Annotated in this window: 55 protein-coding genes, 2 tRNA genes and 1 other RNA gene (2 of these 58 cut by a window edge); 22 read left to right on the forward strand and 36 right to left on the reverse strand. The window is 51.3% G+C overall.

What is annotated here, in order from left to right; genetic code table 11:
* The 32 genes from epsF to FH755_RS01855 all read right to left on the reverse strand — a co-directional run.
* Positions 1 to 819: the 5' portion of a chain length determinant protein EpsF gene (gene epsF, locus FH755_RS01700; RefSeq protein WP_292438065.1), read on the reverse strand. Its footprint begins 591 nt before the window's first position; 819 of the gene's 1410 nt are visible here — the first part of the coding sequence; the start codon lies at positions 817 to 819; its stop codon lies off the left edge, out of view.
* Positions 820 to 829: 10 nt separating this feature from the next.
* Positions 830 to 1852 (reverse strand): SLBB domain-containing protein, encoded by a 1023-nt coding sequence (locus FH755_RS01705; RefSeq protein ID WP_292438067.1) that lies wholly within the window; start codon positions 1850 to 1852, stop codon positions 830 to 832.
* Positions 1853 to 1886: 34 nt separating this feature from the next.
* The gene (gene epsL / locus FH755_RS01710; RefSeq protein ID WP_292438069.1) at positions 1887 to 3074 is read right to left on the reverse strand and encodes an XrtB/PEP-CTERM-associated polysaccharide biosynthesis outer membrane protein EpsL; all 1188 of its coding nucleotides are present in this window, start codon (positions 3072 to 3074) and stop codon (positions 1887 to 1889) included.
* Between the two features lie 35 nt (positions 3075 to 3109).
* The gene (locus FH755_RS01715; protein ID WP_366658643.1) at positions 3110 to 4054 is read right to left on the reverse strand and encodes an EpsD family peptidyl-prolyl cis-trans isomerase; all 945 of its coding nucleotides are present in this window, start codon (positions 4052 to 4054) and stop codon (positions 3110 to 3112) included.
* 130 nt (positions 4055 to 4184) lie between these two features.
* Positions 4185 to 4544, reverse strand: coding sequence for a VanZ family protein (locus tag FH755_RS01720; protein ID WP_292438072.1), 360 nt, complete (start codon positions 4542 to 4544; stop codon positions 4185 to 4187).
* Complete coding sequence (locus FH755_RS01725) at positions 4534 to 5916, reverse strand: undecaprenyl-phosphate glucose phosphotransferase (protein WP_292438073.1); 1383 nt, start codon at positions 5914 to 5916, stop codon at positions 4534 to 4536. The genes FH755_RS01720 and FH755_RS01725 overlap by 11 nt, the downstream gene beginning before the upstream one ends.
* Positions 5917 to 5939: 23 nt before the next feature.
* Complete coding sequence (locus FH755_RS01730) at positions 5940 to 6596, reverse strand: response regulator transcription factor (protein WP_292438074.1); 657 nt, start codon at positions 6594 to 6596, stop codon at positions 5940 to 5942.
* A gap of 311 nt (positions 6597 to 6907) precedes the next feature.
* Positions 6908 to 9049: a PAS domain S-box protein gene (locus FH755_RS01735; RefSeq protein WP_292438075.1), complete on the reverse strand. Its 2142-nt coding sequence runs from the start codon at positions 9047 to 9049 to the stop codon at positions 6908 to 6910.
* A gap of 527 nt (positions 9050 to 9576) precedes the next feature.
* Positions 9577 to 9653 (reverse strand) — tRNA-Met (locus tag FH755_RS01740).
* 53 nt (positions 9654 to 9706) lie between these two features.
* A complete protein-coding gene (ntrC, locus tag FH755_RS01745; RefSeq protein ID WP_292438076.1) occupies positions 9707 to 11113 on the reverse strand; it encodes a nitrogen regulation protein NR(I) in 1407 nt (468 codons plus the stop codon).
* Complete coding sequence (gene glnL / locus FH755_RS01750; RefSeq protein WP_292438077.1) at positions 11100 to 12155, reverse strand: nitrogen regulation protein NR(II); 1056 nt, start codon at positions 12153 to 12155, stop codon at positions 11100 to 11102. Before glnL ends, ntrC begins: the two co-directional genes overlap by 14 nt.
* 193 nt (positions 12156 to 12348) lie before the next feature.
* The gene (locus tag FH755_RS01755; RefSeq protein ID WP_292438078.1) at positions 12349 to 12945 is read right to left on the reverse strand and encodes a DUF4124 domain-containing protein; all 597 of its coding nucleotides are present in this window, start codon (positions 12943 to 12945) and stop codon (positions 12349 to 12351) included.
* A 101-nt stretch (positions 12946 to 13046) separates the two neighbouring features.
* Positions 13047 to 14456, reverse strand: a complete 1410-nt coding sequence (gene glnA, locus FH755_RS01760) for a glutamate--ammonia ligase (RefSeq protein WP_292438079.1) — start codon at positions 14454 to 14456, stop codon at positions 13047 to 13049.
* A 177-nt stretch (positions 14457 to 14633) separates the two neighbouring features.
* Complete coding sequence (locus tag FH755_RS01765) at positions 14634 to 14861, reverse strand: sulfurtransferase TusA family protein (protein ID WP_292438080.1); 228 nt, start codon at positions 14859 to 14861, stop codon at positions 14634 to 14636.
* Positions 14858 to 15910 carry a tRNA (5-methylaminomethyl-2-thiouridylate)-methyltransferase gene (locus tag FH755_RS01770; RefSeq protein ID WP_292438081.1) on the reverse strand — a complete coding sequence of 351 codons (1053 nt, stop codon included), beginning with the start codon at positions 15908 to 15910 and terminating at the stop codon, positions 14858 to 14860. Before FH755_RS01770 ends, FH755_RS01765 begins: the two co-directional genes overlap by 4 nt.
* A gap of 10 nt (positions 15911 to 15920) precedes the next feature.
* Positions 15921 to 17363, reverse strand: a complete 1443-nt coding sequence (gene tldD / locus FH755_RS01775; RefSeq protein ID WP_292438082.1) for a metalloprotease TldD — start codon at positions 17361 to 17363, stop codon at positions 15921 to 15923.
* A 41-nt stretch (positions 17364 to 17404) separates the two neighbouring features.
* On the reverse strand, positions 17405 to 21214 hold the full coding sequence (locus FH755_RS01780) for a YhdP family protein (RefSeq protein ID WP_292438083.1): 3810 nt from the start codon (positions 21212 to 21214) through the stop codon (positions 17405 to 17407).
* A 7-nt stretch (positions 21215 to 21221) separates the two neighbouring features.
* Entirely contained in the window at positions 21222 to 22694 is a 1473-nt protein-coding gene (rng, locus tag FH755_RS01785) for a ribonuclease G (protein ID WP_292438084.1), read from the reverse strand.
* Positions 22691 to 23311, reverse strand: coding sequence for a nucleoside triphosphate pyrophosphatase (locus FH755_RS01790; RefSeq protein WP_366658645.1), 621 nt, complete (start codon positions 23309 to 23311; stop codon positions 22691 to 22693). The genes rng and FH755_RS01790 overlap by 4 nt, the downstream gene beginning before the upstream one ends.
* Entirely contained in the window at positions 23272 to 23742 is a 471-nt protein-coding gene (rlmH, locus tag FH755_RS01795; RefSeq protein WP_292438086.1) for a 23S rRNA (pseudouridine(1915)-N(3))-methyltransferase RlmH, read from the reverse strand. The genes FH755_RS01790 and rlmH overlap by 40 nt, the downstream gene beginning before the upstream one ends.
* The gene (gene rsfS / locus FH755_RS01800) at positions 23739 to 24095 is read right to left on the reverse strand and encodes a ribosome silencing factor (protein ID WP_292438087.1); all 357 of its coding nucleotides are present in this window, start codon (positions 24093 to 24095) and stop codon (positions 23739 to 23741) included. Before rsfS ends, rlmH begins: the two co-directional genes overlap by 4 nt.
* Before the next feature lie 66 nt (positions 24096 to 24161).
* Entirely contained in the window at positions 24162 to 24986 is an 825-nt protein-coding gene (locus FH755_RS01805) for a YdcF family protein (RefSeq protein ID WP_292438088.1), read from the reverse strand.
* Positions 24986 to 25648 carry a nicotinate-nucleotide adenylyltransferase gene (gene nadD / locus FH755_RS01810; protein ID WP_292438089.1) on the reverse strand — a complete coding sequence of 221 codons (663 nt, stop codon included), beginning with the start codon at positions 25646 to 25648 and terminating at the stop codon, positions 24986 to 24988. Before nadD ends, FH755_RS01805 begins: the two co-directional genes overlap by 1 nt.
* Positions 25629 to 26885, reverse strand: a complete 1257-nt coding sequence (locus tag FH755_RS01815) for a glutamate-5-semialdehyde dehydrogenase (RefSeq protein ID WP_292438346.1) — start codon at positions 26883 to 26885, stop codon at positions 25629 to 25631. The genes nadD and FH755_RS01815 overlap by 20 nt, the downstream gene beginning before the upstream one ends.
* Before the next feature lie 26 nt (positions 26886 to 26911).
* Entirely contained in the window at positions 26912 to 27931 is a 1020-nt protein-coding gene (gene holA, locus FH755_RS01820; protein ID WP_292438090.1) for a DNA polymerase III subunit delta, read from the reverse strand.
* A 3-nt stretch (positions 27932 to 27934) separates the two neighbouring features.
* Positions 27935 to 28432: an LPS assembly lipoprotein LptE gene (gene lptE / locus FH755_RS01825; protein ID WP_292438091.1), complete on the reverse strand. Its 498-nt coding sequence runs from the start codon at positions 28430 to 28432 to the stop codon at positions 27935 to 27937.
* Positions 28433 to 28447: 15 nt separating this feature from the next.
* Entirely contained in the window at positions 28448 to 30904 is a 2457-nt protein-coding gene (gene leuS, locus FH755_RS01830; RefSeq protein ID WP_292438092.1) for a leucine--tRNA ligase, read from the reverse strand.
* 158 nt (positions 30905 to 31062) lie between these two features.
* A complete protein-coding gene (locus tag FH755_RS01835) occupies positions 31063 to 31317 on the reverse strand; it encodes a YfhL family 4Fe-4S dicluster ferredoxin (protein ID WP_292438093.1) in 255 nt (84 codons plus the stop codon).
* A gap of 41 nt (positions 31318 to 31358) precedes the next feature.
* The gene (coaD, locus tag FH755_RS01840) at positions 31359 to 31844 is read right to left on the reverse strand and encodes a pantetheine-phosphate adenylyltransferase (RefSeq protein ID WP_292438094.1); all 486 of its coding nucleotides are present in this window, start codon (positions 31842 to 31844) and stop codon (positions 31359 to 31361) included.
* Positions 31841 to 32434 carry a 16S rRNA (guanine(966)-N(2))-methyltransferase RsmD gene (gene rsmD / locus FH755_RS01845; protein WP_292438095.1) on the reverse strand — a complete coding sequence of 198 codons (594 nt, stop codon included), beginning with the start codon at positions 32432 to 32434 and terminating at the stop codon, positions 31841 to 31843. Before rsmD ends, coaD begins: the two co-directional genes overlap by 4 nt.
* The gene (locus tag FH755_RS01850) at positions 32409 to 33722 is read right to left on the reverse strand and encodes a pitrilysin family protein (RefSeq protein WP_292438097.1); all 1314 of its coding nucleotides are present in this window, start codon (positions 33720 to 33722) and stop codon (positions 32409 to 32411) included. The genes rsmD and FH755_RS01850 overlap by 26 nt, the downstream gene beginning before the upstream one ends.
* Positions 33712 to 35079, reverse strand: coding sequence for a pitrilysin family protein (locus FH755_RS01855; protein ID WP_292438098.1), 1368 nt, complete (start codon positions 35077 to 35079; stop codon positions 33712 to 33714). The genes FH755_RS01850 and FH755_RS01855 overlap by 11 nt, the downstream gene beginning before the upstream one ends.
* Before the next feature lie 63 nt (positions 35080 to 35142).
* Here FH755_RS01855 and ftsY point away from each other — a divergent pair, with 63 nt between their 5' ends.
* From ftsY to FH755_RS01880, 5 genes are all read left to right on the forward strand, one after another.
* Positions 35143 to 36207: a signal recognition particle-docking protein FtsY gene (gene ftsY, locus FH755_RS01860; RefSeq protein ID WP_292438100.1), complete on the forward strand. Its 1065-nt coding sequence runs from the start codon at positions 35143 to 35145 to the stop codon at positions 36205 to 36207.
* A complete protein-coding gene (ftsE, locus tag FH755_RS01865) occupies positions 36207 to 36857 on the forward strand; it encodes a cell division ATP-binding protein FtsE (RefSeq protein WP_292438101.1) in 651 nt (216 codons plus the stop codon). The genes ftsY and ftsE overlap by 1 nt, the downstream gene beginning before the upstream one ends.
* Positions 36857 to 37786, forward strand: a complete 930-nt coding sequence (ftsX, locus tag FH755_RS01870; protein WP_292438103.1) for a permease-like cell division protein FtsX — start codon at positions 36857 to 36859, stop codon at positions 37784 to 37786. The genes ftsE and ftsX overlap by 1 nt, the downstream gene beginning before the upstream one ends.
* Positions 37787 to 37887: 101 nt before the next feature.
* On the forward strand, positions 37888 to 38748 hold the full coding sequence (gene rpoH / locus FH755_RS01875; RefSeq protein WP_292438105.1) for an RNA polymerase sigma factor RpoH: 861 nt from the start codon (positions 37888 to 37890) through the stop codon (positions 38746 to 38748).
* A gap of 118 nt (positions 38749 to 38866) precedes the next feature.
* Complete coding sequence (locus FH755_RS01880) at positions 38867 to 40201, forward strand: IS4 family transposase (RefSeq protein ID WP_292438107.1); 1335 nt, start codon at positions 38867 to 38869, stop codon at positions 40199 to 40201.
* A gap of 51 nt (positions 40202 to 40252) precedes the next feature.
* On the opposite strand, the gene fdxA is transcribed toward FH755_RS01880, so the two are convergent.
* Positions 40253 to 40576 (reverse strand): ferredoxin FdxA, encoded by a 324-nt coding sequence (gene fdxA / locus FH755_RS01885; protein WP_292438109.1) that lies wholly within the window; start codon positions 40574 to 40576, stop codon positions 40253 to 40255.
* 164 nt (positions 40577 to 40740) lie between these two features.
* Between fdxA and FH755_RS01890 the strand changes: the two genes are divergently transcribed.
* The 10 genes from FH755_RS01890 (at position 40741) to FH755_RS01935 (ending at position 46227) form a co-directional block, all read left to right on the forward strand.
* The gene (locus FH755_RS01890) at positions 40741 to 41034 is read left to right on the forward strand and encodes a LapA family protein (protein WP_292438111.1); all 294 of its coding nucleotides are present in this window, start codon (positions 40741 to 40743) and stop codon (positions 41032 to 41034) included.
* A 5-nt stretch (positions 41035 to 41039) separates the two neighbouring features.
* A complete protein-coding gene (gene lapB, locus FH755_RS01895) occupies positions 41040 to 42221 on the forward strand; it encodes a lipopolysaccharide assembly protein LapB (protein ID WP_292438113.1) in 1182 nt (393 codons plus the stop codon).
* The gene (arsC, locus tag FH755_RS01900; protein WP_292438115.1) at positions 42218 to 42568 is read left to right on the forward strand and encodes an arsenate reductase (glutaredoxin); all 351 of its coding nucleotides are present in this window, start codon (positions 42218 to 42220) and stop codon (positions 42566 to 42568) included. Before lapB ends, arsC begins: the two co-directional genes overlap by 4 nt.
* A 3-nt stretch (positions 42569 to 42571) precedes the next feature.
* Positions 42572 to 43162, forward strand: a complete 591-nt coding sequence (wrbA, locus tag FH755_RS01905; RefSeq protein ID WP_292438117.1) for an NAD(P)H:quinone oxidoreductase — start codon at positions 42572 to 42574, stop codon at positions 43160 to 43162.
* Entirely contained in the window at positions 43159 to 43533 is a 375-nt protein-coding gene (locus FH755_RS01910) for a DUF2069 domain-containing protein (protein ID WP_292438119.1), read from the forward strand. Before wrbA ends, FH755_RS01910 begins: the two co-directional genes overlap by 4 nt.
* 36 nt (positions 43534 to 43569) lie before the next feature.
* A complete protein-coding gene (locus FH755_RS01915) occupies positions 43570 to 43797 on the forward strand; it encodes a hypothetical protein (RefSeq protein WP_292438122.1) in 228 nt (75 codons plus the stop codon).
* Between the two features lie 86 nt (positions 43798 to 43883).
* Complete coding sequence (locus tag FH755_RS01920; RefSeq protein WP_292438124.1) at positions 43884 to 44687, forward strand: biotin--[acetyl-CoA-carboxylase] ligase; 804 nt, start codon at positions 43884 to 43886, stop codon at positions 44685 to 44687.
* Positions 44684 to 45670 carry a type III pantothenate kinase gene (locus FH755_RS01925; RefSeq protein ID WP_292438125.1) on the forward strand — a complete coding sequence of 329 codons (987 nt, stop codon included), beginning with the start codon at positions 44684 to 44686 and terminating at the stop codon, positions 45668 to 45670. The genes FH755_RS01920 and FH755_RS01925 overlap by 4 nt, the downstream gene beginning before the upstream one ends.
* A 20-nt stretch (positions 45671 to 45690) precedes the next feature.
* Positions 45691 to 45781: transfer RNA gene (locus FH755_RS01930), tRNA-Ser, on the forward strand.
* 239 nt (positions 45782 to 46020) lie between these two features.
* Positions 46021 to 46227: a hypothetical protein gene (locus FH755_RS01935; RefSeq protein ID WP_292438127.1), complete on the forward strand. Its 207-nt coding sequence runs from the start codon at positions 46021 to 46023 to the stop codon at positions 46225 to 46227.
* A gap of 87 nt (positions 46228 to 46314) precedes the next feature.
* Here the strand turns inward: FH755_RS01935 and FH755_RS01940 are convergent, their stop codons facing one another.
* The 3 genes from FH755_RS01940 to FH755_RS01950 all read right to left on the reverse strand — a co-directional run bounded on the left by FH755_RS01940 (position 46315) and on the right by FH755_RS01950 (position 52277).
* The gene (locus FH755_RS01940; protein ID WP_292438129.1) at positions 46315 to 47175 is read right to left on the reverse strand and encodes a universal stress protein; all 861 of its coding nucleotides are present in this window, start codon (positions 47173 to 47175) and stop codon (positions 46315 to 46317) included.
* A 10-nt stretch (positions 47176 to 47185) separates the two neighbouring features.
* Positions 47186 to 48676, reverse strand: coding sequence for a SulP family inorganic anion transporter (locus FH755_RS01945; RefSeq protein ID WP_292438130.1), 1491 nt, complete (start codon positions 48674 to 48676; stop codon positions 47186 to 47188).
* Positions 48677 to 48878: 202 nt separating this feature from the next.
* A complete protein-coding gene (locus FH755_RS01950; RefSeq protein WP_292438132.1) occupies positions 48879 to 52277 on the reverse strand; it encodes a GGDEF domain-containing phosphodiesterase in 3399 nt (1132 codons plus the stop codon).
* Between the two features lie 284 nt (positions 52278 to 52561).
* Between FH755_RS01950 and ffs the strand changes: the two genes are divergently transcribed.
* From ffs to FH755_RS01985, 7 genes are all read left to right on the forward strand, one after another.
* Positions 52562 to 52658: signal recognition particle sRNA small type (ffs, locus tag FH755_RS01955), an RNA gene on the forward strand.
* A gap of 37 nt (positions 52659 to 52695) precedes the next feature.
* Positions 52696 to 54513: a DNA polymerase III subunit gamma/tau gene (gene dnaX / locus FH755_RS01960; RefSeq protein WP_292438134.1), complete on the forward strand. Its 1818-nt coding sequence runs from the start codon at positions 52696 to 52698 to the stop codon at positions 54511 to 54513.
* Between the two features lie 14 nt (positions 54514 to 54527).
* Positions 54528 to 54836: a YbaB/EbfC family nucleoid-associated protein gene (locus FH755_RS01965; RefSeq protein ID WP_292438136.1), complete on the forward strand. Its 309-nt coding sequence runs from the start codon at positions 54528 to 54530 to the stop codon at positions 54834 to 54836.
* Between the two features lie 9 nt (positions 54837 to 54845).
* Positions 54846 to 55445 carry a recombination mediator RecR gene (recR, locus tag FH755_RS01970; RefSeq protein WP_292438138.1) on the forward strand — a complete coding sequence of 200 codons (600 nt, stop codon included), beginning with the start codon at positions 54846 to 54848 and terminating at the stop codon, positions 55443 to 55445.
* 29 nt (positions 55446 to 55474) lie between these two features.
* Entirely contained in the window at positions 55475 to 56656 is a 1182-nt protein-coding gene (locus tag FH755_RS01975) for an HDOD domain-containing protein (RefSeq protein WP_292438140.1), read from the forward strand.
* A gap of 4 nt (positions 56657 to 56660) precedes the next feature.
* Positions 56661 to 57383, forward strand: coding sequence for a leucyl/phenylalanyl-tRNA--protein transferase (gene aat / locus FH755_RS01980; protein WP_292438142.1), 723 nt, complete (start codon positions 56661 to 56663; stop codon positions 57381 to 57383).
* Positions 57380 to 57671, forward strand: partial view of an arginyltransferase gene (locus tag FH755_RS01985; RefSeq protein WP_292438144.1) — the beginning only. Its footprint extends 413 nt past the window's final position; the window shows 292 of its 705 coding nt (coding positions 1–292); its start codon is at positions 57380 to 57382; its stop codon lies off the right edge, out of view. Before aat ends, FH755_RS01985 begins: the two co-directional genes overlap by 4 nt.

The following is a 57671-nucleotide window of genomic DNA, read 5'->3' on the forward strand; positions in this document are numbered from 1 at the left end:
ATTCAGTTCCGCTTTCATACTCTGAATCAGAGGATTGGTCAGAATATCCGGGTTCTTTTCAATACTTTCAGCATTGTTTGCTTCATTGCTGCGCGAGTTGGAATCCAGCGCAGCTGCCTGGGCCACAACCAATTCCTGTGAAAGTTGTTCAAGTTTCGAGTTCTCAACATCCCAACGTTCCTCCAGCGCCACAATGCCTTTTTCACTCTGATATGCAGTCAGCTTTTCCTCGGCTTTGATCACATCTTCCCTGTAACTGGCGAGGCGTTCATTGAACCACTCCGCGGCCTCGATAGAAGGATCAACCTTCAGCTTCAGGTTGGTATCGATGTAGGCGTCTGCAAATGCATTGGCAACGGTAGCGACAAATTGCGGGTCCGAGCCTTTATAGCCGACTTCAATCACATTGCTCTGCTTAGAAGGCTCGATGATCAGTTTCTTCTGAAGCACACCGGATAACCAGTCCTTAATATCGACATTTTTATTGACGTTTTCCGAATCACTGGTCACCTGCTTAAACGCATCAATAGCGAAACGCGTTTCATCCAGCTTCAACTTGTCGACCACTTTCCGTGCCACATTCTGGCTGGAGATAATATCAACCTGCGTCGCCATATAGCTGGGTGCCAACTGAGCTGGCATTGTTGCCCCCGTCACAGGATCAGTGCCTTTGTAATTGATGATCAGTGATGAGGTCGCCTGATAGGTTTTCGGCAACACCATGGTGACGGCGGCGGCCGCCAGCACAGTCAGGCCAAAAACCAGAATCACGAGCATCCGGCGTGCCAGCAGAATTGTTATCAGCTGATTTAAGCTCATTGAATGATCCTTAGAAAAATGCTTCTTTAACGTAAATCACATCATCTTTTTTGATAGTGGTCGTGCCATCCACTTCATGCGTGACGAACTTGCCATCTGCATTTTTTCTTTTCAGCGTGAGCCCATTCTCGGTACCACGGGAAGACAAGCCGCCACCAATAGCCAAAGCCTGATAGACCGTCATACCTTTTTCGTACCGGTAGGCCCCGCTGTTATTAACTTCGCCGTAAATATAAAACTTCGGCTCACGAGGCACATAGATAACATCACCTTCGCGAACTGCCAGGTTTTTATCCGCATCCTGACCAGTGAACATCTCATTCAGATTGATCACATATTTTTTCCCCTCGCTGTCCGGCTGGCTCGATGTCAGAGTCACTTCATCACTGCCGGTACTTGAAATACCACCGGCCAGGGCAATGAAGTCAGAGACCGTGGTCGCTTCATCAGTGATGGGATACTTGCCCGGACTATTGACTGCACCGAGCACTGACACCTGCAAGCCGTGGACATAAATGATATCTCCGGGCGAGACCATCACATCGGGGCGCTTCCCATTCAGAATCTCTGTCAGGTTCAGTTTCTTTTTATTAGCCCTGTCACCGCGCTTTGAGATGATAGACACTGAATCCGAGCCCAGCTGGGTAATCCCCCCCGCCAACGCCAAGGCATCTGTCAATGAAACTTCTCTGTGAAGCGGGATTCTTTTGGGTTTTGTCACATTACCCAGAATCGAGACTTGCTGGCTGAGAAATTCGGTAACCAGAATATTGACCTGAGGGTTGCGCAAAAAGCCTTTGTTCTCCAGCTCTCTGGCAATCATTTTTTCTGCTTCCGGCACTGATTTACCGGCCACACTGATTTCGCCGACCAGAGGGAAATTGATGGTGTCATCACTTGTCACCCTGGTCTCGGTGGTCAGATCCGGGTTGTCATAAACGGTGATACGAAGCATGTCGCCAGCCCCCAGCGGATTGGCGGCTAAAAGCTGAGTCGACATGCACAATAAAAATGTGAATATTAATGTTTTCATAATGAACTCGTCTTTGTTTGGTTGGAAAGTGAGATTACATTCTGATTGTCGCGGTCAAACTGAAAATGTCCGCGTCAAAATCTCCCAGAGGCACCGATGAATCACGTTCCATCCTGTTATAACCGGCCGTGAAATCAATATTTCGGTGAGGCTCGTAGTTGAGGGTGAAAGACAAACTGTCATTATCATCTTCACGTTGGGCAACCGGGCCGATAACAAAGCCAGGATTGTCCAGATCTTCCCGGGACTCTCTTCTGTACTTCGCTTGAAAGGTCAGCTTTGATGTTGGCAGCCAGGACAACGCCAGACTCTGTCCAAAATGCTCACTGACACTGGCCTGCAAATCATCCCTGGGGTAAGTCTCATCAAAGACGGATAGCTTGAACTCTGTTTTAACCGATGGCTTATAAGTGACACTGACTCGCTTGTCGACAGCATCATAATCACGTTCCTGCAAATTGTCGTAATCCCTCTGCACATAGGCAGTTTGCATTTGAAAACTGGTTTTTACGCTATACTGCCACTTGAGGTTCAAAGCGGCCTTTTGCTCGCTGTAACCATCATCCAATGTACTGACTTCGGTAACAGAACGATTAGGGTATTTGCCGTCTTCCTGGGTGATCTTGACCCCGACACGGCTGCCTTTCGGAGTCAGATAATCCAGCCCCAGCCCCACTGTCCGGTTCTGGAAATCACCAATCCTCTGAATGGCCGCATCGTATTCCAGCTCGTTTTCGGTATAAGACAGACCGGTCTGCCACCTGGGGTGGAACAGGTAGTTCAAATTGAAGAATCGGCTTTGCTGATCCCTTAAATTGCCTGACAAACCGCGTATATCATTAAAGCTGGCCAGGGCCCGGTTGAATACCTGGCCAATATTGCCACTCAGTTGATTCCCCAACTGATAATTCCACTGGGTTTTCAGGTAACGCCCCTGGTAATCCAGCGAATTAAAGCGGTTATAGTCATTATCACTGACCGCGGCCCTGGCAATGAACTGCTGTTTTGAATAGTTCCAGTCGACATTCAAACCCAGCAGATTTTTTTTCAATGTGTCCGAACGGCCGCGTACGCCGCCAATTCTGGCAGGATTATCATCATCGATTCTGAGGAGGTTCGAGTCGTAGACAATGCTGCTGCTGTAATAGGGAGTAAACGTATCCCCCTCCGCGGCTTGAGCCTGCCCCATCAGCATGGCTGATGAACCCAGCATAGCGAGCATTGTTTTAACTGAGAAATTATTGAAGCGATGCATAATCACTCAAGACCCTGCAAGCCTTTCTCAATATATGACTCTTGAATCATATCTGTTGCAACCGGTTCAGGGCTCTCTGCCGTGTCGCTGCCGTTGTTGGGTTCAAAACTCTTGCTGTATTCAATCATTGCAGCACTTTTAAGCGAACTCACCGTTTGTTGTATCTGCGCGGTTTGTTGTTGCTGTTGCAAGTGCTGTTTAATCGCCGGTGTCGCCATTTCCAGCCCCACAGGCTGGGGTTGCTTGTCTTTGACCTCAATAACCACAAAGCCATCATCAAGCTTCAGAAAGCCGACCTGTCCGACATCCAGCGTTGACAGTGGCTTAAGCAGATTCTGGGAAATGTTTTCTGAGGTTTTGGCCTGAGTCAGCAGACTGTAGGGTATCGATTTTTTCTGTAACCAGTCAGTGAAATCAGTCAGCGACTGCGTTTGCCTGACTTTCTTATCCACGGCTTCAACATTGTCGCTATCAGACTGCACCGTCACCTGCTCATAGACAAACAGTTTTCTGTTAGCAAACAAATCCGTATTAGCTGCATAATATTTTTCAATATCTTCTTGCGTGATTGATGGGCTGATAGTGGCTATCTGCTGCATGTAGGCAGACGCCAGCACCCGGCGCTTAGCTGCCTCCATCGCCTGCATAACATAAGGCTCACGATCAAGATCAGCTTTTTCAGCTTCCTGCTCCATCAATGTCTGAATAATCATGTTATTCAGCACGGCAGTTTGCAGGGCTTTCTTATCCGCTGAGAGCGCTTTTTCACCCATCGAACCAATCGCAAGATTGAGCTGATGAACAGTGATTTCCTGATCGTTTACTTTCGCAGCAACCTGGGTATTCTCTTTAGGGCTGGATTCAGAACAACCGACTAGAACTGTCATGAGCAGAACCGGTAACAATCTGTCAGTATTCGCTAGTCTCATCTGCTGATATCCTCTCATTTCACATTCTTAAATGTTTGCTTTGATCAATGGTGACAGCCCCATAACAAAGTGGATTGCTTGTGGGTCACACTTCTTTAAAAATTATCCTGTCACGTGCTCAGTTAACCGCCATGTTTAAAAACTGCTGTCATTGCCTGATTGCTTGATAGCGATACAGACACAGGCCGGTCAGACCGATTGCAGTAAGATCGCTGACAAAATCAATCGGATCGGCCTCTCTGCCAGGCAGGAAAAGTTGATAAATTTCATCTGACATGGCGATCAATACAGAAACCGAAACGGCTGCAAAATAGTTGTTACGGCCAGAAAATGAAAACCATAGCAGCAGAGTGATCAAGCTATAGGCCGTGAAGTGGGCCAATTTATCGTAGGGCATCTTCAGCAGGTTCGACATTTCCGGCCTTGCACCACCGACCAGCAATCCCACCACGATGAAGCAAATAGCAAGGGCTGGTTTCATATAAAGCAGTCTGGAATCAGTAGGCATTTTCATCGCCTTTGAAAACCACGATCACCGTTCTTAAAATAATCCATAAGTCCAGATACAGCGACCAGTGACGTAAGTAATCCAGGTCATAACGGATTCGGCTTTCCATCTTATCGAGTGTCTGTGTTTCTCCCCTGAAGCCATTGACCTGAGCCCAGCCCGTGACACCGGGTTTGACCATATGCCGCACCATATAGCCCTTGATCAGTTTTCGGTATTCTTCGTTGTGTGAAACAGCATGTGGTCTGGGACCGACAATACTCATTCTGCCCTGCAGTACATTGATAAACTGTGGCAATTCATCCAGCGAAGTTTTTCGAATGAAGTGACCGAATTTGGTAATGCGATCATCATCCTTCGTCGCCTGTTTGACGAAACTCTCTTCCTTGTGGACCCGCATCGATCTGAATTTATAGACCAGTATTTTGTTGCCATCCAGACCGTAGCGGAATTGTTTGAACAGAACCGGTCCCGGTGAACTCAGTTTCACACCAATAGCCAGCGCGATCAGGACAGGTGAGATCAGGATCAGAATGATTGACGACAGCACAATATCGCTGATACGTTTAATTATGCCGTTGAGCCCGATGAACGGAGACTCACAAACACCGACGACAGGGATGCCGTTCATTGAGTCAATTCGAGCCTGAATCATGTCGTACAGGAACAGGTCAGGCAGAAAGTAGATAGAGACCGTAGTATCTCTGAGATCATCCAATAACTTCAGTATCCTTGGCTGTGCCGCCATCGGAAGTGCGATATAGACATTGTCGATACTGTTTTGCTTGCAGTAGGCGGCGACATCTGACATCTCTCCGAGCAATGGCACTTCAGCTTCTCTCAACACCGGCAGGGAGGCGTGATTATCGAAAAAGCCCACGACTTCCACCATGCTCAGATCATCAGCATTAACCCGGGACACAAAATTGCCGGCCAATTCATTGACCCCAATGACAACGGCTTTCTTATTGCCGGCCTTGATGACCTGGATACTGCCCACGATCATTTTGATAATCACGCTGAAAATGAGCACCATCAGTGGCGTCAGCAGAATCCAGGTCAGGACGACCTCATCCGGGAAATACTGTAATGTCTGGGTGCCATACCCCAGCAAAAACAGCAGAATGACAATAATGAACCATGAAGAGGCCAGTCTTCTGGCAAACATCGGCACTGTTGAAGTGATCCATTCACCAGGATAGGTAATGATCAGAATCAACAGGGACAATATGGTGTATTTCAGATTCAGGCTATCACCATAAAATGTTGCCACTGAAACAAGCGTCAGGACAGCCACTACCGGCTCAATAACGTGTTTCAGCAAGGCAGTGATTGATAAATTACCTTGGGTAATTATGGGTAAGCTTGCCATTCATGCTTTCCTTACAGTCGTGCCTATACTGCTGCAATCTCAGATTGCATTTTTATTGCGTATCTCATCAGTGCATTACCATCTGATAAGCCGAGTTTTTTCCTGATGTTGGCTCTATGGGCTTCGATGGTTTTCACACTTCGACTGTTAAGATAGGCTATCTCACTGGTGGACTTACCCTGTGCCAATAGCTGGAATACTTCGTATTCGCAGGCTGTCAGGTTATCTATCACGGAATCTCTATCCGCCGATTCATTGCTGTTGATTCTGGAGCGGATGGCATCGCTAACGACGATCTCTCCCCCGACGACAGCGCGTATGCCATTGATGACTTTATCTGAAGCCTCCTGCTTCATGATATAACCGCTCGCACCCGTTTTAATGGCACGCTCGGCATAGAGCAGTTCGTCATGCATTGATATGGCAATTGTCGGCAAATCCGAGTGATAAATTCTCATCCATTTCATCAACTCAAATCCCGAAACCCCATCCAGTGAGATATCGACAATCGCGACATCTACCACGGAAGGCGTGTGTTGGAGAAATTGTTTTGCTTCATTGACACAGGCGCACTCATATACAACATCCATATCATCCTGGCTGTTGATCAGCATTGACATGCCTTGTCTCACCAGTTGGTGGTCTTCCACAAGCATAATACTGATTAGTTCATGAGCCATGTACTCACCTCAACAATCTCTGAATTGGGGTTGCAAATTAACACTCAGAAAAAAACCGCTGTGTGAATTAATTCGTGTTATTCAGACAACTCACTAAAACCGGGCTCTCTTATGCTTCATTTTGTGAACCAATAAGAGAAAATATAGAAACAAGAAAACAGTTTTAATCGCCACATTCAGAAAATAGCGAAAATAAAAAGCATTTTTTTACTGCGTCTACCAGCAATAGAAGTCAATGAAAAATGGTTCAGTACAGGAAGAAAGATTTGGATTAGTTTGTATTCGAGCTACGATGCCCAGGCACAAAGAGGTCAACGGACAACTTTAACCTCAAACCCTTCAGCTAACTTGGCAAAGCTAACTTTTGCATTTATCAGTCTAGTCCGGTAAATCATGGACTGCAAACCGATTCCTTTAATTTTGTTAAATTGTTGGTATTTTTCGTAATCAAAGCCAATGCCATTGTCCCTGACTGTCAGTGTAAAATGGTTATCGTTGACTTCCAGCCCGACTTCAATCTTATTGGCTTTGCCATGCCTGATAGCATTACTAATCGCTTCCTGAGCAATTCGATACAGATTGAGCGACACAATCCGATCACTGATTAACACTTCACCAGTCGGCATATAAACACAGTTCACGTCACAGGTCGCGGTTGTATTTTTAGTCAGACTGTCCAGTGCAGCATTCAACCCGTTAGACTCCAGTTCAATGGGTAACAAGCCTCTTGCCAGGCCACGGATTTCAGAGATGACTTCGTTGATTTGGCTGGTCAGGGTTGAAGCATTTCTGGCGAACTCGGACTGCTTAGCATGTAAGCCATGATCAAGTAACTTGGCAAGAAATGAGATACCCACTAACTTTTGTCCGACCCCGTCATGCAGGTCCTGACCGATTGAACGCTGCTGATCCTCGGTCATTCCAACCAATTCCGCTTCCACTTCCCGTTGTTGGGTAATATCCCTGCCAATACTGATGATGCCGACAATTCTGCCTTCAATGTCCTGCATCGGTGCTTTTATGAGATCAAACAATACGGCTGTGTAATTGATACCCCTGATCCAGATCTCCTCGCGCAGTAACGGCGCCTCGCCATTCAGAATTTTCTGATTCATTTCCGCTATCAGGGCCGTGAATTTTTCTGAGAAAATATCTTCAGACGAGAGATTCAAGCTCTGCCCGGCATCGAGCCCCATTAATTTATCAAAAGCCTTATTACTGTGTGTCAGCCTGTGGTCACGGCCTTCAATAAAAATGATATCGGGATTGGCATCAATGATGGTCCTGAGAATGGCGCGCTCATTTTCTACCTCCCGATGTTTTTCATTCAGTGCAATCTCGGCCTGTTTGCGAACTATCAACAAAGAGGACTGATAAGCAATTCTTTGCAACCGCTCCATATCTGCTAGATGAAACCAGGTTGAGGAAGCGTAAAAAACACACAGCACGCCCAGTGGTTTTCTGAACATATCGAGAATCGGAAAACAGTGAACGCCGCCCCATAGCGGCATACTTGCATCAAGGTGCATCCAATGCCTGGGATTTTCTGTCGAACTGACCAGCCTGCCGTGTTGATAGCACTGCTTGATTGGCGTTTCAGCCTGACTAAAGTCGGTTGAAGCCGTGGCTTCGATAAACTTTTCGGGCAGATTATATTGTGCATCCAGCATCAGCTTACCGGAGTCATTGATCAGAAAAATCCCCGAATAACAACCTTTTGCGCCGTTAACCGCGGTTTTGCACTGCAACATCAGCAAGGTCTTGAGTGACAGGGAAGTTCGAGACAGCAGTTCATCCATCCGGCTACTGGCCGCACGCCACTCTGCTTCCTCACGCTGCACCTGACTGACCCCGACTGCCAGCCCCGTAATGAGTAGAGACATGATAAATATCCATATCTCGAATGCCACACCGGCCAGCTGTTCACCGTAGTAACCTATCCCAAAAAAATAGCTACTGTAGGCCGACATGAAGATCAGAAACGCCCCGGCGTAGACTGCACTCAAGCCGACATACAGGGCGCCCCAGACAATCAAGGGGTAGAAAATGAAAGGTAAAAACAATGAGGTCAGCGACTCACTGATGCTGAGATCCGTAAACACCAGCAGACAGGAAGCAAAAATAGCAATTAACCAGAGTACTTGTCGCTGGTCGTACTGCAGTTTGACGTAATGATAATTACCAGACAGCAAGACTCTGGGAACAATTAACAGTATCCCCATCGCAGTCCACATCCAGGTGTGGACGACAATCTCCAGTGAAACCTGAAAATCCGGGCTGAGCACATCCAACAGGGAAAGACTCGATAATGTTGAAAACAGGGCCGCTACCCCGCTTCCCCAAATCAGCAGGCTGATAACACTTTTCCTGTTTTCAAGGTTGTTATCAAAGTCATTGAAGCTGATCATCCCCCAGCGACCAAGCATGGCCGCAATAAGACAAAGCAGTGACATACCTACTGCGCTGAATGTAGGCGATGTAAAAAGTATCTGTGCTATCAGAACACCTAGAAAGAGCGCTGGAAGTATTCTGGCGCCAAACAGTAATACTGCTGCCAGGGCCAGACTCAATTCAAAGCCGATCGCTGAGCGTGGGATGTCAGGAAAATCTAATAACTTCCCCAGGGACGCAATAAAGATTATCGCGATGATAATGCTCAAATAGGTTTTTGCAGAAATATCTGCCGCGTTGGGATTCATCTCAAACCTTATAATCGCCTGATTAGCGAGACTTGGAAGAGGTGTTGATACCGGAACAATAGCAAGCCATGCCACTGAGTTCTTTGGACTGGTTGGTAATCCACCGGATCTTTTGCAGCAAGCAGACAGCAGTAAAACCAGGAGTCCCGGTTTGAGATGAGTTATTGAGGGAAGTGTTGTGGGAGTTGTTTCAATGAGGAGTGGGTATCAGGGCTATTCAGAAATAACCCGGTCGATACCATTTGTGCCTAATCAGTTGTTCATACTGTTGTATGAAAAATTGGTAGCGGGGGCTGGATTTGAACCAACGACCTTCGGGTTATGAGCCCGACGAGCTACCAGGCTGCTCCACCCCGCACCTGATTAGACTGCGCATTATACATAGCCCCCCAGGGGCATGCAAGGCGATTTCTAATTTTCTTTTAACTTTCTCGTCAGCGTGTTTCTGCCCCAGCCCAAAAGCTTGGCAGCTTCCTGTCTTTTACCGGCCGTTTTTTCCAGGGCGACCTCCATCAGCAGCTGCTCAATCAATGGCACCACGTCTGCCAGAGCACCCTCCTGGCCACTCAAGGCCTTAGTGGCAGCCCACTGTCTGAAGAGTTGCTGCCAGTCGCTACCCGGTCGGCTACCGCCTTCAGCGGTCTCAGTAGACAGCTCAACCGGCAAATCATCCATCTGTACCACTTGTCCCGGAGACATCACGGTCAGCCAGCGGCAGGTATTTTCCAGTTGCCGGACATTACCCGGCCAGGTTAACTGTGACAGGTAACTTTCCACATCGGGCGACACACTTTTGGTCGCCATATTGAGCTCTTTCGCAGCTTTGTTGAGAAAGTATGCGACCAGGGCCGGGATATCCTCCCGCCGTTCCCGTAAAGAAGGAATATGAATGCGAATGACATTGAGGCGGTGAAACAAGTCTTCCCTGAAATCGCCACGCTCAACCAGCTTTTCCAGGTTCTGGTGAGTCGCCGCGATAATGCGGACATCCACCTTGACCCCACTATGACCGCCCACACGGAAAAATTCGCCATCAGACAGCACCCGTAATAGCCGGGTCTGCAGCTCAATCGGCATATCGCCAATTTCATCCAGAAACAGGGTGCCCCCGTTGGCTTGTTCAAAACGGCCTTTACGCTGCACATGGGCACCGGTAAAAGCACCTTTTTCATGACCGAACAGTTCTGACTCCAGCAATTCCTTGGGAATTGCCGCCATATTCAAAGCAATAAACGGAGACTGACGTCTCGGACTGTGACGATGTAAGGCCTGAGCCACGAGTTCTTTACCGGTACCAGACTCACCATTAATCAGTACAGTGATGTTGGAGCGCGCCAAGCGTCCTATCGCCCTGAAAACCTCCTGCATCGCCGGCGCCTCGCCGACAATCTCAGCGCCAAGGTTAAAATCCTCTACCGGGCTTTTCTCCTGTTGTCTGCTGTGGGCAATGGCACGCTGGACCAGCTCTACCGCCTCATCCACATCAAAAGGTTTGGGCAGATATTCAAAGGCGCCCCCCTCGTAAACAGACACCGCACTGTCCAGATCAGAATAGGCCGTCATGATAATCACTGGCAATTCGGGGTAGCGCTGTTTGATTTCAGACAAAAGCTGCAGGCCGTCTATACCCGGCATTCTGATATCGCTGATAAGTACATCCGGCGCTTGTTCCTGGCCCTGTTTCAACTCATGTAATACAACATCAGCCGTTTCAAAGGCCCGAACCGTGATATCTACTGCTTCCAGTGCTTTTTGCAAGACCCATCTTATGGATCGGTCATCGTCGACTATCCAGGCTATCGCTTTAGTGGCGTTCACGTGCTAACTCCAAAGGAAATATAACTGAGAAAATGGTCTGTCCCGGATGGCTGTTGCACGACACTGTGCCGCCATTTCTCTGAACCAGGTTCTGCACCAGATAAAGTCCCAGCCCCGTGCCATCAGCACGGCCGGTGACCAGCGGGTAGAACAGACTGTCCTGCAAAGATTGTGGTATGCCGGGACCGTTATCTTCAATTTCAACCAGAACGCCCAGCCGGTAATAATTTTTTTCGATGGTGATATTGCGCTGTATACGGGTGCGAAGTGTAATCAAGCCCACACCATTCATGGCCTGCACCGCATTACGTACGATATTGAGGAAGATCTGAATCAGCTGATCAAAATCGGCATACAGCTCGGGGATACTCGGATCGTAGTCAATCCTGAATTTGAGCCGCTCATCTACCTCAATATCGACCAGCTGCCTGACATGTTGCAGCACTTCATGGATATTGGTGTCACGCTTCTCCGGATGCTGATTCGGCCCCAGCATACGGTTCATCAGATTTTGCAGCCGATCAGCCTCAGCGATGATAATCCGCGTATATTCTTTAAGATCTTCTGAATCCAGCTGACGCTCCAGCAACTGTGCTGCACCGCGAAGTCCGCCCAATGGGTTTTTAATTTCATGGGCCAGCCCCCGCACCACCTGCTGCTGGGTATGCAGATTCTCATCGCGGTTGATGCGCTGCTGATAATCAAGCTGGGCCAACTCCAATATCACGTAAGGCTCATCGACATCCAGCATCTTCATTGAACAATCTGCCAGTATCTCACCGCTTGCCGGCAGAAACAGTCGCACTTCCCGCTCTATCAGTGCCTGACCGGTTGACACTACACGGCGGAGTGAACCGACGAGTCGCTTTTCGCCAGGCAATAATGACTGCAGTGGAATGTGTTCAGCCTGACGCTGACTAATCTCAAACAAAACTTCAGTGGCCGTGTTGATATAGCAGACACGTAAGGAGCTATCCAGGACCAGAACGGCGGTCGTCAGGTTTTCCAGCACATCATTGCTGGCAATAACATCGTGACTCATTGTGGTGACACTCATATGCATGGTCAGCTGGTAGCAAAAAACGCTCCATTTCCTGTCGTTTTTATTCAGCAGACCGGTAAGCTGTTGATTGTTGGACAAACTCCCTGAGCCATATCGTGCACAAGCGAGTTTGCCTTGGATAAAAAAGGCAATATAGCATTTAAACGGAGAAATAACGCACCAATAAGGTGCGTCAGTTATTGTTCGGGGTTGGCTTGCCGCCAGTGGGGCCCGGTGGTGTCAGGCCGGGATTATTCTGAATAGATGCGCGGTGCAGATGGAAGGTCACACTGCCCGTGCTAGTCAGTGTCATGCCATTGCTATCGACAACCATGGCATTGAGATTATGGGTGCCGCGACTGAGATTATTAAGCTGAAACGTGGTCGAAGCACGCGGTTCGGCAACAGGCTCGCCATCCAGATGTAACAGCACTTTATCACCACGTTCCGTATCCAGCGCCGGTTCCACTATCATGCTCACGGTTACATCGCCATTATTGACCCAGATACTTTCGTCATTGCCGGGTGCGACGATACGGATTTGATAATCCGGTGCCTGGGTTTCCTGCGTTGCCTGTTCGTCGTCATCTGGCGACAGCTTGAGAATGTCATCCGTAACAGCTTCATCTTCGGCTGGTGTATAGGTCGTCGCCGGGGGCAGATCGACTGTTTCCGCTCCGGGTTGCGGTTCGTCGGAAAATACCACATTACCGCTTTCATCAACCCACCGGTAGATCTCCGCATGCACCGGCAACAGGAAAAGCAGTAACGATAAAGCTGTGAATTTCATAATCTGAAGCATAGGACGAAGCAGCCTCCAGCGCAACTACCGGACATAAAAAAAGCGCCCCGAGGGACGCTTTTTTATTAAAGGATAACCGATCGACTGGATTAAACGCTGTAGTACAGGTCGTATTCAGCCGGGTGAGTTTCCATACGCAGACGAGTCACTTCTTCCATTTTCAGTTCAATATAAGCATCGATCATGTCGTCAGTGAATACGCCACCTTCCGTCAGGAAAGCACGATCTTCGTCCAGGGCATTCAGCGCCATATCCAGCGAGTGGCAGACTGTTGGGATTTCAGCTGCTTCTTCTGCAGGCAGGTCATACAAGTCTTTATCCATGGCATCGCCAGGATGAATCTTGTTCTTGATACCGTCCAGACCCGCCATCAGCATCGCTGAGAATGCCAGGTAGGGGTTGGCAGAAGGGTCAGGGAAGCGCACTTCGATACGACGGGCTTTCGGATTGCTGACGTAAGGAATACGGATAGAAGCAGAACGGTTACGTGCCGAGTAAGCCAGCATAACAGGCGCTTCAAAACCCGGAACCAGACGTTTGTAGCTGTTGGTTGAAGAGTTGGTGAATGCATTCAGTGCACGGGCGTGCTTGATAATACCGCCGATGTAATACAGCGCAGTTTCAGACAAGCCGCCATATTTGTTACCAGAGAACAGGTTATCACCTGATTTGGAAATAGACTGATGCACGTGCATGCCACTACCGTTATCACCCACCAGCGGTTTCGGCATGAAGGTCGCAGTTTTACCGTAAGCGTGAGCCACGTTATGCACCACGTACTTCAGAATTTGCACTTCGTCCGCTTTTTTCACCAGGGTGTTGAATTTAACACCGATTTCGCACTGACCGGCAGTCGCCACTTCATGGTGATGAACTTCTGTAACCAGCCCCATTTCTTCCATGGTCAGGCACATGGCTGAACGGATATCCTGCAGAGAATCAACGGGTGGAACCGGGAAATAACCGCCTTTTACTTTAGGACGGTGACCCATGTTGCCATCGGGGAAGACTTTTTCAGTATTCCATGATGATTCGTCAGAATCGACTTTGTAGAAAGAACCGGAAATGTCGCTGCCCCAGCGTACGTCATCAAGAATAAAGAATTCTGGTTCAGGGCCGAAGAATGCCGTATCCGCCAGACCGGTAGATTCAAGATAAGCTTCCGCACGCTTGGCCACACTGCGTGGATCACGCTCGTAGCCTTGCATAGTCGCAGGCTCAACGATGTCACAACGGATGATCAGTGTATTGTCATCCATGAAAGGATCCATTACTGCAGTTTCAGGATCGGGCATCAGGATCATGTCTGATTCGTTAATGCCTTTCCAGCCGGCAACAGAAGAGCCGTCGAACATTGCGCCTTCCGTGAAGGTATCTTCATCAATAGAGTGGGCAGGATAAGAGACGTGTTGCTCTTTACCACGCGTATCAGTGAAACGGAAGTCAACAAACTTGACGTCCTCATCTTTGATCATTTGAAGCACATTTTCGACAGACATTTAACTTCTCCAATTTTTAGAAACTGCACATTGCATTGTGCAAAAAAACTCGCGACATAGTACAGCAGAAATCACGCCAACTTTTACAATTACGATAAATCAACCATTTAGGTGCAACTGCACCCTAAGATAGCACTGTTATGGTGCATAAAAACATCACGATGGATCATTTTGGTGCTATGCACCAACACGAACCGTTATTCGAATTTCATCCTCGCTCTGAACCGTCTGAATCACGCTGTGACCATTGATTCGAGCCCAGGCCGGAATATCATTTAAAGCACCCGGATCAGTGCAGATGACCTCGAGTTCATCCCCCGGCTGCATCTGGACCACCTGGTTCTGAGTTTTGATAACCGGCATCGGACACAATAAACGGCGGGCATCCAGTTGCTGATGGCTCATACATACCACTCCTGCAGCACTTCTTCAGCACTGAGCGGCGCGGTTTTAACCTGTTGCCTTTGCTGGTCGGGCGTGGCGATATCAATTTCCACTTCATCGGCACTGCGTCCCTGACCGAAACGGGCGACAATCGCGGCAGCGAGTGGATATTGGTCCTGTTTGAGCTCGCCGTCAACCAGTGCCATCGGGCCGCTGTGACTGAGCGCATGAATGCTGGTGTATTGCTTGCGGTAACCTTCGAGAAACTTACTTTCACCGGCATCGCGTGCGATGATGAGCTTGAATTCCTCCGTCGGTCTGATATGTCTTCCGACCTTCAAAAGCATGATGTCATCGAGCTCATATTCACGACTGTTACGCGCCTGCCACAAGTCCACCAGTTTGTCGGAGTAACTTTTATCGGTCAGGAAACAGCAGCCGCCGGCCGGCGAGGCAAAGTCATGCAGTCCGAACTGTTTGGCCAGTGCGATTTGTGGTTTACGGTTACGGCCATGGAAGTCGTACAGTTGTTCGCGGTCTACCCAGCCTTCTCTTTCAGGCTTGGTTTCCGGCAGATTCTTCGCGCACAAGGGGCGAAGCAATAAATCATCGGCACCGGACTCTTCAGAGATAATCGGCATGGTGTGCTTGCGCTGTGACATCGGTCGCTGACCAATCACTTCACCGGTGACAATAAAATCGAAACCATCCTTGTGATGGTTTTTAACCCACTCGACCGCTTTACCCACCATGAAAATCTTGCAATCAAGGCAAGGATTCATATTGGCGCCATAGCCGTGCTTGGGGTTAAGCAACACATCCTTATACTCTTCAATCACATCGACAATATGCAGTTTGATGCCGAGTTGTTCGGCTACCCACAGTGCATTATTGCGCTTCTGTTTATCTTTATCGTGATTGCGAATGGCGTGCGTATGGCCTTCCACACAGAAACCGGTATAGAAATTGATACCCTCAACTTCAATCCCCTGTTCCTGCAGCACGCGAACTGCCAACATCGAATCCAGGCCGCCGGAAATCAGGGCGACCGCTTTGTGTTGCTTTGTCATATCTCTAGATCTAAGCTGTTCCGCCTACCGTTAAGGCATCCACTTTCAGTGTCGGTTGACCGACGCCCACCGGAACACTCTGACCTTCCTTGCCACAGTTACCGACTCCGCTGTCGAGTTCCAAATCATCGGCTACCATCGAGATGCGCTGCATCACTTCCGGCCCATTGCCAATCAACGTTGCGCCCTTCACCGGCGTGGTAATTTTACCGTTTTCAATCAGGTAGGCTTCGCTGGTTGAAAACACAAACTTACCGGAAGTAATATCAACCTGTCCGCCACCGAAATTGACGGCATAAATACCCCGGTCAACCGAGGCGATAATCTCTTCCGCCTTATGATCACCGGGCAACATGTAGGTATTGGTCATACGCGGCATTGGCAGGTGTGCATAGGACTCTCTGCGACCGTTGCCGGTGCTTTTTGTCCCCATCAACCGCGCGTTATGCTTGTCCTGCATATACCCGACAAGGCGGCCTTTCTCAATCAGGGTGGTGTACTGAGTCGCCTCACCTTCATCATCAATATTCAAAGAACCGCGTCTGAATTCCAGTGTGCCGTCATCCACCACGGTACACAGTGGGGAAGCCACCTGTTCACCCATTTTGCCTGAGAAAGTGGAAGTCCCGCGTCGGTTGAAATCACCTTCCAAGCCATGTCCGACCGCTTCATGCAACAGCACGCCGGGCCAGCCGTTGCCAAGCACGACCGGCATGGTGCCTGCCGGTGCCGCCACGGCTTCCAGATTAACCAGTGCGATTCTCACTGCTTCTTGGGCATAGCGCTGCGCCAGATTGTTATCACGGAAGTAGCGATAATCCATTCTGCGGCCACCACCGGCACTGCCACGCTCACGGCGACCGTTACTTTCAACAATAACGCTGACATTCATCCGGATTAGTGGCCGGATATCACTGCTGTAGGTCCCGTCGCTGGCAGCAATCAGAACGCTGTCGAGTTCACCGGCCAGACTGACATTGACCTGTTTGACCCGGGGATCGGCTTTACGCGCGGCAGCATCTGCTTCGCGCAGCAAAGCCAGCTTTTCATCAACGCTCAGAGCCAGAATCGGGTCCTGACTGGAATACAGTACTGGTGTGGTCTGGCGTTTCCAGACTGCCACCTCCTGCTCCCGGCCCTGACGCGAAATGGCCTGGGCTGCTCTGGCCGCCTGCTGTAATGCCGGCAAGACCAGATCGTCAGAATAGGCAAAACCGGTTTTTTCACCACTACAGGCACGGACACCGACGCCCTGCTCAAGATGATAGCCACCGTCCTTGATGATGCCATCTTCCAGCAGCCAGCTTTCCTGGCGGGACTGCTGAAAATACAGATCAGCGTAGTCGACGCCACCCGTCATGGTGGATGCCAGCGCATTTTCCAAATCCTGCTCGGTCAGACCGGCAGGCAGAAGCAATTGCTGTTGAACTTGTTCGGAAATGGATTTCATCAACTCAGAAATTGTTGTTGCTATAAACTCAACATGATAGCAGATTAAGGGATCTGTTGGCCTTGTTCAGACTCCGGCCCCAGAACATTGAGTCTGGGATTAGTCCATGGACCGGTCAGTTGATAGCTATAGCTGATGAGATCAACAATTTCACGGTCAAAGACCTGCCCGGCAATTTTGTCGAACAGCAGGATTGCGGTGCCGACACCAAGACCGACCGGGCCACCGGCCACTGCGCCCGCCAGCGGCAGCGCAGAAGAGACTTTGGGCGTAATTTTGACCACCTGATCATAGGTTTTTGCCATCATGTCGATCGGGCCCGATACTTCAATCAGCGCCGAGTCCCCCTGCATCGTCAGATTATTCGTACGAGCGATGCCGTTACTGAACTCGAACTGACCGCGGATACTGCTGAAATCAAAGCCCTTGCCAAATAAATCGCTGAAATCCAGCGCTAATCGCCGTGGAATGGTGGCAATACTGAGAAGACCGAAAATGCGGCCCGCCGCCCCCGGCTCAACCTCAATCAGGCTGCCACGGCCGACAGTCAGACCCAACTCACCCTGCATCTTCGCCAGCGAGAACGCCGTTGGATCACCCTGCCAGCTGAGCTTGCTGTTGAGTTGTACCTGACGGGCTTCTATCACTTCCTGATAGTTGTAGTAGGCCAGCAAGGATTTCAAGTCATCACTGGAAGCGACAATATCGAATTCACTGCGACTACTTGAACCCGTGTTTGTCCAGCTGCCTGTTAACGATGCCTGTAATACCGGTGAGATGAGACTGGCCGATTCCACTTTCCAGGTCTCTGCAAGGCGGTTCGCCCGCAAGGTAAATTGCCCCAGCCGCATGCCGTTGAGTTCAAACTCAGTAATATCCAGCCTGACCGGCGGCCACAGTTCAGGCTGGCCAGTCGCCTGCGATGGCGTCTCTTTATCACCAAGATTCAGGTTCAGATGTTCTAGTGAGACTATCAACGGCCTGTCATTGCTGATTTTCGGCGGTACACTGATCGTGCCCTGGACCTGCGAGGAAGCCAGATTGAGCTGCCACTGTCCACGTGACTGGCTGGCAGAGAGTTGCAGATCCGTCAACGTCCGTTGAGCCAGTTTCAGTTCGTCAAAATGAAGATCAACGGCATCAACAGCCGGACTTTCGGTATTCAAATCTTCATGCTGCTCCAGCCAATCGAGCCAGGCATCCAAATCCAGCTGCGCCAGCCGACCAGCAACCTGGAGACCGCCACGGCGTAATTCAGCAGGTTCACCACCCAGCATGATCTGTCCGTGGGGTACATTCTCTTCAACCGTCAGCATGCCATGCAGCCAGTTTTCCCAGCGGAGGCGATATCTCAGCTGCTCAGCGTTATCAATCTGCAGTTCAACGGTTTTACGCTGTCTGGCTGTTTTTCCCAATGGGGCCGGCGCATCCACCGTGAGACCAAACAAATCAGATTCAATACGGACTGCCACATCAAAAAGGCCTTCTTGCGGCTCTTCTACCAGCACCTCGGCGAGATAATCGGTCTCCCCGCTGATAAAGTCGGGAACCTGTTCTGGCCAAAGGCGGCGCAAGTCCATTACCGAGGCACTGCCGATGACTTCGACCCGGGTTTGCTCGGCGTCGGGAACCACATCAATCTGCACCGGTTGATTGAGTGCCACTGCCGTAATGGTCTCCGCATCAACCCCGTTATTGTCGAAATTGAGCTGGCCGTTTATCTGGCTGAAGGACAAACCGGGTACCGCTTTGGATTTGAGTTCACTGTCAGCAAAAGTGACATGACCGGCGGCTTCCGTTTGCTTCGGATCGACCAGTGGTACCATCAGGTTCAGATGAATATCACTGTTACCACTGACCTCAATCCACTCCGCGACCGAACCGAAACGTTTACTGAGCGGACTATTCTGTAAAAATGACAATGCATTAGCAGTGGACCCAGCCAGTGTGCCATCCACTCGCAGGATAGGATTGGGTCTGACCAGATTTGAAATCGTCGTGGTCACCTTTTGGAATGAAAAACCGGCAATGGTCCCGGCCTGACTCTCAATCAGGAGATTATTGCCCTCACTGCTGACAGTGCCGTCAACCCCCATCAGATCGGGCCAGCCCTCAGCATAATTGAGCTGGGTATCTTCTACCTGGAACTGCATATCAAAGCGCCCACGCCCGGGGGCTTCATCGAAGGGAAAGGCCTCAGGATCACCTTCCAGTTCAATATAGCCACTGCGTATCACCCCGGCTTTAAAGGCGTCTCTGGACCATTTTTCAAAATCTTCCGGGATAATCGCCGGCGGCACATAATCACGCCAGCGATTGGTCTGAATATCCTGCAGTTCGAGCCGCAAGTCGGTATCGGTCACGCCATTATGATGATTGACCCGGCCGTTGAGGCTGAGATTCAGATCCTCATTCCAGACACTGAGCTGTTCTGCCGACAAATGCCAGCTCCCCTGCTGGCGCCGCCAGCTGACATGACCGGTGATTGACTCCAGATAAACCGACTCATCCAGCCACTTGTCCGCATAAATCGTCGTTTTGTGGCTATTCAGGCTCAGTTCACCCTGCTGTTGCTGCCAATCGAGCTCAAAACTCAAATCATTGGCGCCGGGATAGTCCTGCCAAGGCAGTAAAGCCAGGCCTTCAGCCCTAAGCTGAAGAGCCTCTATGCCCTGCTGCGGCTGATAACGGGCAGACAAGCCATAAAGATCGCCGGCCGGCTTGGTCTCGACCAGCCATGCCGGCATATCTTTCATCAGCAGTGCAATTGCTGTCAGGTCACTGAGACGCAGATAATCGGCTGAGGCTTCAATTTCACCATCCTGGTAGCGCTGCATTGATACCGTTGTCTGGGGCCAGGCTTCACCCGCCATCTGTATCTGCACTGCATTTGCATCCAATGTCCAGCTGTCAGCCTGTTTTGAGAAGCTGAACTGGCCCTGTAATTGATCCAATGTGACCTGGTCAAAACCTTCGCTTCTTTTCTCACTGCTCAGTGTCGTGTCCGTGATGGCCCCATTAAGCACCGCATTTATATCACCCAGCGTATTCCGACTGACATCAACCTCGCCGGAAAACAGGCCTTCAACGACCTTCAGGCCTTTCATAGGGATGCTGGTGATTAAAGGCGCCAGCGATAGCTCATCGGTTCCCAACTGAGCCTGCCAGGCAGTGATGGCATAATCTTCATCTATCTCGGCACGGGCACTGACAGTCACCGACGTGCCGACGGACTCGGGTAAAAGTATCCCGGCCTCGGCCTGCCACTGACGACCGGCAAATTGCAGATCAAGCTGCTGCAATTGATAGTGGCCAGACAGGGCAGACTGCTTCCTGTCCTGATAGTCCAGTGAAATCGCGCTGAGCTCCAGCTGCTTGAGCCAACTGAACCAGCGTATAACTTCCGGAACGGTAGTCCGGGATTCTCTCTGCCGAGGCTGCTCCAGACCAACCAGCCTTATCTGTCCTTGCTGAGTGCGTTCCAGTTTCAAGTGCGCCTGGCGGATACTGGCGTCAGCCACAACCGGCTCGCCACTGCTGATGGTTTGCAGAATATCCAGACTCAGATAGACCTGTTCCGCCGTGATAATCGGAGCGCCCCCCGTTTTTGGCTTGACCTTAACCTGACGTACTTCCAGTTTGGGGATCAGGTCAAACCAGTACAAACCGGCGGAATCAATAGCCACCGGATAGCCGGTTTTCTGGCTGGCCCAGTCAGCGATTTCATCTTTGCGCTGCGAAACTTCCTCGGATAGCCAGATTGCTGCCATCAGCCCCAGTAATCCGAGAATAATGACGACCACCAGCAGATAAAAAAGCTGGCGGCTGGCAATATGTAGGCTTCGCAGTAACATCAAAGACCTACATCAACACCACATTGAACTGTTCGCGACCGTATTGTGCTTCGCACTGAAACAGGATCGGCTTGCCGATCAGCTGTTCCAGTTCTGCCACTTTGGTGGAGTCTTCATCATTCAACCTGTCGATAATGTCCTGCGAGGCCAGGATCAGAAACTGCTTGGTTTCATATTGCCTGGCTTCACGCATGATTTCACGGAAGATCTCATTACAGACCGTTTCGACATTCTTGGTGTAACCCTTGCCCTCACAACAGGGACAGGCCTCACACAGAATATGCCCCAGACTTTCGCGGGTGCGCTTACGGGTCATTTCCACCAGCCCCAGTTCTGAGACAGCGCTGATGTTGTGACGTGCCCGATCCAGCGACATGGCTTTTTCCAGCGCTCTCAAAACCTGCTCACGGTGGCTGAGCTCTTCCATATCGATAAAGTCGATAATGATAATGCCGCCGAGATTACGAACCCGCAACTGGCGGGCAATCGCATGGGCAGCTTCCAGATTGGTTTTGAAGATGGTTTCTTCCAGATTCTTATGGCCAACAAAGCCCCCGGTATTCACATCAACCGTAGTCATCGCCTCGGTTTGATCAAAGATCAGGTAACCACCGGATTTAAGCGGTACTTTTCGCTGCAAGGCTTTCTGGATTTCATCCTCGACCCCGAACAGATCAAACAGCGGCATATCCCCGTCATAGTATTCGAGTCTGGCCGCGCACTCGGGCATGAAACCTTCGGCAAAATGCACCGCCTTATGGAATACATTTTCGGCATCGATTCGGATCCGCTCGATATCGGCATTAAACAGGTCACGCAAAGCCCGCATTGCCAGAGGCAAATCTTCATGCAACGGCTCACCGCAGTTGACGGTTTGTTTGCGTTCTTCGAGCTTGCCCCACAAGCGGTAAAGAAACTTGAGATCAGCTTCCAGTTCAGCCTCGGTAACTCCTTCTGCCGCCGTACGCAGAATATAGCCGCCGGTACCCGGCTCCAGCAGGCTGGTCAGACAGTTTTTCAGTCGCTCCCGCTCTTCTTCGGTTTCGATTTTAAGCGAAACACCGATACCTTCCGTTTCAGGCATATAGACCAGATAACGGGAGGAGACCGATAACTGCGTCGTGAGTCGTGCGCCTTTGGTGCCCATCGGGTCCTTGATCACCTGCACCAGAATTTCCTGGCCTTCTCTGAGCAGACTGCTGATGGTGGGTTCTACGTTAGGCGCTTCTTTCAGGTCACCCGTCTGCCCCTTGGGAATGGAAATATCAGACACGTGCAGAAATGCCGCCCGCGATAAACCGATTTCAACAAAGGCGGCCTGCATACCGGGTAAAACCCGACAGACTTTGCCTTTGTAGATATTGCCGACCAGACCACGATATTCACTGCGCTCAATAAAGACTTCCTGCAAAACGCCGTTATCTACGACGGCGGCACGAGTTTCGCTGGGCGTGATATTGATAAGAATCTCACTACTCATCGGCTGTCAGTGTCCATTTGCATTAGAAGTTGTCCTGTTTCCCTGATTGGCAGGCCCATAATTCCGGAATAGCTGCCGTGAATATGATCGATAAAAAGCGCACCCAGTCCCTGCACAGCATAGCTTCCGGCTTTGTCACGACCTTCACCGGTCTGAATGTACCAGTCAATCTGAGCTTCATTCAGCGGCGCGAAACTGACCTGACTGACGCTGATTGCAGTCAAAATCTTCTCTGAAAAAGCCAGTGCCACGGCCGTCATAACTTTATGAGTGTTACCTGACAGCATTTTTAACATACGCCGGGCATCGGCGTCATTGACCGGTTTACCAAAAATCTCCTGTCCAAGGATAACCGCGGTATCAGCAGCCAGCACCGGTTTTTTATCCCGGGCAGTCAACATATCCAAACCGGCGCGGGCTTTATCAACGGCAATGCGTTCGACATAGCTTTCCGGCGCTTCGCCGGGTTGCACGGACTCATCCACATCAGGGGCAATCACAGCGAAGTCGACTGCCATCTGATTCAGAAGTTCACGCCGCCTTGGCGATCGTGAGGCAAGGTAAACAGGGGGGAAATTCATGCGCGATGATAGGGATGATTTTGCAGGATAGTCCATGCCCGATACAGTTGTTCTGACAACACAATACGTACCAGCGGGTGCGGCAGGGTCAGCGGTGATAAGGACCATTTCTGATCAGCGCGTTGCAGACAGCTTGCATCCAGTCCGTCCGGGCCGCCCACCATCAGTGACACATCGCGGCCATCGGTCAGCCAGGACTGCATCTGCGCTGACAGCGTCACGGTATCCCAGCTTTTTCCGTCCACTTCCAGAGCAATCACGTGATGGCTGTCAGGAATAGCAGCCAGAATGCGTCCGGCCTCCTCTTTTTTCCATTGCTCGGGCTGAGCGGTTTTACCGCGTTTGGCCGGTGCGATCTCAAGCAGTTGTAACTGGCATTCACGCGGCAGACGCCGACTGTACTCTTCAAAGCCCTGCGTCACCCAGCCGGGCATCTTGGTGCCGACCGCGACCAGGTTGATTTTCATTCCTTGTCAGCCGACAGCTTCTCGCTTTGCTCGGGTACACTCCAGAGTTTTTCCAGGTTATAGGTCAGCCGGGTTTGCGGCGTCATGATGTGGGTAATGACATCCCCCAGATCCACCAGCGCCCACTCACCCACTGTTTCGCCCTCGACACCGAGGGGCTGGACACCGGCTGCTTTAGCCTGCATCACAACTTCATTGGCCAGCGCCTTGACCTGACGACTGGATTTACCGGTGGCGATAATCATCATATCGGTCACATCCGTCATTTCAGTGACATCCAAAACCTGGATATCTTCCGCTTTGATGTCCTCAAGCGCGTTGATAACCAGTGATTTGAGTTCTTCAGCCTGCATTGGGCTCTCCGTATCAATAAAAGTTAATAATAGTGTAACGCAAGGACGCCAAGCGTTGCTGTGCGATTAATCCTGCTTATTCTGCTGCGGGCGTGGCGCGGGCAACCATGCTGAGGTTTTGCCAGTGACATAATAGGCCGTCAGCCCCAGCCATTCGTGCCAGGCGACTTCCAGCACTTCAAGATGCGCAAATAAGGCAAAATCCCAGTAACGCTGGGCTGGCTTGCTGCTGCGATAATCAACCGGGTAAGGGATCACATTAATACCCTGCTTCCTGGCGATACCGACTGCCCGCGGCAGATGGAAGGCCGAAGTCACCAGCAGATAGCGCCCGTTCGGAGCCGGCAACAACGGTTTAATCATCACAAAGTTTTCGTAGGTATTGCGTGCGCGGGGTTCCATCTTTATCCGCTCAGGCTCGATACCCGCCTGTGTCAGCAAGGTCATCGACACCCGACCCTCACTGTCCAGATCCGGCATTTGTATCAGATTACTGCCACCGGTGTAGATAAGTGGCAACTGCGGATAATGACGGCTCAGTTCAGCAGCGGCGAGAATTCGCTCGGCACTGTCGCCGACTTCGGCACTGCCCCAGCCACTCGACAGTTTCAAATTTTCGGCGCCGCCCAGCACGACAATACCGTCAATATTCTCCGGCAGTGTTGCCGGCGGCTGAAAGCGGGTTTCCAGCGGCTGCATCAACCAGTCGCCGACAGGATAGGCCATAACGCTAAAAGCCAACAGACTCAGCAGCGTCAACAGACGCCGGGCGGCTTTGATGTAATTCAGCCATAACAAGAGGGTTGCCAGTATCAAAAACCAGACCAGCAGAGTGGTCGGGCTCAACAATCCCCAGACCAGCTTGGATAGAACAAAAAACAGATTATCCATCAGGAGGCTTGCGGCCTGATTTGGTACAGTCCCATTTGCTCAATCAGCGCAATCACGGCATCAGGCAGTAAATAACGGACATCGCGCTTTTCATACAAGGCTTCACGAATCGCTGTTGCCGAGATGGCGAGTTGCGTCACCGGAATCGACCAGATTTTACCGGCAGCCAATAATTCGTCCCCCTGCCGGGCCTGATGGGCGTGATACCACTGTGCCAGCTCGTCTGACATCTCAAGCTGCTCTTCAGGCCGCTGCATCACAACGATATGCGCGAGTTCGATAATCTGCTGCCAGCGTGACCAGGTGTTCAGGCTACGGAAGGCATCGGTCCCCATCAACACAAACAAAGGATTATCCGGCAACTCCTGTCTTAGACTGAGCAAGGTATCTACCGTATAAGACGGCCCTTCCCGGCCCAGCTCACGATCATCCACCACCAGCCTGGGATGATTCTTTATCGCCAGCTCCAGCATCAGCCGCCGCTCCTGCGGGCTTGCTACCGGCTCAATCCGGTGCGGAGGCAAAGCACAGGGAATCAGCCTCAGTTGCTCCAGTTTCAGTGCTTCAACTACATCCAGCGCAGTGCGCAAGTGGCCGAAGTGAACCGGATCAAACGTTCCGCCCAGAATCCCGATGGCTGCTTTAGTTTCTGACTTGCCCACTACCCAACACTATCCATTTTTGTGATGTCAGCCCTTCCAGTCCGACCGGACCGCGGGCATGAATTTTATCGGTCGAAATCCCAATCTCGGCGCCGAGGCCATATTCAAAACCATCGGCAAAACGGGTTGAAGCATTGACCATCACCGAGCTGGAATCAACCTCAGCCAGGAAGCGGCGGGCACGTTGGTAGTTTTCGGTCACAATCGACTCGGTGTGACCAGAACTGTGCTGATGGATATGTTCCATTGCTTCATCCAACCCGTCGACAATTTTAATCGACAGAATCGGTGCCAGATATTCGGTGTCCCAGTCGGCCTCGGTTGCGGCGTTGATATCCTTCAGAATTGCCCGGGTATGACTACAACCGCGCAGTTCCACCCCTTCATCACCATAGCGCACAGCAAGCCGGGGCAGAATGGTGTCAGCTACTGCCGCATCGACCAGCAGTGTTTCCATGGCATTACAAACGCCGTAACGATGACATTTGGCATTAAAGGCAATCTCTTCTGCCATATCCAGATCGGCCTCGCTGTCGATATAGACATGACAGATGCCGTCCAGATGCTTGATGACCGGTACCCTGGCCTCGTTGCTGATGCGTTCGATCAGGCTTTTACCGCCGCGGGGAACAATCACATCAACAAATTCCGGCATGGTGATCAACTGACCGACCGCCGCTCTATCGGTAGTCTGAACTACCTGGACCGCAGTTTCGGGCAGCCCGGCCTGATCCAGACCACGACGGATACAGGCAGCAATGGCCTGGTTGGAATGAATGGCTTCACTGCCACCACGCAGAATCGTGGCATTACCGGATTTCAGACATAACGCCGCCGCATCGGCGGTGACATTAGGCCGCGATTCATAAATGATGCCGACAACACCCAAAGGCACGCGCATACGGCCCAGCTGAATACCGGAAGGGCGGTAGGTCATATCACTGATTTCACCGACCGGATCAGGTAAGGCCGCGATCTGCTCCAGCCCTACTGCCATCGATTCGATGCGGCCATCCGACAGGGTCAAACGATCCAGCAGGGCCGCTTCCAGGCCTTTGCTTCTACCGGCTTCCAGATCCCGTTCATTTTCCCGTTTCAGGGTTTCAGCGGCCGCACGAATTTCCGCCGCCATCGCAAGCAGGGCTTTGTTCTTGGTTGCAGTGCCGGCACGTGCCAGGGCGCGGCTGGCCTGACGGGCGTGCTGGCCCAGGCTTCGCATGTACTCATTGACGTCCAACAATAGACTCCTTCGTGTTTTCCTAATCAGGCCTGTCTGACACCGGCCGCCTGCAGGCAGAGCTTTTCCAGCAAGCGCCAGGGGCAGGTTTTCAACACGCCTTTGGCCGCTTTATCGATATCGGCCATTTGGGTCAGAAACTGCTGCCAGTGCTGACTGTCATAACGCTGCAGCGCTTCCCGCATCAGGGGTTTATTTTTATCCCAAACCGGTGGTTTCTGAGCGGCAAAGACCTGTTCCAGAGGACGGCCTGATTGCAGTTCCACTGACATCGCGACAATGCGTCTCAGTGACCAGGCGACGGCAGAGAAAACCGCCAGAATATCAACACCTTCTGATCGTAAGCGCTCTATTATACGGGGGATTTTCTGTGCCTGTCCTGCCAACACGGTATCCATCAGACCAAAAGCTTCAAAACGGGCATTGTCGGCAACGGATTGCAGAATCAGCGCTTCACTGAGTTCACCATCGATGTTGAGTAATTCCAGCTTGTCTATTTCCTGGGCAGCAGCGAATAGGTTACCTTCCACCCGTTCCGCGATCAGGCTTGCCAGCCTGTTATCACAGTTAAGACCGCGCTGTTGCATGCGCTGCATGACCCAGCGTGGTAAATGCGTCGCCTCCACCGGCCAGATAGGTACACTGGCACCCAGCTTATCCAGTTCAGTAAACCACTTGGCTTTCTGCGAACGGTTGTCGATTTTGCCACTGATAATGATCAGTGTGGTGTCCTGAGGCGGCTCTGCGGCAAAACGGCGAAGGGCCTCGCCACCTTCCTTACCCGGACTCCCCGAAGGCAAACGGATTTCAATCAGCCGCTGACTGGCGAATAATGACAGGCTCTGTTCCTGCCATTTGATTTGTGACCAGTCAAAACGCCCTTCGACATGCCAGACCTCGCGGTCATTGGCACCGGCCTGACGAATCCGCTTTCTGATTTTATCTGCGGCCTCTTCCACCAGCAGCGCTTCATCACCATAAACAAGGTAAACGGGCAGCAGTGCCTGTTGCAGCGCCCCGTCGAGTTGTTCTGCCCTCAGCCGCATTGACTAGTTAAGGGCAGACAGGCGCCGGATAATGCTCTGTACCATCTGCTTGTACATATCTTCACGCAATACCCTTTGCTGTTCGTCCATCGCCAGGATCTGGTTCTGGTCAAACTGATAGTCGCGTCTGGCTTCTACCCGTTGCTTGTCACCAATGAGTTCACCGTTTTCATCGGTGATCTGATAGATCACCCAGGCTTCCAGCTCGTATTCACGCACCTTGGCATTGCTGCCTACTGACAGCACGTTCTGCTGATAGCGGTTTTCCAGCACGGTGAACAAGGCCGCGCCTTCCTGATAATCTTCAAGTACGTTAATACCATTACGCTGCAAAGCGCGTTTAAGCTGCAGACCAAATGAATCCTGCCGTGTATTGACGCCCTGAATATAAAGCGTTTTCAGCTCTTCCGGCACTGCGGCTGCGCCCCTGAGCTGGAAGCCACAGGCTGTCAGCGTCAGAATGACCAGTGCGATAAAGCTTCTGAACACAACATGATTCATGTTTGATTTCCTTTATTAGCCTGCCACGACGATATTCAACAAGCGTCCGGGTACCAGAATGACTTTACGGACTTCCTTACCCTCGGTAAACCGTTGCACGTTTTCCTCGGCAAAAGCGATGCCTTCTACCGCTTTCTGGTCGGCTTCCGCCGGCACCGCAATTCTAGCTCTGAGTTTACCGTTAACCTGCACCATCAGTTCAATTTTATCCTGCTTCAGTGCAGCTTCATCGACAGCAGGCCATTGACTATCCACCACTGCCTGCTGATGACCCAGCATTTGCCACAACTGATGACTGATATGCGGTGTAATCGGTGACAGCATCAGCACCACCAGTTCCAGGCATTCCTGCATTACAGCCCGGCCCTGTTCACTGCTGTCATCCAGCTTGGCAATGGCATTCATCAGTTCCATCACTGCGGCAATGGCCGTGTTGAAGGTATGACGGCGACCGATATCATCTGTCACTTTGCTCAGGGTCTGATGCGCCTGGCGTCGGATATTCTGCAGATTGTCAGTCAGACTATCGCTATCAATCTGAACAGTTTCGCCCTGTGCAACATGCTCGCTAACCGCACGCCATAAGCGCTTGAGGAAACGGTTGGCACCTTCTACCGCTTTATCGGACCACTCCAGAGACATCTCGGGCGGCGCAGCGAACATCATAAACAGACGCGCAGTGTCGGCACCATATTCATCAATCAATGCCTGCGGATCCACGGTATTACCCTTGGACTTGGACATTTTGGCACCGTCTTTCAGCACCATGCCCTGGGTCAGCAGGTTTTTAAACGGCTCATCCCCTGACACCAGTCCCTCATCACGCATGAGTTTATGAAAGAAACGTGCGTAAAGCAGATGCAAGACAGCGTGTTCAATACCGCCAATGTACTGATCGACCGGCAACCAGTAATCGGCGCGTTCATCCAGCATTGCCTGGTCATTATCCGGGCAGGTAAAGCGCGCGTAATACCAGGATGACTCGAAGAAAGTATCAAACGTGTCGGTTTCACGTTCCGCTTCACCGCCACATTCAGGGCACTGACACTGATAGAACTCGGGCATCGACTTAATCGGTGATCCGGATCCGTCAACAATGACATCTTCCGGCAATGTGACCGGCAGATCAGCTTCCGGCACCGGGATGGAGCCACATTCAGGGCAGTTGATAATCGGGATCGGCGTGCCCCAGTAACGCTGGCGTGAAACACCCCAGTCACGCAGACGGTAATTAGTCTGGCGTTCGCCCAGACCTTTTTCAGCCAGAAAATCGGCAATCGCATCAAAAGCCTGCTCACTGGAAAGCCCATCAAATTGCTGAGAATTCAGCAGGCGACCTTTGTCGGTGAAGGCTTCTTTACTGAGATCAATCTCTGTTCCTTCGATCGATTCAATCACCTGCTTCACCGGCAGCTGATATTTCTGTGCAAACTCGAAATCCCGCTGATCGTGGGCCGGCACTGACATCACAGCCCCGGTACCGTAGCCCATCAGAACAAAGTTGGCTGCCCAAACCGGTACCTGTTCACCGGTGACCGGATGTACCGCCATCAGGCCGGTGGCGACACCTTTCTTCTCAGCCGTCTCCATTGCCGCTTCCGATGTTTCCATGCGGCGACACGCTTCGATAAAGCGTTGCAGTTCTTCATTATTTTCTGCCGCCTTCAAGGCCAGCGGATGCTCGGCAGCAACAGCCACATAACTGACACCCATCAGGGTATCAGGCCGGGTGGTATACACTGCCAGGCTGTCATCGCTTTCGGCTATATTGAATTGAATCTGTACGCCCTGAGAACGGCCAATCCAGTTCGCCTGCATGGTACGGACCTGTTCAGGCCAACCATCCAGTTGCTCCAAATCAGCCAGCAGTTGGTCGGCATAATCGGTGATTTTCATAAACCACTGCGGAATCTCACGACGTTCCACTTTGGTATCGCAGCGCCAGCAACAACCATCAATGACCTGTTCGTTGGCCAGCACGGTCAGATCATGGGGGCACCAGTTCACCGCAGCGGTTTTCTTGTATACCAGACCTTTTTTAAACAGCCGGGTGAACAACCACTGTTCCCAGCGGTAATAATCGGGTTTGCAGGTCGCCAGTTCCCGCTGCCAGTCATAACCCAGGCCCAGTCGCTGCAACTGACCGCGCATGTAATCGATATTCTGATAAGTCCAGGCAGCCGGAGCCACCTTGTTCTTGATCGCCGCATTTTCCGCCGGCAAACCGAAAGCGTCCCAGCCCATCGGCTGCAACACGTTTTTTCCCTGCATCCGCTGATAACGGGAGATGACATCACCGATGGTGTAATTGCGCACATGCCCCATATGCAGCTGACCGCTTGGATACGGGAACATCGACAGGCAATAAAATTTTTCCCTGTCAGGATCTTCGGTGACCTGGAAGCTGTTGTTGTCCTGCCAGAATTGCTGGGCAGCGGCTTCCACTTCATCAGGACGATATTCTTGTTGCATGGACTCTCTTTGGATAGGGGAAATTTGAAATCGCTTAGGATACCTCAGCGCGGCGAAGGCTCAAAATATAGTTGCGCGCGGTGCCAATAAAAAAGCAGCCCGCAGGCTGCTTCAATTGAATCCTTAGTTTAAAGTCTGCGCACGCCGGTGCTGAAAACTCATTTGCCAGCGGCCATCAGGGTTTCGTATTTGGCATAGAGCTGATCATGGCTCTCAACATTGTCCGGGTCTTTGGGAATACAATCCACCGGACAGACTTCCACACACTGCGGCGTGTCGAAGTGACCCACACATTCGGTGCACAAATCCGGATCAATCTCATAAATTTCAGCACCTTGCGATATCGCGCCATTGGGGCACTCGGGCTCGCATACATCGCAGTTGATGCATTCATCGGTGATAAACAGGGACATCTCTCACTCCACAATTCGATATTTAAGCGATCTTATCGCTGTTATTTGGGGGCAGGCAATTTGGCTTTCAATGCTGCCTGCACACAAGGGGCGACGAACTCTGACACCTCACCGCCAAGAATGGCGATTTCCTTCACCAGTGACGAAGAGACGAAGCTCAGGTTTTCAGCCGGTGTCAGAAACAGGGTTTCCACTTTTGACTGCATACGCCGGTTCATGGTTGCCAATTGTAATTCATACTCAAAATCAGAAACCGCCCGCAGCCCGCGGATAATGACATTGGCGCCCATACTGATCGCTTCATTAACCAGCAGGCCCTCAAATCCGCGTACTTCGACATTATTCAGATCCTGCAATGTTTGCCGTGCCAACTCGACACGTTCATCGAGGCTGAACATGGGTTGTTTGCCGGGATTGATGGCAATCGCCACAATCACCTTGTCGAACAGCGTGGCAGCCCGGTTGACCAGATCAATATGGCCGTAGGTAATCGGGTCAAAGGTTCCCGGGTAAATAGCGGTGGTCATCCGTCGGCTGCTCCGGGTTGAAATTCAAACAAAGCGTATTTTACATCACCTGCCTGCTTTTCTCGCAAACAATGCCAGGTCGGGGGCAATAAAGGCTGTGACTGGCGACGGGGATATTCCAGGTAAATGCGGGCCCCCTTATTGAGCAGGCCTTTATCCGTAAGCAGTGTGGCCACGTCTGACCACAAATCCAGCTGATAAGGCGGGTCCAGAAAAACCACATCAAAAGGCTGGCTGGCGGTAGCCAGATAAGATTCTATGCGGCCGTGAATAATGTCACACTGATCAGCCTTGAGTAGTCCCTGATTCTGTTTCAAATCATTGAATGCCTGCCGGTCGGCTTCCACCATGACGACCTGAGATGCACCGCGTGACGCCGCCTCAAATCCCAGGGCGCCGCTGCCGGCAAAGCAATCCAGACAGCGACTGAAACCCAGTGAGGGTTGCAGCCAGTTGAACAGGGTTTCACGGATCCGGTCACCGGTCGGCCGAAGCCCCTCGACATCCGAAAAGCCCAGTTGCCGGCCCCGCCAGGCACCGGCAATGATGCGTAAAAATCCTGTTTTATTCTGTTTCTGTTGTCTCGCCACCCACCAGCACCGTCAGCATAGTTTCGGCATTCACTCGTCTTTCGAATGCCTGTTTGATATCCGCCACGGTGACGGCTTCGACTTTGTCGTTAAAGCTGTCAAGATAGTCCAGTGGCAAATCGTAGAATCCTATCATAGCGAGGTAATCTGCGATCTTGCTGTTACTGTCTACCCGCAGGGCAAAGCCGCCGGTAATATTCTGCTTGGCTGCCGTCAGCTCGGCTTCGGTGGGGCCGGTTTCAATAAATTTCTTGAGTGTGTTCTTGAGTACAGTCAAGGCTTCCTGCGCTTTTTCATTCCGGGTCTGCAATGCAAACTGATACGGCCCCTTTTGCTGCATCGGCTTGAAATAGCTGTAAACTCCATAAGTCAGACCGCGTTTTTCCCGCAACTCATCACTGAGCTGTGACACAAGTCCACTGCCGCCCAGAATATGATTACCGACATAGAGTGGAAAATAATCTGGATCATCACGGCTGATACCCGTCTGCCCCATCACAATAGTGGTCTGGGTTGACGGGAAACTTTTGTTTATGAGCTGGGACTGTTGCATCGGCTTCACTTCAGGCAGGGTTTCAGCCGGCTTCCCGGTGGCAAGACCTGATGTGAGGCGACTGGCAACAGCTTCGGCCTGTTTCCGATCTAGGGCACCCACAATCACTACCACCGCATTACTACTGACGTAATAACGGTCATAGAAGGCCTGCAGGTCGGCGGGTGTCAACTGCTGAACACTGTCTGCATTACCGGCAGGCATCACGCTGTAGGGATGCTGGTCATAGAGATTTTCATAAAATGATCTGGTCGCAATCGCCTGCGGTGACTGGTTTTCAGCCTGCAGTCCCGTTAACAATGTCTGCTGAATGCGATCGAAGGCGGACTGAGGGAAAGCGGGTTTTGAAAGCACTTTTGTATAGGTATCGATGGCTTGTTCAAAAGCCTGTTTCTCAGTCAGCGTACGCAGACTGAACACCGCCATATCGCGCTCGGAGCTGGCACCGAATTTAGCCCCTACATTGGCAAAGGCACTGGCAATATCATCAGCGTTCATGCTGTCAGTACCTTCATCAAGCATCGCCGCCGTCATTTTAGCCTTGCCCGGTTGCTCAGCATCGCGGGCAGCGCCGGCATCAAACACCACGCTGATATCGACCATCGGCAATTCCGGCGCCGGCACAAAATACACGCGCGCCTTATTGTCTGTGGTCCAGTGCTGGATCTCAGGGCCGGCCCAGCTCAAACCAGCGGAAAGCAGGGTGAAAAAGAAAACAAAAAATCTAGCGAACATGCGCATCTCCAGCATTCGAAACGGGACGGCTTCCATCCAGTGGCAATGGCACCAATTCAGCAATAGTCAGGCTGTCGTCAACGAAATATTTATTGGCAACAGCCTGTACCTGCTCGGCGGTGACCGCTTTGATATTGTCGACATATTGTTCGCCGACCATCCAGTCAAGCCCGATGGTTTCGAGCATGCCTATCTGCATCGCCTGATAGAAAACACTGTCTTTTTCGTAGACCGTTTCGGCAACAACCTGGGCTTTTACGCGATCAAGTTCTTCGGAGCTCACCGGGGTCTGCTTGAGTCGTTCAAGCTGTTCACGAACAGCCACCTCTAAATCGTCCACCGTTTTACCGTTGGCCGGTGTACCGGCGACAAGGAATAAGTCTTTCAAGCGGGAGAACAGGCTGTTACCGGCACCGATACTGGTCGCAACCTGCTGTTCACGGACCAGTTCTTTTGCAAAGCGTGCGCTGTTACCCCCATCCAGAATACCGGCCAGCACTTCCAGTGCATAAGGTTCCCAGCTGTTTTTTTCGGCCACCGTGGTCACTCCCGGCACTTTCCAGCCCATCATCAGATAGGGCAATTCCGCCGGGGCCTTGACCTTGATTTCGCGTATGCCCCGCTGCGCTACTTCCACGCGTGGTTTTAATTCAGCAATAATTTCCGGCTTCAACGGGCCGAAATATTGTTTAGCCAATTCCAGTACGGCCTTGGGTTCAACATCACCAGCCACTACCACAGTCGCATTATTGGGGGCATACCACATCTGATACCACTCCCTGAGGTCGTCAGCCTCGTAATGCTGGATATCACTCATCCAGCCGATAATCGGGTGGTCGTATGGACTGCTCATAAAAGCAGCGGCGTTGAAGTGTTCACGCAGCAGAGACTGCGGGTTGTCCTCAGTACGCATACGGCGCTCTTCGGCGACAACATCCCGCTCTTTCAACAGCTCTGCCGGTTCGATAATGAGATTTCGCATCCGATCAGCTTCGTGTTTAAAACTGACCTCAAGACGATCTTTGTGCAGCTTCTGAAAATAAGCTGTGTAATCCCGGCCGGTGAAAGCATTCTGTTCACCGCCGTTACGGGCGATAATCTGGGAGAATTCGTTGGGTTCCAGATTCTCGGTGCCTTTAAACATCATATGCTCAAGCACGTGCGAGATACCGGTAATTCCGTTGTATTCGTAGCTGGAACCAACTTTGTACCAGATTTGGGATACAACCACCGGCGCCCGGTGGTCCTCTTTAACAATAAGTTTGAGTCCGTTATCAAGCTCAAACTCGCTGACCTGTGCCTGTACAATGCCGGGCAGTAACAGGGCCAGCCAGGCTAGATTTTTTAGTTTCAGCATCTGCATCTCTTTAATGGCTGCGTGATAAGATTGACCGTCGAAGTGTAACGACAAGCAGAAAATATGTTTAGTTTCCTCAGAAAAAAAAACAAAACGACCGAGCCGGAAACGGCTTCAGAGCAGGTTGAGACAGCTGCTGACATAACGCCACAGTCCAATGCCGAAGAAGAACCTCAGGTAGCCGCAGAAGCGCAGTCTAACACCGGCTTATTCGGCCGGCTGAAATCCGGGCTGAGCCGAACCAGTAATAAACTGACTGAGGGCTTTGCCAGCCTGGTGCTGGGTCGCAAAAGCATTGACGATGATTTACTGGAAGAATTGGAAACTCAGCTATTGACCGCCGATCTGGGGGTTGATGCCACTTCCCGCATCATCGATGATTTGACCCAGCGCGTTAACCGCAAACAGCTCGGCGATGTCGAAGCGCTGTTCAATGCGATGCGTGAAGATATGGTCAAAATCCTTGAGCCCAGTGCCAAGCCCCTGGTTATACCCAGCAAACAGGGCCCGTTCGTCATCCTGATGGTGGGCATTAACGGTGTCGGCAAAACCACCACCATCGGCAAGCTGGCCAAACAATTTCAGCAACAGGACAAAAAAGTGATGCTGGCCGCCGGCGATACCTTCCGCGCTGCTGCGGTTGAACAACTGCAGGTCTGGGGTGAGCGTAACCAGATCCCGGTGATTGCCCAGCCCACCGGCGCAGATTCAGCCTCTGTTATCTACGATGCGCTGGAAGCCGCCAAAGCGCGTGACGTCGATATTCTGATTGCGGATACGGCGGGCCGTCTGCATACCCAGTCCAACCTCATGGAAGAACTGAAAAAAGTAAAACGGGTGATGGCTAAAGTGGATGCAACAGCACCACATGAAGTCATGCTGGTCGTCGATGCCGGCACAGGGCAGAACGCACTGCAACAGGCACAGCAATTTAACCAAGCCGTTGGGGTGACCGGTATCACCCTGACCAAGCTTGACGGTACCGCTAAAGGCGGCATTATTTTTGCCATTGCAGACAAGACCGGTCTGCCCATACGTTATATCGGTGTCGGTGAGAAAATTGATGATTTACGGCCCTTTGATGCCAACGACTTTGTCGATGCCCTGTTAGGACGAGAAGACGATTAATGATTCGCTTCAGTGAGGTTTACAAACGTTATCCCAACCAGCATGAAGCGTTGTCCGGGCTCAGCTTCGAGCTCGACAAGGGCGAAATGGCTTTTCTCACCGGTCACTCCGGCGCGGGTAAAAGCACGCTGCTGAAACTGATTGCATTGATTGAACGCAGCTCCCACGGCCAGGTCTGGGTCAATAATCAGAACCTGACGCGCCTGACCAAATGGAAAGTTCCCTATTACCGCCGCAAAATCGGGCTGGTATTTCAGGATCATAACCTTTTGCATGACCGCACCGTGTTCGACAATGTAGCGCTGCCGCTGATTATCGCGGGTGAAAACCATCGTGAGATTGGTCGCCGTGTTAGAGCAGCCCTGGATAAAGTGGGCTTACTGGGTAAGGAGCGCAGTCTGCCGATCGCCCTCTCCGGCGGTGAGCAGCAGCGGGTCGGCATTGCCCGCGCCGTCGTCAACCGGCCGCCGGTGCTGCTGGCTGACGAACCGACCGGTAACCTGGACCCGGATCTTTCCCAGGAAATCATGCATCTTTTTGAGCAGTTCAATCAGGTGGGAGTCACGGTGTTTATTGCCTCTCATGATCTGGAACTGATTAACCGCATGTCACATCGTCAAATCAAGCTGAACCAGGGGCGACTGGCCTGATGCTGAAACTCAATCTGCACAATTATTTCCTGCGTCACCTGCAGGTAATGCTCTACAGCCTGGGTCAACTCTGGCGCACGCCTGCTGCCACCACAATGACGGTACTGGTGATCGGTATCGCACTGGCTTTACCGGCAGGGCTCTATGTGCTGCTGAAGAATGTAGAGCAGGTCAGCAGTCAGTGGGAGGAAGCCAGCCAGATATCACTGTTTCTGCACCACGACACCCCCGATCAGCGTGGTAAACAACTGGCTGAACAATTGCTGACCTGGCCCGACATTAATACTGTTCACTATCAATCGGCCAAAGATTCGCTGGCCGAATTCCGTCAGTTATCCGGTCTCGATAGTCTGCTCGATACCCTGCCCGATAATCCACTTCCACCGGTCATCATTATCCAGCCTGAAGCCGGTCAGCATGAGAATGAAGCTTTACACAGCCTGCTGGACAGACTACAAAGTATGCAGGAAGTGGAACTCGCCAAGCTGGATATGGAATGGCTCCAGCGTCTGCGCAGTATCAATGAAGCCGGCGAACGGGGCATCAGCATTCTGGCCATTTTGCTATCACTCAGCGTTCTTCTGGTGATAGGCAACACCATTCGCCTTGCCATATTGAATCGCCAGACTGAAATCCGTGTCATCAAACTGGTCGGTGGTACCAATGCGTTTGTGCGCAGACCATTTCTCTACACCGGCTTCTGGTATGGGCTGCTGGGCGGCGCGATTGCCTGGCTGACATTGCTGCTGACACTACTGTTCATCAGTGGTCCGGTGAACCGGCTGGCAGCCCTGTATGACAGCCAGTTCACACTCAACTGGCTGGGCGGCCAGATGTTTATTGCTTTGCCCTTGTTCGGGCTGGTGCTGGGAGTTCTTGGTGCCTGGCTGGCAGTGGGCAGACACCTTAATGAAATCGAGCCGACTTAAGCAGCATAAAACAGGAACTTTCTACCTGTTTTATGCCTCTTATAGCCGTAAAATAATATTTAATGCTATGATTTAGCGATGACTCTCAGGAGACTGCGCAGATGACAACAAATGTGGCCCAATACCAACTGGCATTGGCACCGATTGGCAACCTCGACGCCTATACCAGCCTGGTACACACTATCCCTGTACTGACCGCTGAAGAAGAGCACGATCTGGCAACTCGGCTGCAGCGTGACGGTGACCTTGATGCCGCCCAGCGGCTGGTACTGTCACATCTGCGTTTTGTTGTTCGTATCGCCAAGGGTTACAGCGGCTATGGTCTGCCGGTGGCTGACCTGATTCAGGAAGGCAATATTGGCCTGATGAAAGCGGTCAAACGCTTCAACCCGGAAAAAGGGGTACGACTGGTTTCCTTTGCCGTGCACTGGATCCGTGCTGAAATTCATGAATATGTGATTCGCAACTGGCGCATCGTCAAAATTGCGACCACCAAGGCCCAGCGCAAACTGTTCTTCAACCTTCGCAGCGCCAAACAACGACTAGGTTGGCTGAATCAGGAAGAAGTTGAAGCGGTGGCCGAGGATTTGGGGGTAACCCCTGCCAACGTCATGGATATGGAACGCAGACTGGCGCAGCCGGATGCCTCATTCGATCTGCCCGCTGACAATGATGACGAAGACAGTCATTACTCACCGGTCGCCTACCTGGCGGCACCGGATAATGCTGACCCATCTCAGCAACTGGAGCAGGATGACTTCAGTGATTATCAGCAGCAGAAACTGGCGAATGCCCTGGCGACACTGGATGAGCGCAGTCGTGACATTATTGCTCAGCGCTGGCTGAGTGAGGATAACAAAGCGACGCTGCACACCCTGGCTGATCAGTACCAGGTATCTGCTGAGCGGATTCGCCAGATTGAAAACAACGCCATCAAAAAGCTCAAGAAACTGATGGCTTAATTTGAATTTTAAACGTAAAAAAGCCCGCTTAAAGCGCAATGCTGATCAGTTAAGAAAACTTGACTGAATCAGTAAAGGGATCAAACTCCAGTGATAGTCATATCACTGGAGTTTTTTTATGTCCTTTCAAGCCTTACTGTCAGACTTAACAGATAGCGGTTATTATCCGTCCTCAGTCAGTACTTTTGCAGAGCACATTCCTCGCGACTGGTTGGAATTGGCTACGAAGCAGGCCAATCAAGTGACGGTTCGGCGTAGAAAACTGGTCAGTGAGTATGTGCTGTGGCTTGTAGTGGGGATGGCCTTTTTCCGGAATGAACCGCTAATCGAAATCGCCCGACGGATGAACATCAGTATTGATGGTGAAGCCGTCGATACTGTGATGGCAAAAAGTGCTTTGACCCAGGCACGTCAGAAGCTGGGCTCGGAATCATTAGCCTGGTTATTCCGTCATAGTGCCGGACAGTGGGCCACAGAGCGCTACCCTGGCGACAATTGGCAGGGACTGCAGGTATTTGCCATTGATGGCGCCCTGTTTCGTACGGCAGACACACAGGAACTGCGAAGTCACTTTGGCAGCGGTAATACCTCGACCTCCCGGCAAACACCTTATCCTGTCTGCCGGGTTGTGACCGTGATGAATGTACACTCCCACCTGCTGTTGGATGCGCAAATCAGCCCTTACCGGAAAAGTGAAATGCCGCTGGCTACAGCGATGTTAAACACCCTGCCAGACAACAGCGTGACTTTGCTTGATAAAGGGTTTTTCAGTGCCCCTCTGCTTCATCAGTTAGGCAGCAGGGAAAATAACCGTCACTGGTTATTACCGATGCGAAAAGGTTGTCGATACGAGGTAATTGAAGACTATGGTGACGGCGACCAGTTGATTGAAATGCGTGTCTCGCCGCAGTCCAGAAAGCAAACCCCCACACTCCCTGAAACATGGCAGGCCAGAGCAGTCACTTATCAGGTCGGTCAGAGTACAAAGACCGTGCTGACCTCTTTACCTGCTCGTCAGTTTGAGGCTAAAGCGGTGGCCGAACTCTACCATCAACGCTGGCAGATTGAGCTTGGCTTCCGAGACATCAAAAGCAGCATGCAAAACAATGCGCTGACGTTACGTAGCAAGACCGTGGAACTGGTTTATCAGGAGCTATGGGGATTACTACTCGCTTATAACCTCATCAGACGGGAAGCGAGTCTTGCGGCTGTCAGTCATGGCTATACGCCTGATGATGTCAGTTTTAAGTTCGCTTGCCAGTTTATCGCTGCAGAGCTTATCAATATGGCTGTGGCCGTCTCTCCCGCGAACACACCTAAAAGGTTAGAGAATCTCAGGGGCAATATCGCCATACTCTTCTTAAAAAAACGCCCCAGGCCGTCAAGGCCCAGGGCGGTTAAGATGTCTAAGACCCGTTATCCAGTTAATTACAGGGCATCACCGCTTAAGTGAACTGCATTGCGCTTAAAGCGGGCTTTTTTTATATCTGTCCTGAAACGCCGATTATCTTTCCAGCAGCGGTGCTTTGTCCGGCTTTCCGTCCCACTCTTCAGCATCTGGCAGTGGATCTTTCTTCTCAGATAGAACAGGCCACACACGTGACAGTTCTTCGTTGATTTGCAGAAACTCCATTTGCTCATCCGGCAAGTCATCTTCCGAGAAAATCGCTTCTGCAGGACACTCCGGCTCACACAGGGTGCAGTCGATACACTCGTCTGGATCGATGACCAGGAAGTTAGGACCTTCGTGAAAACAATCTACTGGGCAGACATCAACGCAGTCAGTATATTTACACTTGATACAGTTTTCTGTGACAACAAAGGTCATGTTGAATTCTCCAAAAACACGAGTTATGCAGGCTCCAGCCTGTCTTTAATTAAACGGACATTTTACATGATTTGCACCTGTTCTGGGCAAGGATCGTTTTTACGGTATGATCGGGGTGTGAAACACTTTGCTCTGATATAAGCAATATTGAGGGACTGCGCAGTATGCGAAAAATCTTTTTCCTGCTTTTGTTCGCGCTGATATTTATCTTCAGTGCTGCATTTGCCGCATTCAACATGACTGCCGTGACAGTCAATTTTTATTTTGGTGAGTTCACATTGCCGCTATCTGCACTACTGGTCATAGCCATGCTGCTGGGGGTCACTATCGGCATGATCGTGCTCGTACTGACTACGCTCAAACTGCGTTATGAGAACCGTCGTCTGCAGCATCGACTGTCCGTTTCCGAGCAGGAAATTAACAGCTTGCGTATTTTGCCTATCAAAGACAGTCATTAATCGTGATGCTCCAGTGGCTATTTTTTCTGCTGCCCGTTGCTGCCTTGTCAGGCTGGCTGATGGCGCGACGCCATTACAAGCGTCGCTATCGGCCTCAAGACTCTGCATTCAGTCCGGAATATTTTAAAGGGCTGAACTACCTGTTGAATGAACAGCCTGATAAAGCGATTGATGTCTTTATCGGCCTGCTTGAAGTCAACAGTGAAACCGTCGAAACGCATCTGGCACTCGCTAACCTGTTCAGGCGCCGCGGTGAAACTGAACGCGCTATCCGCATTCATCAGAACCTGATCGCGCGACCGACACTGAGTAGCGCCCAGCGAATCCAGGCATTAGTCGAGTTAGGCCTGGATTACATGAGCGCCGGTGTATTGGACCGTGCCGAACAGTTATTTCTGGAGCTGTTACAACAAACACCGCCGCCGACAGAGGCACCACGACAACTGCTGCGCATTTATCAGCAGGAAAAAAAGTGGCAGCAAGCCATCGATATGGCAAAAAAACTGCCTAGCGACAAGAAAACCAATACCCATCCCCTGATTGCCCAGTTTTACTGTGAACTGGCGGAACCCTTGATTGAAAGCGACCGGCAACAGGCGATTAATTTATTACGCAGTGCTCATCACTTCGATCCAAACTGTGTACGGGCCAGCCTGCTGGAAGGGCGTATGCTGATTCATGCCGGCCAGTACCGTAAGGCAATTCGGGTCTTGCAGCAGATTGAGCAGCAGAACCACTACTTCCTGTCCGAGGCACTGCCCCTGCTGGAGCGCTGCTATGAACACACCGGTCATATGCATCTGTTCCGTGATTGGCTGCAAAGCCTGTTGGAGCGTCACCCCAACCTGACCTCTGCCCGACTCTTGCTGACCCGGTTGATTCGCAAACAACAGGGTAATCAGGCCGCACAGCAGTTTCTCTATCGTGAGTTATATCAACATCCCTCCGTGGAAGGGCTGCATCAGTTGATCATGCTTGGCGAGGACAACCATCAGGTCTTGATTCCGCTGATTAAGGAAGTCACGACCGCGCTGATTCATAAAGGCGACCGCTACACATGTAAAAACTGTGGCTTCTCCGGACGTACCATGCACTGGCAATGCCCGGGCTGTTCACAATGGGGCACAATTCGTCCCGTCGAAATTCATTTATCTGCTTTGGAAAAATTATTGGAGCCTAATCGATGAGCGATATTCAGATTCTTCATAACCCGCGCTGCAGCAAGTCCAGACAAACACTGGCCCTGCTGGAAGAAAAAGGCATTGAACCTGATATCATCAAATATCTGGACACTCCGCCCAGTGCCGCTGAACTCAAACAGATTCTGCAAAAACTGGGGATTTCAGCGCGTGATCTGTTGCGCAAGGGGGAAGATGACTATAAAGCTTTGAACCTCAAAGACCCCAGCCTGAGTGAAGACGAGCTGATCAACGCCATGGTCAAACATCCCAAACTCATTGAACGTCCGATCGTGATTAAAGACAATAAGGCCCGTTTGGGTCGTCCCCCTGAATCCGTGCTGGATATTATTTAAACAATGGCTGACATCCTGATTCTCTATTACAGCCGCTCCGGGCATGTTAAAAGCATGGCTGAGCAGATTGGTCGAGGGGTGGAAAGCGTCAGCGGCTGCCATGCACTGCTTCGCACTGTACCCGCCGTTTCAGCGGTGTGTGAAGCAACTGAAGACACTATTCCGGCTGAGGGCCATCTCTACGTCACACATGATGATCTCAAGCATTGCGATGCACTGGTGCTGGGCAGCCCGACCCGTTTCGGTAATATGGCGGCACCGCTCAAATATTTCATCGATTCGACCAGTGATATCTGGTTGTCCGGTGAACTCGCCGGTAAACCGGCAGCGGTATTTACCTCGACCGGTAGTCTGCATGGCGGCCAGGAATCCACGCTGCTGTCGATGATGTTACCGCTGATGCATCATGGCATGCTGTTGATGGGGCTGCCCTACAGTGAGCCCGGCCTGATGCTGACTGACAGTGGCGGCACACCTTATGGTCCCAGCCATGTCGCCGGCAGCCAGAATAACCGCAAACTCAGCGATGAAGAGGCTCAGCTATGTCGCGCGCTGGGTAAACGTATCGCCCAAGTCACTACTAAATTAAAATGAATAAAGTCCTGTTTTTCCGCTGGCTGACCCTGCTGAGTTTCTTCGGCCTGATGATAACCCTGCTCGCCTGGATTCTGATTGCCCCGCATGCCGGCAACTTCCCCACCGCCGCAATGCTGGTGCTGGGGGTGGTGCCATTGTTGTTTCCAATGCGCGGTCTGCTCTACGCCAAACCCTACACCCATGCCTGGACCAGCTTCCTGATGCTGTTTTATTTCAGCCATGCTGTGGGCGAACTCTACAGCGGTGATAGTATGATTATGTATCCACTGTTGGCGCTGATTTTCAGTTTCCTGTGCTTTTGTGGCAGTATCGTTTTTATAAAAATGGATGCAAAAATGAGAAATCCATCACAAAAAAGTAATCGATGATGTGATAAAAATCACATTATCAATGAGGGACAGACCATGAACAGCATTTCAGCTTTCCAATCCGGCATCGCCGGGGTACAGAGTGGCATTGCCGGCGCCAGCCAGAATGCTAGTCAAATCGCCCGCGCCGATCAGCTTTCCAGTGAGCAACTAACCCAGTCTCTGGTGCAACTGGATGCAAATAAACGCCAGGTTGAAGCCGCTGCCAAGGTCATCGAAACCAGTAATGAAATGGTTGGCAGCCTGTTGGATATCACTGTCTAGTCCAGTTATTTCCCTCAGCAACGGGTTCACAGCGCTGTCTTACGCCTGCTAGACTAACCGCACGTTTTATCACCAAGACCAGTTCTTTGAATCCATCCGCTTTTGCCCCTTTATCTCTGGCTGAGATCAGCCGTGCCATGTCAGCTTCCACCGCAGATCAACTGGAAGAGATACTGATATACCCAGAAATTCGTTCTACCAGTGATGCTTTGTGGGAGCGTTTCAGCAGCGGCAGGCAATCCCCCGCTGTCTGTCTAGCGGAAACACAAACTGCCGGTCGTGGCCGGCGAGGCGATCAATGGCAGTCCCCTGCTGCCGGCAATCTCTACCTGTCACTGTTCTGGCCCAATTGCGCAGATAAGCCCAGAAACGGCCTAAGTATTGCCATCGGCATCAGCCTGATAAACACCCTTAAGGAAGCTGGAATCAATCAGTTACAGCTAAAATGGCCTAATGATGTGCTGTACCAGCGACAAAAGCTGGCAGGAATTCTTGTAGAATCAAGGTTCAATACCAAGCAATTCACGGTAGTGGGCATCGGCCTTAACTTTAAGCTTCCGACATCCACCCGGAATTTAATCCAACAACCTTCCACCAGCCTCGAACAGTTATGTGACCCGGTCCCCTGTCGAAACTGGCTGGCAGGAAAAATAATTCAGAACATGATCGAAACAATTCAACTGTTTGAACACCGTGGCCTCAGCGACTTCCTGCCACTCTGGCCCCAGTATGATGCGCTGCATGAGCAGGCCATCACTTTGATAGATGGGGAGCAGCGTATCCCGGCACTGGCCTGTGGTATCAACGATCAGGGTGAATTACGTTATCTGCGCGATAATCAGATTCACCAGCTTTCCAACAGCCACATCAGCATCAGGTTTGCCTCATGAAATTATTGGTTGATATTGGCAACAGCCGCGTCAAATGGGCCACGCTGGACAAAAGCGGACTCAATGACAGTCATAGTTTCCAGCGGGCGAAAACCGGCATCAAAGCCTCTCTCAATAAAGCATGGAAAAACCTGTCCGACATTGAAGCGGTGTATGTCGCCAATGTGGGGGGCGATAAGCTGGCTCAACAACTCACTGAATGGACCCAGAAAACCTGGCAAATCACTCCGAACTTTATCATCAGTGAAAAAAAACGTTTCGGGGTCACCAATGCCTATGATGAGCCGGAGAAACTGGGCATTGACCGCTGGCTGTCACTGATAGCTGCCCGGCAGCATGCCCGCCAGGCGCAATGTGTGATCGACTGCGGGACAGCCATGACTATCGATATTGTCAGCAAAACCGGCCAGCATCAAGGCGGTATGATTCTGCCCGGGCTCAGCCTGATGCGCAGTTCACTGGCAGCCAACACCGATGCGCTGACTGAAGCACCCGGTGAAAAAGAATTCAATACCCTGGCTACCAATACTTTCAGTGCCATTCAGGCCGGTACACTCTATAGCGTCAGCGCTACGCTCGAACGCATCATCAATGATCTGAAGCAAACATTTAACAATCAGGTTCGTTTTAGCATTACCGGTGGTGATGCTGAACAACTTCTGCCACTGTTACCAGACGATATCAATCACTATCCCGATATCGTTCTCAAAGGTCTCGCTTTCTACGTCCGTCAGGACGATAAGAAAAAAAGTCGTGTCAAAAAATCGGAAGTATCAACAGAATCGACCATCACTGACGATGACAAGCCAGAGGAAAAGTCAGCGCAAACTGCAGAAAACCATCCCCAGGCTGACAGCAAAAACGAAACAGCGACAAATAAAAAGCCGCGCCGAAGTCGTGGTAAAAAGGTACAGACGCAAGCTGATAAGCCCGCATCAGGCAAAGACAAGCCTGGTTCGGCATTGCCAGAAGAAGCAATCTAGGGTAATCTTTCGCACCCTTAGGAGAAGTGGCCGAGTGGCTGAAGGCGCACGCCTGGAAAGTGTGTATAGGTTAATAGCCTATCGAGGGTTCGAATCCCTCCTTCTCCGCCATTATTCAGCCTCTGCATATATATCCCTCTGAGGCTATTCACGACATGCCTCTGCATCATCTCAAGTAACGCAAAACCCTCGAAGCCGGCAAATCAATCCAAACCTGAAGAACTCCCCTACTCTAGGTTAGTCGAACCTGTTGATGAGGTTCTCTGACTCTAGATATTCAGAGCGACCTTTAATCTTTCCGAAGAAGTGACGACTTTATATTGAAGACCAAGAAACTTCAGGAGGAAATCATGAGTAATCATGCACTCAGAGATAAAGATTATGACTTGGTAAGTACTATTTACCACGCGGCTCAGGGAGAGGACATCTGCTGCCAATACATGGAAGATGCAGAAAAACAGGGCGATAACGATGCCGCTCAGTTTTTCAAGGAGGTTCAGGAACAGAACCAGCAAATGGTCAGAAAAGGCAAAGAAATGCTGAAGAAGCGACTGTAATGACCAGCGCTCCCCTTCCCGTCATGGAAGGGGAGCCAGCCCAACAACCCAAACTGCTGGGATCAGGGCATCCTGCATCCTGTACTGTTAACGAAGCAACAGCATCGATATATTGCTCAGGCGCACCATTTTCGCTGTATTACTACCCACCAGAAACTGGCGAATACGGGAATGGCCATAAGCCCCCATCACCAGCAGATCGATGGCATATTGCTGCTGATAAGCGGATAAAACCGCCTGCACATCGCCCTGCTTAAGCTTAGTTTTGACTTGATAGCCAGCCGCCGCCAGCTTTTGTTCAGCACTTTTCAGATCGTTCATGTGCTTGTCATCGTCTTCAGCGACCATCACTAAATGACATTCCAGGCCCTTCAACAGGGGGCTCTGAACCAGTTTATCCAGCGCCTTTTGTGCCGTTTTACTGCCGTCATAGGCAAACATGAAACGAGTCGGGGCTCTAAAACCGGGTACCACCACCATAATCGGTTTATGCATTGCCCGCACAACGTTTTCCAGGTGGCTGCCGAGACTGTGAGCCTGATTACCATGAGCTTCGCCCTGCCGCCCCATCACCAGTAAGCGCATATCCTCTTCTGCTTCCTGCAATGTCTCCAACAGACTGCCGTGACGCTGATGCGTGCTGACCGCTTCTGCCCCATCGGCTTCGACGCGCTTTCTGGCATCATCCAGCATGTGCTTACCGTGCTCAAGCGCGAGTTTACTGCGCTTGGCATCTAGTTCAGTCAGTTCTTCCAGCAAGTGTTCACGGCTGCCGAGGCCGATGTTGCCCGACAAATCATTGCGATTGCCGGCTTTAGGATATTCATCCTTATCCAGCACATGCAACAGATCGAGCGGCGCTCTCATCTTCAGGCTGGCCCAGGCGGCGGCATCGCAGACATCCATCGCCACTTGCGAGCCATCAATACAGGCTATGACTTTGCTCATTTCTCTCTCCTTAATGTCCGGCAAGTATTTTTTCGACTTCTTCCGGCTTGTCGTGGACCCCGAAACGGTCAACAATCGTGGCACTGGCTTCATTCATACCAATCAGCTCTACTTCGGTACCTTCACGGCGGAATTTAATGACGACCTTATCCAGCGCGGTCACCGAGGTGATATCCCAGAAATGCGCCTGGCTCAGGTCAATAGTGACCTTATCCAGCGCTTCCTTGAAGTCAAAGGCGGCAGTGAATTTATCGGATGAAGCAAAAAATACCTGGCCAATGATGCGATAGCTGCGTTCGGTTTCCTGCTCATTACTCTCGCTCTTGATAATCAGGAAATGCCCCACCTTATTGGCAAAGAACAAGGCAGCCAGCAACACACCGACAAACACACCGATCGCCAGATTATGGGTGGCCACGACCACGACGACGGTCGCTACCATCACCACATTGGTTGATAAGGGGTGCTTTTTCATATCCCGCAGCGAATCCCATGAGAAGGTACCGATAGAGACCATGATCATCACGGCGACCAGGGCCGCCATCGGAATTTGCTTGATCCAATCATCCAGAAAGACCACCATCACGATCAGGAACAGGCCGGCAACAAACGTCGATAAACGGCCGCGGCCACCGGATTTCACATTGATAACCGACTGGCCGATCATGGCGCAACCGGCCATACCACCGAACAGACCGGCACCGATATTAGCAATACCCTGACCTTTACACTCACGGTTCTTGTCACTGTCGGTATCAGTCAGATCATCAATGATAGTTGCGGTCATCATTGATTCCAGCAGACCCACCACGGCAAGACCGACCGAATACGGGAAGATAATCGCCAAAGTTTCAAAATTAAGCGGCACGTCTGGCCACAGGAAGATAGGCAAAGTATCCGGCAGTTCGCCCATATCGCCGACAGTGCGGATATCAAGCTGCAGCGCCATCGCTACCAAAGTCAGCAATACAATGGTGACCAGCGGTGAAGGCAGAACCTTGCCTATTTGCGGCAGCAACGGAAACAGATAAATAATACCTAGTCCAGCGGCGGTCATCGCATAGACATGCCAGGTTACATTGGTCAGTTCGGGCAACTGCGCCATAAAAATCAGAATCGCCAGCGCGTTTACAAAACCGGTGACGACTGATCGCGACACAAAGCGCATTAAATCACCGAGCTTGAAATAGCCTGCCGCTATCTGCAGTACACCGGTCAGCAGCGTTGCTGCCAAGAGGTATTCCAGGCCATGCTCTTTGACCAGCGTGACCATCAGCAGCGCCATCGCACCGGTCGCCGCGGAAATCATGCCCGGACGTCCGCCGGTGAAGGCCACAATAACGGCAATACAGAATGAGGCGTAAAGACCCACTTTAGGATCAACGCCGGCAATAATTGAAAAGGCGATTGCTTCGGGAATCAAAGCCAGGGCGACGACAATACCGGCAAGCAGATCGCCGCGGATATTAGAGAACCAGTCATTTCTCCAATTCTGAAACATAAATTATTCCTGTTGTTTGCTGAATGTTGAGTGCTTGTCAGACTGACAAGAAACCTGTCAGGCAGGCGGACAGGTGCTGGGGGCAGGGAGAGTGCCCTGAAGAAAAGTCGCTAGGGTGGACTTGTTTTCATTGCTGCTTGCTTCTCGCAAAAGCAGCCAAGTCTAAACAATCATTGGGTTTTCGTCAAAACAACGAACAGATTCAATCACTTGCTGAATCAGATTTACTCAGAGCCTTATCCTCCGTTATGAGCGGATTATCACGGATAAACTGTTCAAACTCACTGACCGCCATCGGTCTGGCAAAGAAATAGCCCTGCAACCAGTGGCAACCAATCCGCTGCAGAATATCGCGTTGACTTTCGGTTTCGACGCCTTCGGCAATGACCTGAATGCCAAGCCTTCGCGCCATCTCGGTGATAGCTTCAATAATTGCCCGGTCATTGTCATCTGATTCCAGATCACGGATAAAAGAACGGTCGATTTTGAGGTAATCCACATCCAGTTCCTTCAGGTAGGAAAGCGAGGAATAGCCGGTACCAAAGTCATCCACAGCAATCTGCACATCAGCCTGACGCAATCGCTTCAGCATTTGCCGTCCCTCGGCATGCCTTTGCATCAATACACTCTCGGTGATTTCAAGGGTAATCTGGCTGGCATTAATGCCCTGCGCTTTAATATAGGCTAGCCAGTCGAGCCGGCCGCGCTGATTGCCGAAGTTATGGGCTGAACGATTGACTGAGACATAAACATCACCCACACCACGAACCTGCCAGGCTTTAATCTGCCGGCAAACCTGACTGAAAACAAAGTCATCAATTTTTTCTATCATCCCCATGCGTTCGGCCTGCGGCAGAAACTCGGCCGGTGGAATCAAACCACGCTCGGGATGTTGCCAGCGGACCAGCGCTTCAGCACTGATCACGTTGTCTACGGTATTGGCTGGCACCAGTGGCTGATAATACACCTGGATTTCACCCTTCTCGATCGCCGCTTCCAGTTCATTGAGGATAAAGGTTCTCGAGCGCCAGCTGGATTCGAGTTCCGAGGTATAAAACTTAAAAGCACTGCCTCCCATATCTTTGGCGGCATACATTGAACGGTCGGCATTCTGAATCAGCATGCCGGTTTCCAATGCATCATCCGGGTAGAACGTCACACCGATACTGGTGGTGACCCGTAGAGTCTGCTCTTTGATGGTAATCGGCTTTTCAATCTCTGAAATGAGCTTACGGGCAACATTGACGGCATCACTCTTATTATCAAAATCACTGAGAATAATGGTGAACTCATCGCCACCAAGCCTGGCCACGGTGTCGACCTCGCGCACGCAGTCAAGGATTCTAACCGCCATCTGCCGCAGTAACTCATCGCCAAATTCATGGCCGAGGGTATCGTTCACGTCCTTGAAACGATCCAGATCCAGAAACATCAGGCACAGTTTTTCATTATCACGGTGAGCACGGCGGATCGCCTGCTCCAGGCGATCAGTAAACAGGCGCCGGTTGGGCAAATCGGTCAGAGTGTCATAGTTAGCATGACGTTCAATCGTCGCCTGTGCCTCTTTCACCTCAGAAATATCCGCAAACACGGCAACGATATTGGTCAGGTTCCGTTCCGAGTCATACACCGCTGACATCGACAGATAAGCTGGAAAGGTGTGACCATCTTTGTGCTGACTCTGTACTTCACCCCGCCAGATGCCATCCGTACCCATGGCCTGCCAGAAAGTCTCAGAAAACTGCTGAAAGTCACTCTCAGTAAGCCCGGTCACCAGAAAATCCGGATACTGCCCGACCACTTCCTCCTCTTCATAACCGGTCATCTGGGTAAAGGCCGAGTTCACCGCAATTACCCTTTTCAAAGCATCGGTAATCATCATTGCTTCACTAGTTGAGTTAAAAGCAACGTCTGACAGCAGCAGTTTCTGCTCGGTCTCACGCATGTTTTCAAGTACATCACGTATGCGTCGTTCCGATTCCTGCGCCCGGAGGGTTGCCTCAGACAGTTCTTCGGTGCGCTGATTGACCTCTGCTGCAATTCGATATGTACGGCCGGTAATGCTCAAAAAAAGTAGCGAGAATAATCCTGCCAGCAAAAACCCTCCTATCAATGCCAGCGTGGAGAGATTGGATTCATTACTTTCGAGGTAAGCAGATGTGGGATTAAAAATCAGTTTCATCTGACGGCCGGCCAATTCAAACGGCACTTCATGCGTCATCGCAATGTCCGTGTTTGTCTGCTGCCGATAGTAATACTCACCGGTACTGACGTCCTGCCATTTCAGGGTGAAGTCACGGTTTTCACTGTCGTGGAGAATATCATTAATAAAATCTTCAATACGGATGACAATATTGACCAGCCCCGCCACATCCCCCTGTGCTGGATCCAGCGTCATTCTGCCATCAGCTCGTTGGTAAACCGCACGGTATATAATCAAAGCGTCTACGCGTGTTTTATCCCGCAGAAGTTTCAATGGCCCCCGCGCCTGGGGTTTGCCGCTCTCAATAGCCTGCTCTATCACTTCTCTCGACACCGCCGATGAGGTCGGGTCAAAGCCTAGCGCCGTTTTGTTGTCCCATTCCGGCTCCAGAAAAGTGATAGGAAAATACACATCACGCGGCGCTGCTGGTCCTAGTTCGTCTTTATCTACAAATTCAGTGATAGAAAAATCAGGACCAAAATAGGCTCGTTGTTCCTCCTCATAGGCCGCACGTTGATCATGGGTGATTCTGGGCAGCCACTCGACGACCTGAATGTGCTCCTGATTAAAAATACTGCTCCAACGGACGAACTCACTGAATTCCTCGCGTGTCACCTCGTCCGAGGCAGCAAACAGTTGCGCCACACTTTCCTGGATCAGTTCTTCAGACCGCAATGCAACCTGGAATAATGTCCCCACTTCCTGAATGCGTATGCGGAAGCGATCATCCAGTCTGCGGTTTTCAAACTGCTTAATCTCATAGGTCAGCGCCACGATAATCAGCAATGACACAGTGACCTGAATACTTATCAACCAGCGGCGGCTGCGCCAGATTTTACGCGGCAGCCCCCAAAAGCTCATGGTCAACGGGAGTGCAATCAAAATCCCCAGTGAATCACCTGCCCACCAGCCCATCCAGTTAGCGAGAAAAGTATCGACCCCATCATGATGCAGCGCCAGGGCACTGACGCTAATCGTCGCGCTGATCAGGCAAATCAGTGGCACCACGATAATAAAACGCAGAATTTCGCGCTCATCACTCAAGGTGAAATAGGCACTGACAAAACGTCTGACAAGCCGACTGCCGATAAAAGCCTGAAGGCTGGCCGCAGTGGCAAGGACCAGCGGTAATACATGCCCGGCCGAACTGAAGATATTTTGACTCTGGGTAAAAAGCAGATTGAGCAGATAGGCACCCAGAAAAATTCCGGGTAACACCTGAAAAATACGATAGTTAAGACAGGCCGCCAGCGCGACACCAGCCGGAAAAAAGATCACAGCTGTGAAGGCATTGATGGCAGAAATCTGCAGACTGAGCCAGCCGCTCGCCAGATAAAGGAGAAAGACCACCAGATTTGAGGTCAGTGCGCTGAATGACCGGCGCTTCAATAACAACACGCTGTTCTCCGCATTAGTGGATTTCCTTCCTGATCGCTGTGCGACAATGCTGCGACCCAGCTTTGCATAAACAGACTCAACATAGTTATCGGCCAAAACTGTGAACTCATCAACTTTTTTATCCGTTTGCTGACCGCCTTGCGCAAATAAGACTGCACGTTTGTATCCGTGGAACGGACACAAAGCTAAGTGCTTGTTTATGCTGTGATGCTCGATTGAATTACGATCGGATGATGGAAAAACTGGCAGTTAACGCATAGAATAGTCGTTTCTATGGTGGCCTGCATCGGTCTCCTCGCGACGATATGTTGGTTAACCCGTCAGGCCCGGAAGGGAGCAGCGGAGCCTTCGGACTCGGGCGCCGAGATTCGGCTGGTGTGGGTCACCACCCTTATTGGACAAGGTCAACGTATAGCTGATGAGTTATCTGGTTCTGGCCCGCAAGTGGCGACCTAAATCCTTTGCGGAAGTCGTAGGGCAGCAACATGTGCTACGCGCCCTGATCAACGGCCTCGATCAGAACCGTCTGCATCATGCTTTTCTGTTCTCAGGCACCCGCGGTGTCGGTAAAACCACACTGGCACGGATTCTTGCCAAATCATTGAACTGCGAGGAAGGCGTCAGCTCAACCCCCTGCGGTGAATGTCAAAGCTGTACCGAAGTCGATAACAGTCGTTTTGTTGATCTTATTGAAGTCGATGCCGCTTCCCGCACCAAGGTGGATGATACCCGCGAATTGCTGGACAACGTGCAATACGCTCCCAGCCGCGGTCGCTACAAAGTTTACCTGATTGATGAAGTGCACATGCTTTCCACCAGCAGCTTCAATGCCCTGCTGAAAACACTGGAAGAACCGCCGCCACACGTTAAATTCCTGTTTGCAACCACCGACCCGCAGAAACTGCCGGTGACCATACTGTCACGCTGTCTTCAGTTTAATCTGCGTCGTCTGGATTTAACCCAAATCAGTGAACATCTGGCGTTTATTCTGCAGCAGGAACAGATTCAGTTTGAAACCGAAGCCCTGACTCAACTTGCCCGTGCTGCAGATGGCAGCATGCGTGATGCCTTGAGTCTGCTGGACCAGGCTATCGCTTTTGGCGGCGGTGATGTCAGCAGTGACACGGTATTCCAGATGCTGGGCAGCATCAGCCAGGATCAACTCATTACCCTGTTACAGGCGCTGTTGCAACAGGATGGAAAAACACTGCTGGCGCAGTCTGCCGAATTAGCGGCACTAGGCCGTGATTTCGCCGTGGTGTTCGATTTGTTACTGACTGCATTACAGCAAATAGCCACGCTGCAGTTGGTTCCGGATATGGATATGCCCGAGTCGCTGTCACCACAACTGGCGGAGATGGCAAGCCAGTTCGACCCCGAAATTATCCAGCTGCTGTACCAGATTGCCCTGAATGGAAAACGCGATCTCTCCTGGGCCGCCGATCCGCAAAGTGGCTTCGAGATGACCCTGCTCAGAATGCTGAGCTTCCAGCCTGTGACACCGCCCTCACCGGATAATGGAGAGCCAACACGAAAAAAGTCGCTCTCGCCCAGTAAACCGGCCGTGACTTCACCGCCGGTTACCCCGGCCCTGTCTCCCGAAGTCAGCCCGACTTCGGCCAGGGAAGCGCTTAAACAGGCTATCTCTAATCAGGAAACTGATGACCCGGCGGCTTCATCAGCACCGGTATCCAAGCCACCGCGGCCCGCTTCCCAACCAGAGCAGAAACCCACCACCCAACCGGTATTGGCGGTTAATGAGCCTGAGCCGAAGTCAACGCCCGCTAGCGAGGCTGTCAAGGAGGCTGAGCCCGTCACTGCCGAAACGCTGATTTCAGTGGATTTATCGCCGGCGAACTGGACACAGATTATTGCCGAGTTAAAACTCTCTGCCCTCACCCGCCAGCTTGCTGAAAACAGCGCTTTGATCCGTACCGAGCAACACGCTGTGCATCTGTCCCTGTCTTCAGAACTTGGACATCTCGCCACGGACAAATCCAAGCAACGTCTGCAGGCCGCCTTGTCAAAAAAAGTCGGGCAGGAACTCAAACTGGTGTTTGCCGATCCAACAGACAATGTCGAGGCCGGTCCGACCCTGGCGGTCGAGCGGGCCGAACAGGCTGCCGAGCGGCAGCAACGGGCGATAGATGCGATTCACAATGACCCGGCTGTGGAAATCATCAAAAATACCTTCAATGCCCGTATAATTGAGCAATCAATCAAACCTGTCGATTAACAAGAGGAATTGCCATGAAAGGTGGATTAGGCAACCTGATGAAACAGGCCCAGCAAATGCAGGCCAATATGGAAAAAGCCCAGCAGGAACTGGCCCAGATGGAAGTCGTCGGCCAGGCCGGCGGCGGCATGGTCAAGGTCACTATGACTGGTAAACACGACGTTAAACGCATCGAAATTGAAGATGCATTGTACGAAGATGATAAAGACATGCTGGAAGACTTGATCGCAGCAGCGGTCAATGATGCCAACCGTCAGGTGGAAAAAACCACCCAGGAACGCATGTCCGGCATGATGCCGCCCGGCATGAAAATGCCGTTTTAAGCCGGCATTATGGCCAGCCTCGGACCCAGTATTGATGAGTTGATTCAGGCCTTGCGCTGCCTGCCCGGCGTTGGCCCGAAATCTGCTCAGCGCATGACATTCAACTTGCTCGAGCGCAATCGCGATGGCGCTGAGCGGCTGGGCAAAGCCCTACAGGATGCGCTCAGCAATGTGCGCCATTGTCAGCGCTGCCGTATTCTCTGCGAGAGTGAACTCTGTGTCCGCTGTCGCGACGAACGTCGGCAGCAGGACATGATCTGCGTGGTAGAAATGCCCAGTGATGTCCTCGCTATTGAGCAGGCGACTCATTACCAGGGGCAGTATTTTGTGCTGTCCGGCCATCTGTCACCGCTGGACGGTATTGGCCCGGAATCGCTGGGAATCCCGAAACTGGCTGAATGGCTGGATCAAGGCGAGGTAGCCGAACTGATTCTGGCGACCAATCCCACCGTTGAAGGTGAGGCGACAGCGCACTATATCAGTGAACTGGCCCGGGCACGTCAGATTAAAGTTACTCGACTGGCTCACGGAATCCCATTAGGCGGAGAGCTTGAATTTATCGACAGTGGTACACTGTCTCATGCATTCTCGGGTCGCGAATCGATTTGAGATCACTTGAATAAAGAGAGCATCCGCCTATGGCCCAACAAGCTGCGCCTTTTGAGTTGCTTAAGACTTTTTCCGGCGTCATTCACCGTCAGCCACTGTTTATCCCCAACCGGCTTGATGTAGACAGCTATCACCTCTCTTTTCTCAGCATTGATGGCAACAAGCTGGATGATGACTTACCGGTTCCTGACTTCATCGAACAGCTTCCCGGCATTCTCCAGCTCATTAGCCATAGGCAGAAGGCGCTGCTGACCATTCCCGAATCCTGGCAAAATGCACTGCTGAGCCTGCCGAACATTGGCATGTCGCTGACCCTGGATATCAACGGCGCTGATTTACCCCAGTTCACTAACACCACCTTCAGTTTTGCCGGCCATGCTGACAGCAATAAGGAAGGTCGCACTCAGACGCTGCTGATCGACATGGATCAGTTCCAGCCCCAGTTCCTGTCAGAATTTTTGCCCCAGTGGCGTCAGCGGCATAAAGTCCTGTGTGCGACCAATGTCAACGCCGGTGCCCAGTACCAGTTCTGTAAAAGCCATGATCTGGACTTGTTGCAGGGCTTTTTCTACACCCTGCCTGAAGCCACTGATAAAAAAGTTATCGGTCCCTCACAGCAAACCCTGATGGAACTGCTGGTCAAACTACAGGAACCGGATATCGAACCTGATGCACTGGCCGATACCATCAATCAGGATGTCAGTCTCAGCTATAAGCTGCTTCGCTTGATCAATTCTGCTTTTTTTGGATTACCGCGCGAAGTCAGCACAACCAAGCAGGCGGTGATGATGCTGGGCATCAATAAAGTCAAAACCTGGGCCAGTCTCCTGTGTTTATCGGGCATGGATGATAAACCCAACGAGCTTCGCAGCGTGGCGATGACCCGGGCGAGGATGTGTGAGCTGCTGGCGAAATACTATAAAGGCCAGTCGGATATCTTTTTTGCCGCCGGCCTGTTCTCAACACTGGATGCGCTTATGGACCGCCCGATGCCGGAAATCATTGAGCGTCTGCCACTGTCAGTCGAGCTGAAAACAGCGCTGATTGAACAAAAAGGCCCGGCCGGCTTTGCGCTCCATGACACACTGGAATACGAGCGGGGACACTGGCAGACACTACAGCACTCACCTATCCCCAAAGAAGTACTGGTCAGAACCTACCTGGATTCAATAAACTGGGCTAAAGAACTGAACTTACAACTGCAAGATTGATCTTATGTCTATCACTTGGTTAGCGGCCACATCACAAAGTCGCTTTCCGCCAGTTGAGCAGGCGACTGAGCATGGTCTGCTGGCAGCAGGCGGCGATTTATCTGCCGAACGGCTGCTGGATGCCTATCGGCATGGTATTTTCCCCTGGTTCAATAAAAACGATCCCATCCTCTGGTGGTGTCCAAATCCGCGCATGGTGCTTTACACTGACCGCGTGCATATCAGTAAAAGTCTCAAAAGGCAGTTGCGTAAGCAGGAAATCAGCGTCACTTTTGATCAGGCCTTTGAGCGCGTCATGCATGCCTGCTCAGCCCCCAGAGCCAATCAGCCCACCGATCCAGACAACCGGACCTGGATTCATGAGGAAATGATTAAAGCCTATAATGAATTGCACGCTCTGGGATATGCTCACAGTGTCGAGTGCTGGCAACAAAATCGCTTGGTGGGTGGTCTCTATGGTGTGGCAATCGGCAAAGCATTTTTTGGAGAATCCATGTTCAGTTTTGTCACTGACAGTTCCAAAATTGCCCTGGTGGCGTTGTGCCAGCAACTTGCGCGCTGGGATATGCCGCTGATTGATTGCCAGATTTATTCCGACCATCTGGCGCGGATGGGTGCTGAAGAAATAGCGCGAGAAGATTTCATCCATCATCTTCAGCAGTTGTCTAATCAGCCGGGGGTCAGCTCACCCTGGCACATTGATCCGGATCTGCCGTTAAGCTCATGAGTCTCGACTTCTATCAGGATCAACCTCATGCCTGCTCCTACCTTGAAGGGAGACGGGCAAGGAATATCTATCCTGATCCCAATAAACCAGCCAGTAAAGCGCTCTACAGCCATCTGATTCAGCATGGGTTCCGTCGCAGCGGTGATCATATCTATCGCCCTTTCTGCCCGGATTGTGAAGCCTGCGTCCCGGTCAGAATTAATCTTCATGAATTTAAACCCAATCGCAGTCAGCGACGCTGTCTGAAACAGAACCACGATATCGAGATGCGGGTCCGCCCTGCCGAGT

This window comes from Methylophaga sp., assembly GCF_009711715.1.
GTDB lineage: Bacteria > Pseudomonadota > Gammaproteobacteria > Nitrosococcales > Methylophagaceae > Methylophaga.

What these genes read in the sequence shown, in the direction of transcription:
- rpoH (WP_292438105.1), top strand. Translation starts at nt 37,888, where the DNA reads ATGACAACAAATGTGGCCCAATACCAACTGGCATTGGCACCGATTGGC.
- FH755_RS01975 (WP_292438140.1), top strand. Translation starts at nt 55,475, where the DNA reads ATGGCCCAACAAGCTGCGCCTTTTGAGTTGCTTAAGACTTTTTCCGGC.
- FH755_RS01755 (WP_292438078.1), bottom strand. Translation starts at nt 12,945, where the DNA reads ATGAAATTCACAGCTTTATCGTTACTGCTTTTCCTGTTGCCGGTGCAT.
- FH755_RS01715 (WP_366658643.1), bottom strand. Translation starts at nt 4,054, where the DNA reads ATGAGAGGATATCAGCAGATGAGACTAGCGAATACTGACAGATTGTTA.
- arsC (WP_292438115.1), top strand. Translation starts at nt 42,218, where the DNA reads ATGAGCGATATTCAGATTCTTCATAACCCGCGCTGCAGCAAGTCCAGA.
- FH755_RS01725 (WP_292438073.1), bottom strand. Translation starts at nt 5,916, where the DNA reads ATGGCAAGCTTACCCATAATTACCCAAGGTAATTTATCAATCACTGCC.
- FH755_RS01910 (WP_292438119.1), top strand. Translation starts at nt 43,159, where the DNA reads ATGAATAAAGTCCTGTTTTTCCGCTGGCTGACCCTGCTGAGTTTCTTC.
- aat (WP_292438142.1), top strand. Translation starts at nt 56,661, where the DNA reads ATGTCTATCACTTGGTTAGCGGCCACATCACAAAGTCGCTTTCCGCCA.
- FH755_RS01855 (WP_292438098.1), bottom strand. Translation starts at nt 35,079, where the DNA reads ATGCTGAAACTAAAAAATCTAGCCTGGCTGGCCCTGTTACTGCCCGGC.
- holA (WP_292438090.1), bottom strand. Translation starts at nt 27,931, where the DNA reads ATGCGGCTGAGGGCAGAACAACTCGACGGGGCGCTGCAACAGGCACTG.
- FH755_RS01890 (WP_292438111.1), top strand. Translation starts at nt 40,741, where the DNA reads ATGCGAAAAATCTTTTTCCTGCTTTTGTTCGCGCTGATATTTATCTTC.
- FH755_RS01915 (WP_292438122.1), top strand. Translation starts at nt 43,570, where the DNA reads ATGAACAGCATTTCAGCTTTCCAATCCGGCATCGCCGGGGTACAGAGT.
- FH755_RS01965 (WP_292438136.1), top strand. Translation starts at nt 54,528, where the DNA reads ATGAAAGGTGGATTAGGCAACCTGATGAAACAGGCCCAGCAAATGCAG.
- lptE (WP_292438091.1), bottom strand. Translation starts at nt 28,432, where the DNA reads ATGAATCATGTTGTGTTCAGAAGCTTTATCGCACTGGTCATTCTGACG.
- epsL (WP_292438069.1), bottom strand. Translation starts at nt 3,074, where the DNA reads ATGCTCGCTATGCTGGGTTCATCAGCCATGCTGATGGGGCAGGCTCAA.
- FH755_RS01945 (WP_292438130.1), bottom strand. Translation starts at nt 48,676, where the DNA reads ATGTTTCAGAATTGGAGAAATGACTGGTTCTCTAATATCCGCGGCGAT.
- fdxA (WP_292438109.1), bottom strand. Translation starts at nt 40,576, where the DNA reads ATGACCTTTGTTGTCACAGAAAACTGTATCAAGTGTAAATATACTGAC.
- ftsE (WP_292438101.1), top strand. Translation starts at nt 36,207, where the DNA reads ATGATTCGCTTCAGTGAGGTTTACAAACGTTATCCCAACCAGCATGAA.
- FH755_RS01790 (WP_366658645.1), bottom strand. Translation starts at nt 23,311, where the DNA reads ATGGACTATCCTGCAAAATCATCCCTATCATCGCGCATGAATTTCCCC.
- FH755_RS01735 (WP_292438075.1), bottom strand. Translation starts at nt 9,049, where the DNA reads ATGTCACTGCTTTGTCTTATTGCGGCCATGCTTGGTCGCTGGGGGATG.
- coaD (WP_292438094.1), bottom strand. Translation starts at nt 31,844, where the DNA reads ATGACCACCGCTATTTACCCGGGAACCTTTGACCCGATTACCTACGGC.
- wrbA (WP_292438117.1), top strand. Translation starts at nt 42,572, where the DNA reads ATGGCTGACATCCTGATTCTCTATTACAGCCGCTCCGGGCATGTTAAA.
- FH755_RS01850 (WP_292438097.1), bottom strand. Translation starts at nt 33,722, where the DNA reads ATGTTCGCTAGATTTTTTGTTTTCTTTTTCACCCTGCTTTCCGCTGGT.
- rsfS (WP_292438087.1), bottom strand. Translation starts at nt 24,095, where the DNA reads ATGCAGGCTGAAGAACTCAAATCACTGGTTATCAACGCGCTTGAGGAC.
- FH755_RS01940 (WP_292438129.1), bottom strand. Translation starts at nt 47,175, where the DNA reads ATGAGCAAAGTCATAGCCTGTATTGATGGCTCGCAAGTGGCGATGGAT.
- FH755_RS01880 (WP_292438107.1), top strand. Translation starts at nt 38,867, where the DNA reads ATGTCCTTTCAAGCCTTACTGTCAGACTTAACAGATAGCGGTTATTAT.
- glnA (WP_292438079.1), bottom strand. Translation starts at nt 14,456, where the DNA reads ATGTCTGTCGAAAATGTGCTTCAAATGATCAAAGATGAGGACGTCAAG.
- glnL (WP_292438077.1), bottom strand. Translation starts at nt 12,155, where the DNA reads ATGAGTCACGATGTTATTGCCAGCAATGATGTGCTGGAAAACCTGACG.
- FH755_RS01720 (WP_292438072.1), bottom strand. Translation starts at nt 4,544, where the DNA reads ATGCCTACTGATTCCAGACTGCTTTATATGAAACCAGCCCTTGCTATT.
- FH755_RS01935 (WP_292438127.1), top strand. Translation starts at nt 46,021, where the DNA reads ATGAGTAATCATGCACTCAGAGATAAAGATTATGACTTGGTAAGTACT.
- ftsY (WP_292438100.1), top strand. Translation starts at nt 35,143, where the DNA reads ATGTTTAGTTTCCTCAGAAAAAAAAACAAAACGACCGAGCCGGAAACG.
- FH755_RS01705 (WP_292438067.1), bottom strand. Translation starts at nt 1,852, where the DNA reads ATGAAAACATTAATATTCACATTTTTATTGTGCATGTCGACTCAGCTT.
- FH755_RS01770 (WP_292438081.1), bottom strand. Translation starts at nt 15,910, where the DNA reads ATGACAAAGCAACACAAAGCGGTCGCCCTGATTTCCGGCGGCCTGGAT.
- FH755_RS01835 (WP_292438093.1), bottom strand. Translation starts at nt 31,317, where the DNA reads ATGTCCCTGTTTATCACCGATGAATGCATCAACTGCGATGTATGCGAG.
- FH755_RS01765 (WP_292438080.1), bottom strand. Translation starts at nt 14,861, where the DNA reads ATGAGCCATCAGCAACTGGATGCCCGCCGTTTATTGTGTCCGATGCCG.
- FH755_RS01925 (WP_292438125.1), top strand. Translation starts at nt 44,684, where the DNA reads ATGAAATTATTGGTTGATATTGGCAACAGCCGCGTCAAATGGGCCACG.
- lapB (WP_292438113.1), top strand. Translation starts at nt 41,040, where the DNA reads ATGCTCCAGTGGCTATTTTTTCTGCTGCCCGTTGCTGCCTTGTCAGGC.
- FH755_RS01780 (WP_292438083.1), bottom strand. Translation starts at nt 21,214, where the DNA reads ATGTTACTGCGAAGCCTACATATTGCCAGCCGCCAGCTTTTTTATCTG.
- dnaX (WP_292438134.1), top strand. Translation starts at nt 52,696, where the DNA reads ATGAGTTATCTGGTTCTGGCCCGCAAGTGGCGACCTAAATCCTTTGCG.
- leuS (WP_292438092.1), bottom strand. Translation starts at nt 30,904, where the DNA reads ATGCAACAAGAATATCGTCCTGATGAAGTGGAAGCCGCTGCCCAGCAA.
- recR (WP_292438138.1), top strand. Translation starts at nt 54,846, where the DNA reads ATGGCCAGCCTCGGACCCAGTATTGATGAGTTGATTCAGGCCTTGCGC.
- rlmH (WP_292438086.1), bottom strand. Translation starts at nt 23,742, where the DNA reads ATGAAAATCAACCTGGTCGCGGTCGGCACCAAGATGCCCGGCTGGGTG.
- rng (WP_292438084.1), bottom strand. Translation starts at nt 22,694, where the DNA reads ATGAGTAGTGAGATTCTTATCAATATCACGCCCAGCGAAACTCGTGCC.
- FH755_RS01730 (WP_292438074.1), bottom strand. Translation starts at nt 6,596, where the DNA reads ATGGCTCATGAACTAATCAGTATTATGCTTGTGGAAGACCACCAACTG.
- ftsX (WP_292438103.1), top strand. Translation starts at nt 36,857, where the DNA reads ATGCTGAAACTCAATCTGCACAATTATTTCCTGCGTCACCTGCAGGTA.
- FH755_RS01805 (WP_292438088.1), bottom strand. Translation starts at nt 24,986, where the DNA reads ATGGATAATCTGTTTTTTGTTCTATCCAAGCTGGTCTGGGGATTGTTG.